The sequence below is a fragment of the Amycolatopsis sp. NPDC051106 genome, from assembly GCF_040682775.1.
GTDB lineage: Bacteria > Actinomycetota > Actinomycetes > Mycobacteriales > Pseudonocardiaceae > Amycolatopsis.
The window spans coordinates 16,721-68,519 of record NZ_JBFBBQ010000050.1 but is presented as its reverse complement, the minus strand read 5'-3'; the positions used below and the strand labels follow the sequence as shown (position 1 = coordinate 68,519).

The window sequence follows — 51,799 nt, the reverse complement described above, 5'->3', positions numbered from 1 at the left end:
TGGCGCTGCTGGCACGACCACCAGCCCTACAACCCCGACCTACACGGCCAGCTCAACACCCTCCGCCGACAGGCCGCTTGACATAGGGCTCTCAGGCGTCCCGGTTCACCACCCGCAGGATGAGCCACTGGTCGAACCACGCGCCGGCCGTGGTCACGACCAGCATGACGAGGCCGAGGATCAGGTGCGTGTAGCTGTGCAGCGGCGCCTCGCTGTCGACGAGCTTCGTCAGCCCGAGCTGCAACCCCAGCCGCAGCGCGAAGAGCACGACGACGAGCGCGAGCGCCTGCTTGCTGCGCCACACCGCGCGCAGGTACTTGCGGCGCCGGGACAGCAGCGTGAACCACAGCGTCAGGTGCACCGCCACGAGCGCGAGCGGCAGGTACACGACCCACGAGTACCGGTCGGCGAACTGCAGGCTGAAGTCGTTGCTCGCCACCAGGAGCCCGACGAGCACGAAGTACCAGCCCGGCAGGCCCTCGATCTTCCCTTGCCGGATTTCGGCCGCCACTTCCGTCTCCCGCGTCAGAAATCGGTTCATGCTCCGAGCCTGCCGAGATCCCCGGCGGGAGCGATCAACCGGCGGTACGAGATTCCGCCGCTGTCTCGTACCCAGGTACGAACTCTCGCCGCGAAGAGAGCGTGGGGACGCCCGGTGGGGCACGATCGGCAGATGACCTACGCCGGCCACCCCGGGATCCCGTGGACCGGCCGCCGCGGCCCGCTGGTGGCCGAGGCGGTCGTCCTCGGCGTGCTGGTGGTGCTCGACATGGTCTTCGCGGCCCGGGCCGTGCCGGGGCAGGGCCAGTTCGCCAGCATCGCCCTCGAGTTCGCGCCCGGCGTCGGCCCGGTCGTGGCGGTACTGGCCGTGCTGCGCCGCCGGTTCCCCGACCACATCGCCGGTCTGGCCACCGCCGTCTCCGGGCTTTCGCTGCTGGGTTCGACGATCGCGGCCCTCCTCGCGGCGGCCGGTTCCCGGCTCCCGGCGCAGCCCGGCGCGGCCGAGGCCCTCGCCCTCGCGCTGGTGGTCGGCGCCTGCTGCCACCGGCTCTCGCCGCGGGCGGCCACCGTCCAAGCCGTGCTCGGCGGTGCCGCCGCCACCCTCGCCCCGATCCTGCGCTACGGCACCGGCTCCCCCGCCGCGCTCTACGCCGCCGGGGCCGCGGTGGTCTGGGGCGGCGCGCTCGCCGGCGGGCTGGTCCTGCGCGACGCCGAGGTCCGCCACCGCGTGGACGTCCTCGAACTCCGGTCGGCGGAACGGCTCCGGCTGGCCCGCGAACTGCACGACCTCGTCGCCCACCAGATCACCGGCATCGTCGTGCGCGTGCAGGCCGCCCACCGCGTCGCCGAACGCACCGGCGGCGACACCGCGACCTTCGCCGAGCTCGAAACCGCGGGCGCGACCGCGCTTTCCGCGATGCGCCGGCTCGTCGGCGCGCTGCGCACCGGCGACGAAGACCTCTTCGTGCCGCCGGCCGACCTCGCCACCGCCGTGGACCGCGCGGTCCCCGACGACGACCGGATCCACCTCGACGTCAGCCCGGACCTCGCCACCCTCGCCGTCGCGCCGGAGGTCGTCACCACCACGCACCGGCTGCTCACCGAGTCCCTCACCAACGTCCGGCGGCACGCACCCGACGCCGCCGAAGTCCGGGTGTCCGTCCACCATGAACCCCCCGGCCGGCTGCGCGTCGAGGTGGTCAACGATGGTGCCGCGCGACCGGCCCGCCGCGGCGGCTACGGCCTGCTCGGGATGGTGGAACGGGTCGCGGCGGTGGGCGGTACGGTGCAGGCCGGACCGGCGGACGGCCGGCGCTGGCGCGTGCTCGCGCGGCTGCCGCTCGAACCCGGCTGAGGTGAGGGGAGACCGGGTGCCGACGCGAGTGCTGATCGCCGACGACCAGGCGATGGTCCGCGCGGGGTTCCGGTTGATCCTCGAAGGCGAGCCGGACATCGAGGTCGTCGGCGAGGCCGCCGACGGCGACCAGGCGGTGCGGCTGGCGCGGGAACTGCGCCCGGACGTCACGCTGATGGACATCCGGATGCCGGGCGTGGACGGGCTGCGCGCCACGGAACTGCTGGCCGGTTCCGGCGTCGCGGACCCGCTGCACGTCGTGATGGTCACGACGTTCGGGCTGGACGAGAACGTGCACGCGGCCCTGCGCGCCGGCGCCTGCGGGTTCCTGCTCAAGGACGCCGGGCCGAACCTGCTCATCGAAGCCGTGCACGCGGCCGCCCACGGCGAAGCGCTCGTCTCCCCGGCGATCACGACCCGGCTGCTGGCGCACTACGCGCGCCGCGATCCCCGGAACGTCCCGCAGCCCGCGACGCCGCTCACCCCGCGTGAGCTCGACGTCGTGAAAGCCGTGGCCCGCGGCGAAACGAACGACGAGATCTGCCGCTCGCTGGTGGTTTCACTGCCGACGGTCAAGACCCACATCGGCGCGGTCAAGCGCAAGCTCGGGGCCCGCAACCGCACCGAAATCGCGATCTGGGCCTGGGAAAGCGGCCTGGCCCGCTGACTCTTCGCTCGAACCCCGCGGTACGCGGACGACGACCGTGCGCGCCACGACGTCGCCGAACCGCTGGCGGCGGCGCGTCACCAGCATCACCACGATCCCCGCGAGTCCCCACGCGAACCCGTCGACGACCATCAGCAGGTCGCGGACGAAGAATGCGCCCAGTGAGGGGTGCCCGCCCTCGAGGGTCTGGATCCGCAGGCGCAGCCAGCGCATCGCCGGCGTCTGGCCGCGGTGGCGGTACGGCCACCACACGTTGACGAACACGAGGCCGAGGAAGTCCAGCGCCAGCATCGTGTAGAGGACGACTTTGAGGAACGTCAGCAGCGCCAGGCCGTGCGGGTGGAACAGCCAGACCACCGCGATCGCGAGCAGCAGCATGGGCACGAAGACGAGCAGTTCGTCCAGCAGGAACTGCACCAGGCGGCGCCCGACGATGCCGAGTCCCGGACGGGTCATGTGCCCATGATCTCGGTCCCGGCCCCCGGGCGCGCGCTGAGCCGTCTCATACCCGGGGCCGAGCCGCGCGCGCCGACTTCGTCCTCCGGGCTGATCTCCGCCCCGCACGGCCGGGCCAGGCTCGGGCGCACCCCCACCCGGCGACGGAAGGACTCCCCCGGTGCGCATCTCCCGGACAGGACTGGCGGCCGCGACAGCCGCCCTCTTCGCGGCTTCGGTGCCGGCCGCGGCCGCGGACCCGCTCACGCCCTACACGACCCAGCAGCTCCAGTGGGGCGACTGCCCCTTCAAGCCGGCCGCCGGCGACGCACCCGCGCAGTGTGCGCTCGTCACCGTGCCGCGGGACTGGGCCGATCCGGCCTCGGGCACGGACCTGCGGGTGTCGATCAGCCGCGCCGCCGCGACCGGCGAGCGGCGCGGCGCGATCCTGCTCAACCCGGGCGGGCCGGGCGGCCAGGGCACGCCGCTGGCCGGGTCGCTCGCCGCGCTCGAACCGACGGTGCACGAGCTCTACGACTTCGTGGGCATGGACCCGCGCGGCACCGGCCACGCGGGCACCGACGACAAGGGCTTCCAGTGCCAGGTCCCGGTCGGCCGCCTTCCCCAGGGGCTCCTCGACGCGCGCGATCGTTCGGCGGCGAGCATCGCGTCGCACCAGCAGGTACCCCGGGCCACCGCCGAGGCGTGCCAGAGCGACGCGATCGCGCCGTACGTCACGACGTGGCAGACCGCGCACGACATGGACCTGATCCGCGCCCTGCTCGGCGACGAAAAGCTGAACTACCTCGGCTACTCCTACGGCACCTGGCTCGGCGCCAAGTACGCGTCGCTGTTCCCGGAGCACACCGGCAAGACCGTGCTGGACTCCAGCGTGAACTTCCAAGGCCGGCTGCAGGCCGACTTCGAGGCGTTCCCGGTGATCGACCAGCGGCAGTTCGACGATGTCTACCTGCCGTGGCTGGCCCGCAACTTCGCCACGCAGCTGGGCGGTACGGCGGCGGAGGTCAAGGCGAAGTGGGAGCGCGTCCGCGCCTACTACGGCAGCCACGACGTCTCCCCCGACACGTTCGACAGCATCTTCGTCGGCAACGGCAGCGAAATCCAGTGGCTGCTCGGCGCGCTGGTCTTCCTCCAGGGCGCGGCCGCGCTCGACGGGACGTCCGCCGCTCCCCCGGCCGCGCTGGCGGATTCGATGGATGCCGTGTCGCGCAAGGCGTTCGGTGTGCCGGCCGCGGCGCTGACCCCGGCGCGGGTGGCCGCCGCGGCGCCGGACTACACCCAGCGTCCCGGCACGCGGTTCGCCGTCGCGTGCGGTGACCAGCCCACCCGCTCGGCGTCGTGGTACGAGCGGCTCAGCGACCGGCAGGGTCCGCGGTACCCGCTGTTCGGCTGGGCGTACGGCCTCGGCGAAACCTGCGGCTTCTGGTCGGACGCGCCGCGCCACGAGCTGCCGGACGTGCCCGCGTCGGCGGCGGAGAACATCCTGGTGGTGCAAGGAGAATTCGATCCGCAGACGGGCTACGAGCAGGCGTCGGCGGCGGCGCGGTCGGCCGGTGTCCCGCTGGTCTCGGTGGACGATTCGCCGTTCCACGGCCAGTACGCGCTGGCCGGCAACCCGTGCGTCGACGGGCTCGTGAACGTGTTCCTCACCAAGAACTCCCGGCCGCGCAGCACGACGTGCCCGGGTGTCCCGCTGATCGGCGAGGACCAGGTGTACCCGGTCGCCGGGCCGGTGCGCAGCGCTTCGGCGGCCGTCCCGACGCACCTCGCTTCGGACAGTGCTTTGCGGACGAAGGTCCGGGACGAGGTCAGCGCGGTGAACCGCGACCACTGACGTCGGGCCGGTGGCGGTACGGAGAGCGGAGGGAAATCTCCGTACCGCGTCTCCGTACTCGCCCCGACGTGGCCGCCCCGGACACGGGTCATCGTGGGCCGCATGACGAAACAGCTTGTGGTGACCGAGCGGCGCAGGCTCACCGCCGTCCGCGCGGCTCGGTTGTTCGATGGTGCGGGCTCGGCGTTCGTCGCCGACCCGCTGGTGGTGCTCGACGGCGCCACGATCCTGGGCGTCGAGTCCGGGGGCACCGCGCCGGAGGGGGCCGACGTCGTGGACCTCGGCGGGACGACCTTGCTGCCCGGGTTGATCGACACCCACGTCCACCTCGCGTTCGACGCCAGTGCCGAGCCCGTCGCCCGGCTGGCCGCGCGGACCGGCGAACAGGCCTTGGCCGCGATGGCCGAAGCCGGGCGGGCGTCGCTGCGGGCCGGGGTCACCACCGTGCGGGACCTCGGCGACCGCGATTACCTCTCGCTGTCCCTCAAGGACCGCGCCGACCAGCCGACGCTCGTCGCCGCCGGGCCGCCGATCACCAGTCCCGGCGGGCACTGCCACTTCCTCGGCGGGGTCGCGGACGCGAGCGAGGCCGGCGTGCGGGCGGCGGTGCGCGAGCACGTCGAGCGCGGGGCCGACGTCGTCAAGATCATGGCCAGCGGCGGGACGATGACCCCGGGCACGCGCCAGGAATGTGCGCAGTTCGACCGGGACGTCCTGCGGGCCGCCGTCGACGAGGCGCACCGGCACGGCCTGCCGGTGACCGCGCACGCGCACGGCACCTCGGCCATCGCCGACGCCCTCGCCGCCGGGGTGGACGGCATGGAGCACGTCAGCTTCTGGTCCGCCACCGGCGTCGACCACCCCGAGGAACTCCTGCGTGCCGTCGTGGACCAGGGCGTGGCCGTCGGGGCGACGGTCGGCATGGTGCCGGTCGAAGGCCTCGCTCCCCCCGAAGAGCTCGCCCGGCGCATGCCCGGGGTCATCGCGAACTACCGGCGGCTCGTCGAGCTCGGCGCGCGGGTCGTCGCCGGCACCGACGCCGGGATCGCCCCGGTGAAGCCGCACGGCGTGCTGCCGTGGGCGCCGCTGATGCTGCGCCAGGTCGGGCTGTCGCCGGCCGACACGCTGCGGGCGATCACGTCCGTCGCGGCGGGCGTGTGCGGGCTCGCGCACCGCAAGGGCCGCGTCGCGCCGGGGTTCGACGCCGACCTGCTGGCCGTCGACGGCGATCCGCTGGCCGACCCGCGGGCGCTGCTGCGGGTGCGCGCGGTGTGCGCGCGAGGGCGGTGGATCGCGTGAAGAAGTTCCTGAAAGCACTGGTCGCGGGCCTGGCGCGGGCCACGTGGTTCCCGGCGCCGATCTGGCCGGCGGGGCCGAAGTCCCGGTGGCCCGGCGAACCCCGCTGAACCGCGCTCGACGCGGGCGGGCGCCGTATCGTTGCTGCGCATGGAGCAGGGCTTCGTCGGCCGGACCGGCGAACTGGACCGGCTGCGCGCCCGCCTCGAGGAGGCGCGGGGCGGGCGCGGCGGGCTCGTGCTCGTCGTCGGCGAACCGGGCATCGGCAAGACCAGGCTCGCTCGCGAGCTGGCCCGGCGCGCCGGGGAGGCGGGCGTGCCGGTCGGCTGGGGACGCGCGAGCGACGCCGAGGGCAGCCCGCCCTACTGGGTCTTCCGGCAGCTGGCCCGCTCGCTGGACCGGCCGTTCCCGACCGGCGACACCGGCGGCTCGGCGGAGGCGCGGTTCGCCGCGTTCGAAGCCTTCGCCGACAGCCTTCGCGAAGCGGCCGCGCCGCACGGGCTGCTCGCGGTGCTCGACGACGTGCAGTGGGCCGACGCGGCGTCGCTCGCCCTGCTCGTCCACCTGGCCCGTGACCTCGACCGGGCGCCGGTGCTGCTCGTGGTGACTTACCGCGACACCGAGACGACCGGCCGGGAGGCCCTCACCGCGGCGCTGGCGGCCCTCGCCCGCGAACCGGTCCTGACCCGGATCCGGCTGGCCGGGCTGAGCGAGGCCGAGGTCGTCGAGCAGCTCGGCCGCGGCGGTGTCTCCGCCGACCTCGCGACGCTGGTCAGCCGCCGGTCGGGCGGCAACCCGTTCTTCGTCACCGAGCTGGCCCGGCTGGCCGGCACCGCGGGGGACGCGCTGCCGGACGGCGTCGTGGACACCGTCCGGGCACGGCTGGCCCGGCTGAGCGAGCCGTGCCGCGCGCTCGTCGCGACCGCCGCCGTGCTCGGCCGCGACGTCGACCCGGCCGCGCTCGCCGACGTCACCGGCCGGCCGGCGGCCGACGTCCTGACCGACCTCGACGAGGCCACCGGCGCCGGCATCGTCACCGCGGGGAGCTTCAAGCACGACCTGATCCGGGAGTCCGCGGCGGCCGGGCTGCCGACGGCGGCGCGGCTGACCGCGCACGCCCGGCTGGCGGGGTGGCTCGAACGGCGCGACCCGTCCCGGACCTCGGAAATCGCCCACCACTGGCTGGAGTCGCTGCCCGTCGGCGACGCGGCGCGCGCCGCGTCGTGGGCCGAGCGGGCCGGCGACCAGGCGCTGGCCGAGCTCGCCTGGGAACGGGCGGCCGAGCTCTACCGGCGCGCCCTCGAAGCGGCGCCCGTCCCCGCCGCCGGCCGAGCGCGGCTGCGCCTGCGGGAAGGGATCGCCCACCTGCGCGGCGGCGATATCGAGCGGGGCTCCTGGCTGCTGGAGGCCGCCGCCGACGCGGCCCGGGAAGCCGGCGACCCGGCGGTGCTGGGCGAGACGGCGCTGGCCATGGAAGGCCTGTCGGACCCGTGGGGCAGCTTCAACGGCGGGAAGATCGCGCGGGAGGCGCTCGCGGGGCTGCCGCCCGGCGACGATCCGCTGCGGGCCCGGCTGCTCGCTTTGCAAGCGGGCGAAGCCGGGTTCTTCGGGGGCGGCGAAGCCGAAACGGCGTCGGCGGAGGCGCTGGCGATCGCCGAGCGGCTCGGCGATCCCGACGTGCTCCGCTCGGCTTTGCGCGCCCGGCAGATGGTGCGTTCCGCGCCCGAAGGCGTGCACGAACGACTTTCCCTCGCCCACCGCATGATCGCCCTCGGCGAGGACTGCGACGACGCCGACACCGTGCTGTGGGGCCGGTTGTGGCGGTTCGACGCGCTGCTCATGCTGGGCCGGCTCGGAGAGGCCGAGCAGGAACTCGGGGCGCTGCGGCCGCTCGCCGACCGCCTCCGCCGTCCGCTCGCGCGGTGGCACCACCTGCGCAGTTTCGCCACGCTCGCCGTCGCGCGCGGACAGTTCGACGACGCCGTCGAAGCGCTCCAGCAGAGCTTCGCGCTCGTCGCCGACCGGACGCACCTGTCCCTGCAGGGCGTGCCGATCTCCGTGCTGGCCGCCATCGCGGGGCTGACCGGCCGGACCAGCCTGGTGACGCCCGCGATGGAGCGCATCTTCGCCGAGCACGCCCCGCCGTTCGTCAGCCTGCTGCACGCCGCGTGGCTGTTGTACGTCGGCGACCGGGACCGGGCGGGCGAGTTCTACCGCCGGGCTTCCGTGCCGGAATCGGCGCCGGTGCCCGCGACGCTGCCCGTGGCCGCGGCCGCCGTCGAGCTGGGCGCGGAGTTCGGGCCGCCGGAGGTCGTCGAGCGGGCGGCGGCGCTCCTCCGTCCACACGCCGGGCTGTTCGTCACCGGCGGCGCGGGCTCGATCCTCGTCACCGGCTCGGTCCGCCGGTACCTCGGGCTCGCGGCCGCGTCCGCCGGCCGGCTCGACGAAGCGGTCCGGGAGTTCAAGCTCGCGATCGCGGCCGACGACGAGGCCGGCACGCCGCCCTACGCCGCGCTGGCCCGCTTCGGGCTGGCCAAGGTGCTCGCGCGGCGTGCTCGCCCGAGCGACGTCGACGAAGCCCTCGGGCTCGCCGCGTCCGTTGCGGCCGCGGCCGAGCGGCTCGGGATGGCCCCGCTGCGGGAGGAGGCCGACGCGCTGGCGGCCGCGCTGCGCGGGGACACGCCGGGCCCGCTGACCCGGCGCGAACGGGAAGTCGCCGCGCACGTCGCCGACGGCCTGACGAACAAGCAGATCGCCGCCCTGCTGCACATTTCCGAACGGACGGCGGAAAGCCACGTGCAGCACATCCTCACCAAGCTCGGCTTCACGAGCCGCGCCCGGATCGCGACCTGGGTGACGGCCAACGGGTCAGCGCGGGACCAGCGACCGCACCGCGTCGAGTAGTCCGGGTCCTTCGAGCAGCACGGGATCGTTGTGGTCGGCGTCCGGGACCTCCACCAGCCGCGCCGACGCCGCCGCGGCGACCTCCCGGCTCTGGGCCGGCGGGACGATCGAGTCCCGGCCGCCCAGCACCACCACCGTGGGGACGCGCAGCCGCGCGACCTCGTCCCGCACGGGGAACCGGTCGCGCAGCAGCAGCCGCACCGGCAGGTACGGGTAGATCTCGGCGCCCACGGCGGCGAGGTCCACGAACGGCGACCGCAGCAGCAGCCCGGCCGGCGGGTGTTCGAGGGCGAGCTCGGCGACCACGGCGCACCCGAGGCTTTCGCCGTAGAAGAGGATCCGCTCCGGCGGCACGCGCCGGTCTTCGACGAGGAAGCGGTAGGCAGCGCGGACGTCGAGCGCCAAGCCGGCCTCGCTGGGGTCGCCGGGATTGCCGCCGTAGCCCCGGTAGTCGAACGTCAGCACGGCCAGCCCGGCCCGCGCGAGCTTCGCGGCCAGCGGCGCCCGGCCGGCCCGGTTGCCGCCGTTGCCGCCGGCCACCAGGACGGTCGCCTCCGGTGCCCGGGCGGGCCGGACGAACCACGCGCCCAGCTCCAGGCCGTCGGCGGTGCGGAGCCGGACGTCCTCGGCTCCGGGCAGCACGGTGCCGGCGGCGGGCACCGGCGCGGTGTCCGGCTGGTAGATCAGGCGGCGCTGGAAGATCCACACGAGCGTCAGGACCAGGACGGCGACCAGCACCAGCCCGAGCAGCACCTGCACGGTCCTGGTCAAGCGCACCCACCCCGGGGAAACAACGACGCGGTCCGGACGTTGTAGGACTCGATGAGCATTCTCCGATTCTCCGTCCTCGGCGACTCGCTGGCCGCCGGTGTCGGCAGCACCCGCCCCGAAGACACGCTCGGGCAGCGGCTCGCCCGCCGCCTGCGCGCCGCGGGCCACACCGTGGACCTGCACGGCTTCGGCGTGCCCGGCGCCCAGTCCGCCGATCTCGAGCGCCAGACCGGAGCCGCGCTCCGCACGGGCGTGGACTTGGCGCTGATCGTGATCGGGACGAACGACCTGGCGAGGTTCGTCCCGCCGGCGGTCGCGGCCGGCCAGCTGCACGACGCGGTGGTCAGGCTGGTCCGCGCCGGCGGGCGGGTGATCGTGGTCCCGGCGCCCGACCTGGGGATCGTCTCCCGGGTGCCGGCGCAGTACCGGCGGCTGGTCTCGGCGGCGAGCGGTCAGTACGCGCAGGCCCAGGCCGACGCGGTCATCCGGGCGGGCGGCGCGGTGGCGGCTCCGGGCCCCGAACTCGGCGCCCGGTTCGCCGCGGAACCCGCGCTGTTCTCGGCGGACCGGTTCCACCCGTCGTCGGCCGGGTACGGGGTGATCGCGGACGCGTTGGCGCCCCACGTGCTGACCGTGGCGGCCGATCTCGCCGCGTAGCGAATTCCGGTCCTCGTCCGCACCTCGTCAGGCGACGACGGCGCCTGGGCCGCCTTAGCGGAGGAGATCCGGATGCCCACCGAAGACGGTGTCCTGGCCAACGTCACTCCGGTCGACGCTCAGGTGTTCGAAGGCCTGAGCGCGGAAGCGTTGCCGGCGTTGCAAACAACCAGACCGAGGGTCTCCTTCCTCGCCGCCGGTCTTCGGCCGTGCGGGGGTGGTGCCCGCCGAGCTGTGGAGCGTGGAGAACAACATCAACCTGGCCAACCTGGACTGGGCGGACTTCACCCGCTCGGCCGGCCCGGACGGCGTCTTCCGCGGCTTCTGACGCGTCAGTAGACCGCCTCCAGCAGTTCGGTCACCTCCGCCTCCGACGGCAACCGCGGCGCGTTCTTCGTGACGGCGTCGGCGACCGCGTCCGCCGCGATCGCCGGGAGGTCGTCCCGGGTCACGCCGAGTTCGCGCAGCGGGCGCTTGATCTCGATGGCCCCCGAAATCTCGCGGACCGCTTCGATCGCCGCACCCGCCCAGTCCGGTACCGGGGGCAGGTGCAGCGCGCGGGCCGTCGCTTCGTACGCCGTCGCCGCGGCCGGGGCGCTGAACGCCATCACCTCCTCCAGCACGGCCGCCAGCGCGACGCCGTGCGGGGTTCCCGTGTGCGCGGTCAGCGCGTGGCCGATCCCGTGAACCAGCCCGAGCCCGGACAACGTCAGCGCGTGCCCGGCCAGGTGCGCGCCGAGCATCAGCCCGGCACGCGCCTCCAGGTCGCCGCCGTCGCGGTAGGCCGCCGGGAGCCAGCGCCCGACCAGGGTCACCGCCTGCGTCGCGTAGGCCGTGGAGAACGGCGTCGACCCGCGCGAGGCCAGGGATTCGATGCCGTGGACCAAGGCGTCCAGGCCGGTGGCGGCCGTGACGCGGGCGGGCAGGCCGAGCGTCAGTTCCGGGTCCAGGACGGCGATCCGCGGCTTCACCGACGAGTGTCCGATGTAGACCTTCCGGCGGGCGCACCGGTCCTCGGTGACGCCGAACCCGTTGGTCTCGGCGCCGGTGCCGGCCGTGGTGGGCACCGCGATCAGGGGCAGGCCGTCGCCCGCGTCCCACAGGCGGTCCGCGTCCGCGGCGGCCGCGTCCGGGTTGCCGGCGAGCAGGGAGATGCCCTTCGCCGCGTCCAGGGCCGATCCGCCGCCGAGCGCGAGCACGGCCGCGACGCCGAACGCGCGCAGGCGGGCGGCCCCGCGGTCGAGCTCCGCCGTCGATGGATTCGGGCCGACGTCCTCGTGGACGGCGTGCTCGATCCCGGCCGAGGCCAGGATCTGCTCCACGCGGCCGACGATCCCGGTCCCCCGCAGGCCGCGGTCGGTGACCACGAAAACCCTGGTGTGGCCGAGGGATCCGACGAAACCGGGCAGCTCGGCCAGCACGCCGGGGCCGTATTCGGTGCGGCCGGCCGGTTCCACGGACAGGCGCACGCGGCGTCCTTCGGAAGGCCGGGCCGGCCGGTCCTGATGGGTCAGATCCGCCACCGCGCCACCGCCTCCTCGTCCAGTTCGATGCCCAGACCGGGCCGGGCCGGGACCGCCAGCTCGCCCGCCGGGGTGATCATCACGGGTTCGGCGAGCATGAAGTCACGGCGTTCGGGCGTCCAGCCGGGCGGGTCCCACGGGAACTCGAAGTACGGGCCGCCGCCGACGCCGGCCGAGACGTGCAGGTTGGCCAGCACGCCGATGCCGTTGGTCCAGCTGTGCGGGGTGAACGCGCGGTGCTTGAGCTGCGCGAGCTCGGCCAGCGTCCGGGCGCGGTGCATGCCGACCGCGAGCACCACGTCCATCTGGTAGACGTCGAGGACGTCTTCTTCCAGGTAGCGCAGCAGCTCCGGCACCGAGTGGTGCATCTCCCCCGCCGCGATCCGCACGCCCGGGTTCTCCGCCCGGAGCGTCCGGAAGCCGTCGAGATCGTGGTAGGGCAAGGGTTCCTCGACCCAGAAGACGTCCAGCTCGGCCAGCCGGCGCACCAGCCTCCGGGTCTTGGCCAGATCGGACGCGGGGCTCGTGTCGCCCGCCATCCGCCAGGACTGGTTGAGGTCCACCATGATCCCGAAGTCGGGGCCGAGCGCGTCGCGGACGGCGGCCACGACGGCCACGCCCTCGTCCACGTGGTCGCGGTCGATGCGGATCTTCAGGGCGCGGAACCCGGCTTCGCGGGCGCGCTGCGCCGTTTCGACGCGCTCCTCGGGCGGCTTCAGCTCGGCCGAAGAGGCGTAGGCGGGCAGCGCGCGTGCGGAGTTGCCGAACAGCGTCGCCACCGGCAGGCCCGCCACCTGGCCGACGATGTCCCAGAGCGCGGCTTCGAGGGGCCAGAAGCGGCCGCCGTGGAAGTTGGCCGTCTCGATGGCCTTGACGTGCCGGACGATGTCGAGCGGGTCCCGGCCGAGGAACAGGTGCTCGACGGCTTCGAAGCCGGCCATGGTGTCGCCGGAGCCGATGCCGGTGACGCCGTCGTCGGTGTGGACGCGCACGATCGTGGCGTCGAAGTGCCGCCGCGGGTCCGGGTCCCAGGCCGCGCGCAGCGGCGGGTCCAGGTCCAGCCGCAGCCGGTCGAGGGTGATGGCGGTGATCTTCATCGAGCCACCACGGTAGGAGGGCCCGCGAACGCGGGCAAGGGCCCGCCGGACATCCCACCACGGAGTTCTCCACAGTGGATGGTGGACGGCTCCCTCTCGGGAGGGGGCGGCTGCTACCTCGGCGGGAGGTCCCGGCGTCCCTGCGCGGCGAGACTCGGCCCATGACCGCACCGCTCACCGGTTCCCCCGCCGTCCGCGACGGCCGCCGCCCGCCGCGGTGGGCCGTCGTCGCCGCCCACGCCGTTCCGCTGGTCACCCTGCCGTCCGGGATCTGGCGGCTCTTCCTCGCCGCCGGTGCCGACCTCGGACTGCGGCCGTACCACGCGATCGGGCCCGGCGAAGCCGGTTACATCGTCGGGCTGAGCGTCGTGTCGGAAGCACTGGCCCTGCTCACGCTCGGCCTCGTCCGGCCGTGGGGCGAGCGCGTCCCCCGGTGGATCCCCGTGCTCGGCGGCCGCCGGGTCGCGCCGTACGCGGCGATCGTCCCGGCGGCTGCCGGTGCGGTGGCGCTGGCCGTGATCTGGGCGTACGCCTTCCGCGACTTCCCCGCTCTGGGAGCGGTGACGTTCGCGGGTCCGGGCTGGCACGTCCTGCTCGTCGCCTGCTACCTGCCGCTGCTGCTCTGGGCGCCGCTGCTGGCCGTCGTCACGGGGGCGTACTGGCACCGGCGGTGCTGCGACGCGCGGAGGTAGCGGCCGGCCATCGGAAAACCGGCCTTTCCCGGAAGAGCCCGCCGAAACCCGGCCGACATCACGTTTGAACGCAAGGATCGGCCGTTCATTCAGCAGCTCACCCGAAAGCGTGCTATTCGATCTCTATGACCGAATCACCGAACTACCCGAACTATCCCGAGTCCGCCGCCACCGGCCAGCCGCCGGCCGCAGCCGCCCGGCCCAGCACGGTCGAATACGCTTTCTGGGCGTTCATCGCTTCGACCGTCATCGGGCTCATCGGCGGATTGGTCGTCTTCGGAAATCGTGACGCGATCGCCGATGCGCTGCGCAATTCGAACAGACAGAACAGCGGCGGCCTGACCGAGGCGCAGATCGACCAGGCGGTGAACGTCACGCTGATCATCGCCGTCGTGATCGCCGTGGTCATCGCCGCGTTGTACCTCCTGTTCGCGTTCAAGCTGCGCGCCGGCCGGAACTGGGCGCGCATCGTGCTCACGGTGCTCACCGCCCTGAAGTTGATCTCACTGCTGGTCGGGCAGAGCACGATCGTCGACTACGTCGGCGTGCTCGCCGCGGTCGCCGGTGTGGTGCTTTCGTTCATGACGCCGTCGAACGCCTACTTCGCGGCGACCAAGACGATCCGCTAGGACGGGACCCGGGCCCGCCCAGCACCGGCGGGCCCGGCCCGGTCAGCCGCCGAGGTGCTCGACCACGAACGCCGTCAGGAAGCCGAGCGTGGCGAGCAGGCCCGTGTACAGCTCGGTGCGTTCGAAGGCCTCCGGGATCATCGTGTCGGCGATCATGGCCAGGATCGCCCCCGCGGCCACCGCCGTGATCGCCGCGATCGTGGCGGGCGAAGCCATCCGCAGCAGGACGTTGCCCAGCAACGCAGCGGCGCCGCTGGCAAGCGCGATGCCGCTCCACACCCCGAAGACGTAACCGGCGCCGCGCCCGGCGTTCTTCATGCCGGCCGCGCTGGACAAACCCTCCGGGACGTTCGAGATGAACACCGCCGCCAGCACGGTGAGCCCGACTCCCCCGCCGCCGAGCAGGGACACACCGAGCACGACCGACTCCGGCACGCCGTCGAGCAGCGCGCCGACTGCGATCGCCGCGCCGCTGCCCGCACTGTCCTGCTCGGACGGTTGCTGGCCACCGGAACGCTTGCGGTGCCGGGCTCCTCGCCGCGCGAGGACGACGTTGATCGCCACATACACGACCGCGCCGGCCAGGAAGCCGCCCGCGGTCGGCCAGAGCCCACCGGAGCGCTGAGCCTCGTCGACCAGGTCGAAGGCGAGCGCGGAGATGAGCACCCCGGCCCCGAACGCCATGATCCCGGCGACGACGCGCCGCGGCACCCGGGCCCACCACGCCACCGCGGCTCCCAGGACCAGCGCGATGCCGCCGAGGAGACCCCACAACCCCGCTTCCACCCACTCGGGCACGAAAACCACCCTTCGCCGACGTGATGATCCCCCGTGGGCTACCCACGGCGGGACCGGTTCAGTCCGTGCGAGAGCGAACCGATCGCGCGGACAGGCCGCCGCCCCGGGTCAACGGACGTTCCCGCGACCGCCGAAAGGTCAGAACTCGACGCCGGGGTCCTCGGCCACCGACCGCAGCGCCGTCACCGTCGGGTGCCCTTCGGCGAGCAGGCGCGCGTCGCTGCCCGGGGGAAGCTCCCCTTCCACGACCACCGCGGCGAGGCTGATCCCGCCGTCGTCGTCGCCGGAGATGCGGCTGCGCACCGATCCGAACTCGGCGAGCCCGGCCCGCCGCGGCGCGCCCACCTCGGGCCGGTCGGGGACGTTGAGGTTGAGCACCGCCGCGCCCGGCAGCGCGGCGAGCCGGTCGAACAACGCCGCCGCGACCGTGACCGCGGTGTCCCAGTGCGGCTCCGGTGGCGGCTCCAGCCCGACGTCCAGGGACACGGCGAGCGCGCGGGCCCCGTTCAGCGACGCGGTCAACGCCGCTCCGACGGTGCCCGAGTGCAGCACCGCGCGCCCGATGTTCGCCCCGCGGTTCACCCCGGACAGCACCACTTCCGGCGGCTCGCCGAACGCCCCCTGCGCGGCCGCCAGCGCGATGAACGCCGGATGCGCCGCGACGGCGTGCGCGGGCACCCCGGGCAGGTCCGGCAGCTCGCGCCGCTCGACCGCCACGCGGCCGTCGCCGCCGGCGGTCCCCGCGGCCCACAGGCCCGCGCTCGTCCCGCTGGCCTCCTCGGCCGGCGCGGCCACGACGACCGTCCAGCCGTGCGCCACCGCGCCGCGGGCCAGCGCCGCCAGTCCCGGCGATCCGATGCCGTCGTCGTTCGTGACCAGTGCCCGCATCAGCGGCGCCCGCGCGAAGTCGTCATACCGGCAGGCATACCCCGCGCCCGGCGGTTCCTACCGGCCCGTGCTGCCGTCGATCAGCTCGCGCAGGATGTCGGCGTGGCCGGCGTGCCGGCCGGTCTCCTCGATCATGTGGACCAGGGCCCAGCGCATCGACGGCGGCGTGCCGGTGGGGCGGGCGACCGGCTCGGTCAGGTCGGTGCACGCGTCGATGACCGCGTTGGCCTCTTCGACGGCGGCGCGGTAGCCGGCCAAGATCGCGGCGGCCGACTCCTGCGGACGCGGCCGGAACGTGCCGGGCCAGTCGGCCGTGCGCTCGCCGAGGAACGTGAAGCGCTCGACGTGGGTCAGGTGCCGCACCAGGCCCAGCAGCGACGTGCCCGACGGCACGCCGGGCGTCCGGACCTGCGGCTCCGGCACGCCCTCGGCCTTGGCGGCCACCGCGGCGCGCAGCTGGTCGAGGAACCCGCGCAGCACGTCCTTTTCGCCGGGGCCGGTCCGCGGGGGTGGGGTGTCGCGTCGGCGGGGCATGGTCTCCTCCTCCTCGGGAGTTCAGCGGTCGCGGCGGATCAGCAGCAGGTGGTCGACGACGTCGGCGACCTGCCCGCCCGGTCCGGTGGCGCGGCGGGAAAGGGCGTCGGCGCGCTCGACGGTCCATTCGTCGTCGAGCTCCAGCGAGCGAGCCACCTCGCCCGCGGAGGTGAACCGCTCGTCCTGGTTCCACGACCACGGCGCGACCGACCCGTGGTCGACGACCAGCAGCCGGCCGCCCGGGGACAGCGCGTGCGCGGCCCGTCGCAGCACTGGGGCGCGAGGCAGGGCGAAGGGCGTGTGCAGGTAGTGCGCCGATACGAGGTCGAAGCGGCCCTCGGGGAAGGTCTCGGCCAGGTCGTGCCGCTCCGCGGTGACCCGGTCGCCGAGCCCCAGTTCGCGCGCCCGCGCGGCCAGGCGGGCGATCGCGACGCCGGAGATGTCAGCCGCGGTCACGCGCCAGCCGCGGCGGGCGAGCCACAGCGTGTCGCCGCCGGCCCCGCTTCCCAGGTCGAGCGCCGTGCCGGGGCCGAGATCGGCCACGACCTCCGTGAGCCGGACGTTCGCGCGGGGATCGGCTTGCGGCGTCGCGTAGTGGCCGTCCCAGAACTCGGTGGTGGTCATGGGCTCCACCGTGCCCGGGACGTGCCGAGGTGGCACGGTTTCTTGCGGTTTCGGCAAGATGGCCGGCGTGACCGACGACTTCGAGGACGTCCTGCACGCCGTCGGCCCCCGGCTGCGGGCGCTGCGCCGCCACCGGGGGCTGACGCTGGCCGAGCTCGCCGTCACCACCGGGGTGTCCGAGAGCACGCTGTCCCGGCTCGAGAGCGGGCAGCGCCGGGCCAGCCTGGAGCTGCTGCTGCCGCTGGCCCGCGCGTACCGCGTCCCGCTCGACGACCTCGTCGGCGCGCCCCCGACCGGTGACCCGCGCGTCCACCTCACCCCGATCCACCGCCACGGCATGACGTTCGTGCCCCTGTCGCGGCGGCCGGGCGGCATGCAGGCGTACAAGATGCTCATCCCGAGCAGCGACCGCCCGCCCGAGCCGGAGCACCAGACCCACGACGGCCACGAGTGGCTCTACGTGCTCCACGGACGCCTGCGGCTGGTCCTCGGCGAGCACGACCTGGTGCTGCCCGCGGGCGAGGCCGCGGAGTTCGACACGACGCTGCCCCACTGGCTCGGCAGCGCCGACGGGAAGGCCGTCGAGCTGCTCATCCTCTTCGGGCAGCACGGCGAAAAGGCCCACCTGCGCGCCCGCGCCGCTCGTGGCTGAGCGGGTGTCCGGGCCGTGTCAGGCCGGTGTCAGGCATCCCCGCGAAGGTGGTCCCACCACACCAGGGATCACCACCACAAGGGGAACGCCATGACCGTCTTCACCACGCCGGAACCGATCACCGCCACGCTGACCACCGCCGGCGCCCACGTGCGGATCGCCGCGAGCGAGCGGCCGGACACCGTCGTGCGGGTCGAGCCCGTGAACAGCGCGAGCAAGTCGGACGTCAAGGTGGCCGAGCAGACCGAAGTCGCCTTCGCCGAGGGCCGGCTCACGATCAAGACGAACAAGCCCGGCGCCAAGAACGGGTCGGTCGCCATCACGGTCGAGCTGCCGGCCGGGTCGGCGCTGGTCCTGGAGACAGCCTGGACGGACGTGCACGCCGACGGCCGGCTCGGCGCCTGCGAGCTGGACCTGGCGTCGGGCCGGGTGCGGCTCGGCCACGCCGACGCCCTGCGAGGCCGTCTGTCGTCCGGCGAGGTCGAGGTCGGCCACGTCGCCGCGACCGCCGAACTCGACGGCGGCACGGCCGGCGTCCGGATCGGCGAGATCGGGGGCGCGCTCCGGTACACGGGCGCGGCCGGGGACGTGTGGCTCGGCCACGCCCGCTCCGACGTCGGCTTCACCGGTTCCGGCGGCAGCTTCACCGTCGACCGCGCCGACGGCGGGGTCGTCGCCGAGGCAGCGCACTGCCCGATCCGGATCGGGCGCATGACGAGCGGCCGGGCGGACCTGACCAACGCCGCCGGCGGCATCGAGATCGGCATCGCCGAGGGCAGCACCGCGTCGGTGGACGCGGACAGCACGAAGGGAGCGGTGCGCAACTCGGTGCCGGAGCACGCGGGCGAGGCCACGGATCAGGTCAAGGTCCGGGCCCGCACGCGCCTCGGCGACATCGTGATCCACCGCGCGGACGCCTGAGCCGATCCCGCGGCGGCACCGCGGTTTTCGATTTCCGGAGAACAACCCGGCCGCGGCGGCTTCCGGGCGCCGAACTCCCAGGGTTCTCCCAGAACCTCCCAGGAACCGGCCAGGCGGGCGGGCCAGGCTCGCCGCCATGACCACCATCGAAGTACGCGGCCTGACCAAGCGGTACGGCCCCGACACCGTCGTGGACGACCTGTCGTTCACCGTGACACCCGGGCAGGTCACCGGGTTCCTCGGGCCCAACGGGGCCGGCAAGTCCACGACCATGAAGATGATCCTGGGGCTCGCCGCGCCCACCCGGGGGACCGTCACCGTCGGCGGGCGCCGCTACCGCGACCTTCCCGTCCCCCTGACCGAGGTCGGCGCGTTGCTCGACGCCGGCGCCGTCCACGGTGGCCGGAAAGCGGGCGACCACCTGCTCGCGCTCGCGGTGAGCAACGGGCTCCCCCGCCGCCGGGTCGGCGAGGTGCTCGCCCGGACCGGCCTGGAAGGGGTGGCCGGGAAGCGGGCCGGCGGGTTCTCCCTCGGCATGCGGCAGCGCCTCGGCATCGCGGCGGCGCTGCTGGGCGACCCGCGCGTGCTGATCTTCGACGAGCCGGTGAACGGGCTCGACCCCGAGGGGATCCGCTGGATCCGCGACTTCATGCGCTCCCTCGCCCGCGAAGGCCGCGCGGTGCTGGTGTCCAGCCACCTCATGAGCGAGATGGCGCAGACCGCCGACCACCTCGTCGTCATCGGCCGGGGCCGGCTCGTCGCCGACACCGCGGTCAGCGAGCTCGTGCGCGGCGAAGGCACCGTGCTCGTCCGCACACCCGATCCGGGTTTCGCGCGCCTGCTCACCACCGCCGGGGCCGCCGTGCGCGAAGGCGTCGAGGCTTCGCTCGTCGTCTCCGGCATGACGAGCGGGGAGATCGGCAAGCTCGCCGCCTACCACGGTGTCGCGCTCGCCGAGCTCACCCCGCAGCGCGTCTCGCTCGAAGACGCCTTCATGGAGCTCACCAAGGACAGCGTCGAGTACGAAGGAGCCACCGCGTGAACGTCACCTTCGCCCGGTCCGTCCACGCGGAGTGGATCAAGCTCCGCAGCCTGCGCTCGACCTGGTACACCGTGGGGTGCCTCTTCGCGGTGGGGCTCGGCATCACGGCGCTGGCCATGAACGCCGCCGGGCAGACCTACGCCGAAGACCCGCAGGCCTGGGATCCGACCAACCGCAGCCTGACGTCCTACATCGTCGCGCAGCTGATCATCGGGGTGCTGGGCATCCTCGTCGTCACCGCCGAGCACGCCACCGGGCTGATGCAGACGTCCCTGATCGCGACACCCCGCCGGCACCGGCTGCTGGCGGCCAAGGTCGTCGTGGCCGTCGGCGTCGCCGTGGTGGCGGGCCAGGTGCTGATGGCCGGCGCCTTCTTCCTCGGCCAGGCCGTCCTGGCCGCCCAGGACCTGCCGCACGCCCGGTTCGGCGACCCCGGCGTGCTCTCGGCCGTGACGGGCGGCGGGCTCTACCTCGCGGCGATCGCACTGCTCGCAGTCGGGCTCGGCACGCTCATGCGCGCCACCGCGGGCGCGCTCGCCACCCTCGTCGGGATCGTCTTCCTGGTGCCCGCCCTCGCGGGGCTCTTCCCGGCGTGGCTGCGCGGGATGTTCTTCTACTGGCCCACCCTCGGCGCGTCGGCGATCTTCAAGACGGTCCCCGACCCGGACTTCCCGCACCCCTGGCTGAACCTGGCCGGGATGTGCGTGGGGGTCGCCGTCGTGCTGGCCGTCGCGTTCGCGGTGTTCCGGCGCCGGGACGTCTGATGCGGGAGGTGTCCCGTGGCCTGGCCGCGGCCGCCGCCGCGCTGCTCGCCATGGCGGGGGTCGCGGCGGCCGGCCTGGCGCTCCTCGGCGCCGGTGGTGCCGGGCTCACCGCGGCGGCCGTCGCGCTGGCCGTGGGCGCTCCGGCGGACGTCGAGGCGATGCCGGCGGGCGGGCTCCCGATCGCCCTGCACGGCGAGCTGCACGCGATTCCGCTGGGGGTTTCCCTTGCGGGCGCGGTGGTTCTGGGGTGGCTGCTGCTGCGTCGCGGCGAAGACGGGCTGCTCGTCCGCGGTGGCGTGGCCACCGTGGCGTTTTCGGTCGGGCTGACTGCGATCACGGTGCTCGCCAAGGGAAAGCTCGCGCTGCCGGAAGGCGCCAGTGGGGCGCAAGGGTGCGTGGCCACCGGGTCGCGCCTGCCGTTGCCCGGTCAGCTGGACGCCGGCTTCTCCGTGGCCGCCGGACCGGCGGTGGCGGGCTCGGTGATCTGGGCGCTGGTGGTCGTGGGTGTGTGCTGGCTCGGCACCCGGTTTCCCGCCGTGGCACGGGGTTTTCGCGCCGCGCGGTGGCCGGCGGCCGGGCTCGCCGTGGTGGGCCTGGCCGCCGCCTGGGCCTTCGGTGGCGCCGCGGCGGCCGGGGGTGTGCTGCTCGTCCTCCCCCAGCTCGTGACCGGCGCGGTGCTGCTGGGGCTCGGCGTGCCGTGGACGGTGGATCCCGCGCTCCCCTGCGTGCCGGATCTCGGGCACTTCACCCCGGGGCTCTGGGTGTCCGGGGCGCTCCTGCTGGTCTCCGCGATCGTCCTCGTCGTCCGCCGCGGCCGCCCGCTGCGCCGGGCGGCGGTCGTCGCCGCGGTGGCGGGTGGCGTGGCGGTCGTCCTGACGCTGCTCTCTCGCGTTTCTGCCGACGTCTCGGTGACGGCGTTCAGCTTCTCGGTGCCGGTCCTGGACGTGCGGCTCAGCGCGAACCCGCTGCTCGCGCTCGCGGCCGGCGCGCTCGTCGGATTCACGGGCAGCCTGCTCGCCGGCGCGGTCTCCGTATCCTCGCGGGCATGGAAGCGATGAGTGCCGAACGGCTGCTGGTGGTCGACGACGAGGCCACCGTCCGCGAGCTGCTGTCGGCCGCGCTCCGGTTCGCCGGCTTCCGGGTGACGTCCGCGGCGACGGCGGGGGAAGCCGTCGCCGCGGCCACCGCGGAACCACCGGACCTGGTGCTGCTGGACGTCATGCTGCCGGACCTGGACGGGTTCGAGGTGGTCCGGCGGCTGCGTGAGCGGCGCATGCCGGTCCCGGTCCTGTTCCTCACCGCGCGGGACGGGCAGGCCGACAAGGTCACCGGGCTGTCCCTCGGCGCCGACGACTACGTGACGAAGCCGTTCGACCTGGCGGAGCTGATCGCGCGGATCCGCGCGATCCTCCGCCGGACCGCGGGGCACCCGGCCGGCGTGCTGGCGGTGGGCACGCTCACCCTCGACGCCGAGGGGCACCAGGTCACGCGCGCGGGGCGGCCGGTGCGCGTGTCCGCCACCGAGTTCCGGCTGCTGCGCTACCTGATGGAGAACGCCGGGCGCGTGGTGTCGAAGGCCCAGATCCTCGACCGCGTGTGGCGCGACGACTTCGGCGGCGACGCCAGCATCGTCGACACCTACATCTCTTACCTGCGCCGGAAAGTGGACACCGAGGAGCCCAAGCTGATCCACACCGTGCACGGCGTCGGCTACGTGCTGCGGGAGCCCCGGCGGTGAAGCGGCTGTCGCTGCGGGCCCGGCTGCTCCTGCTCACCGCGGGCCTGCTGCTGGCCGGCCTGACCCTCGCCGGCGCGCTCGTCTCCGATCAGCTGGAGCGCTTCCAGCTCGACCGGCTCGACGGCCAGCTGCGGTCGATGACCGAGCTCATCTCCCTCGCGGCGGGTCCGCCGCCGGCCGAGACCCCCGCCGTGCGACCGGACCTGATCGACCCCGCCCTCGACCTGTTCGGCACCCCGTACGTCGTCTACCTGGACGCCGCCGGCGCGGTCGCGGGCGGCCTGCACTCCTCGCGGGTGCCCGGCGCGACGCTGCCGCCGTTCGACGCGCTGCGCACGGTCCCCACCGACGGGACGGCCGTCGACCTGGACGCCGCCGACGGGTCGCAACGCTGGCGGGCCGTCGCGCGGCCGGCCCGGCGCTGGGGCGGGACGGTGGTTTCGGCCGCGCCGCTCGCCGCAACCGACGCCACGATCACCCAGCTGCGGGTGAGCAGCCTGCTCACCGGCGCCGCGCTGCTCGTGGTGCTGACGGCGGCCGGCTGGTTCGCCCTCGGCCGGGGCCTGCGGCCGCTGCGCCGGATCGAGCACACGGCGGCCGCGATCGCCGGTGGCGACCTCACCCGCCGCGTCCCCGTCCTGGCCGCGCCGGGCACGGAGATCGGGCACCTCGCGGCGTCGCTCAACACGATGCTCGGCCAGCTGGAAGGGGCGTTCGCCGACCGGGCGGCGTCCGAGGCGCGGATGCGGACCTTCGTCGCGGACGTCAGCCACGAGCTGCGCACGCCGCTGTTCGGCATCAAGGGGTCGGCGGAGCTCTACCGGATGGGCGCGCTGCCCGAGGCGTCCGATGTGGACGAGACGATGCGCCGCATCGACCGCGAAGCGACCCGGCTCACCGCGCTCACCCAGGACCTGCTGCTGCTCGCCCAGCTCGACGAGGCACCGGCGGAGCAGCTCGACCGCGCACCGATGGACCTGCGCACCCTCGCCGTCGACGCCCGGCACGACCTGCAGGCGCTCGACCCGTCCCGCCCGGTCTCGCTGACCGGACCGGGCGGAACCGGGACACCGGGCCCGGCTCCGGTCGACGGCGACGAAGCCCGGCTGCGGCAGGTGGTCACCAACCTGGTGGGCAACGCGGCCGCCCACACACCGCCGGGAACGCCGGTCCGCATCGGCGTCGGCACGGCGGACGGCCGCGCGGTGCTGGAGGTGACGGACGACGGTCCGGGGATGACGGCCGAGCAGGCGGAGCGGGCGTTCAACCGCTTCTACCGGGCCGACCGGTCGCGGACCCGCACGGCCGGCGCGGACGCGGGCCTGGGGCTGTCGATCGCGCGGTCGCTGGCCCGGGCGCACGGCGGCGACGTCGAGCTGGAGACGGTCCTCGGGGAAGGTGCCTGCTTCCGGCTCGCGTTGCCGGTACCCGACCAGGACTGAGGCCGGTTCGTGTCGGGCAGCGGATGACCGGTCTGCCTCAGCCGGACCGCCGGGCGCGCAGGTAGCGCAGCGGGTGGACGACCCAGTAGAAGTTCACGTCGTAGCCCCAGCCGAAGGTCTTCGGGGTCCAGAACCGCCGGTCGTCCGGGTTCCACGCGCGGGCCCGGATCCGCTCGGCGGTGGGGCGCCGCCAGTCGTACGGGACGCCGGCCGCGTGTCCCTGGGGTTCGATCGGCCGCTCTTCGCGTGGGGCCATCGTCATCACCTTCCCCGGCCAGGATGGACCCGCGGGTGATCAGTGGTCAAACCGGGGACGCCGTCGTACGGTGCGAAGATGAGCGGACTGAGCGGGCAGACCGTCGTGCTGGTCGGCGGCAGTGCGGGCATCGGCTTCGAGACGGCCCGGCTGGCCCGGGCCGAGGGCGCCGACGTCGTGCTCACCGGCCGCGATCCCGGGAAGCTCGCGCAGGCGGCGGAAGCCGTGGGCGCCCGCGGCACCGCCGCGTTCGACGCCACCGACCCGGCCGCGGTGGCGAGCTTCTTCGCCGACCTGCCGGGCACCGTCGACCACGTCCTGATCACCGCCGGCGGCCCGCACTACGGGCCGCTGCTGGAGATGACCGCCGACGACGTGCGCTCGGCGCTCGGCGGCCACATCGCGGTCGCGCTCGAGGTCGCCCGCCACGCCGCGCCGAAGATGCGCCCGGGCGGTTCGCTGCTGCTGATGGGTGGCACCGGCGGCCGCCGCATCGGCCACGGGCTCGGCATCGTCTCGGCCGCGACGGCCGCGTTGCCGCCGTTCACCGCGGCCCTCGCGCTGGAGCTGGCGCCGGTGCGCGTCAACCTGATCGCCGCGGGGTTCGTCGACACGCCGTTGTCGGCGACGCTGCTCGGCGACCGGCTGGAGGAGCGCCGGGCCGAGTTGCGGGCGACGCTCCCGATCGGCCGCGTGGTGGGCCCGGCGGACGTCGCCGCGCTGGCGGTCCACCTCATGACGAACACGGCGCTCACAGGCGCGACCTACGACATCGACGGCGGTCAGCAGTTCGTCTGGTGACGCCGGACCGGGCCGAGGGCCTCGACCAGCTCCGCCACCCGGTGGTGCGCCTCGAGCGGGTGACGCAGCCGGCTTTCCGGGTGAATCGTGTAGTGGTTGCGGCGGCCGACGCGCTCGCGTTCGACGTAGCCGTCCGCGATCAGGTCGGCGAGGATGAGCTGCACGCCACGTTCGGTGATGCCGACGCGCTCGGCGATGTCGTGCAGCCGGTGGTCCGGATCCTCCGCCAGGCACAGCAGAACGTGCGCGTGGTTGCTCAGGAACGTCCACGTGGCCATGCCCGCAGCTTAGCCGTCCACACTTGACAGACGAAGCACAGTTCGTCATTCTGGAGGAGACGGAGGGGAGTACCCGCCCCGGTCCGGCATCGTCAATCCGGCTGCCCCTGCGCAGACCCGGTGCCGGCGCCACCTTTCGAGGTGGCCGGGAAGACCTCCGGTTCGCCACCGAACCGGAGGAGTGTGCCCGTGACCGTCCCCTTCTGGGCCTGGGCCGCCGTGCTGGGCGTCATCCTGCTCATGCTCGCGGTCGACCTGTTCGCCCACCGCAAGGCGCACGTCGTCGGCGTCCGCGAAGCGCTGACGTGGTCCGGCGTGTGGGTCGCGCTGGGCGTCGCGTTCGGTGCCGTCGTGTGGTGGGTCTGGGGCGCGGAGCTCGCGGGCCAGTACTTCGCCGGCTACGTGATCGAGAAGTCCCTGGCCGTCGACAACGTCTTCGTGTTCGCGATCATCTTCGGCTACTTCGCCGTTCCTCGGGAACATCAGCACCGCATCCTTTTCTACGGGGTCATCGGTGCGCTGGTCTTCCGGGCGGTGTTCATCGCCGCGGGGTCGGCGCTGCTCGCGAGTTTCGCCTGGATCCTTTACGTGTTCGGCGCTTTCCTCGTCCTGACGGGCATCCGGATGGCGCTGCACCGCTCGGGACCGGTGGACTACGAACAGAACGTCGTCCTGCGCGCGTTCCGCCGGGTGGTGCCGTCGACGGATGTCCACCACGGCAAGAAGTTCCTCGTCCGCGAGGCCGGCCGCTGGGTGGCGACGCCGCTGCTGGCGGTGCTGGTGCTGATCGAGGTGACCGACATCGTGTTCGCGGTCGACTCGATCCCGGCGATCTTCGCCGTGACGCAGGAACCGTTCCTGGTGTTCACGTCGAACGCGTTCGCCATCCTCGGCCTGCGCGCGCTGTACTTCCTGCTCGCCGACCTGATGCACCGGTTCGTCTACCTCAAGCTCGGCCTGGCGCTGGTCCTGGTCTGGGTCGGCGTGAAGATGCTGCTGCTGGAGATCTGGAAGATCCCGACGGGACTGTCGCTGGGCGTGGTCGGCCTGATCCTGGCGACGGCGGTCGTCGCCAGCTTGCTCAAGACACGATCTGCTTCACTGGAAGGGAAAATCCGATGAATCGACTCACGACCGCCGCGGTCGGCGGCGCGCTGGTGCTGGTGCTCACCGCTTGCGGCGCGGCCTCCGAAACCGCGGGCCGCGTCGGCGACGCCGCCACGACGGTCGGCGTCTGCACCGAAGCGGTGCGGATCGCCACCGCCACCCCGGACCTCGCCGACCCGCAGGCCGCGGCGGACCGCGCGCACGCGGCCGGCCAGGAGCTGACGGCCCTGGCGGAACGGGCCGGGAACACGACCGCCGGCGAGGCGATCGGCTCCCTGGCCACGACACTGCGGGAGACCACGGTCGACGACCTCGTCACCGGCCCGGCGAACTGGGTGCAGCACAAGGCCGAACAGGTCACCGCGCTGACGAAGGCGTGCGGCCTCTGAGCGATTCCCGTGTCCCGGACGGCAGCACGCGTGATCCGCCGGGCATCAGCCGTGACTGCCGGGGCATCACGCGTGTTCGCCGGGGCATCACCCGAGCGGTCAGAGCACCGCGAGCCGGTCCAGCAGCCGCTCGGCCTGCTTGATCTCCGCGCTGAGCGGGTGGTCCTCCGGGAGGTGCGGGAGGCCGCCGTCGGCGAGGCGGAACGCTTCCCGCAGCGGCGTGTCCGGCAGCGGCGCGCCGGCCAGCCGCAGCGCGCGCACCGCGCCGAGCAGCTCGCACGCCAGCACGGTCCGGTACGCGGCGGTGGCGGCGACCGTGCTGCGGACCGCGTGCGTGGAGAAGCTCGCGTGGTCCTCCAGCCCGCGGGAGATCACGGCCGTGCCGAGCGTGACCGGCGAGGCCGCGTGCCGCAGTGTGCCCAGCGCGTCGTGGGCGACGTACTCGAGGATCATGATCCCCGAACTGCCCGCCGGTCCCTCGGCGAGGAACGGCGGCAGCCCGCTCAGGTCCGGCTCCACGAGGTCGCCCAGCCGCGCGGTGGACAGCTCCGCGACGTGGTGCAGGGCCGCGCGCAGCTGGTCGAACGCCAACGCCACGTAGGCCGTCGAGAACTGGCCGTGGTGGTAGGCCTGCTCGGTCTCGACGTCGATCAGCGGGTTCTCCGCGGCGGCGTTGATGTCGATGGCCAGCACGCGTTCGACGGCGGCCGCGGCGTCCAGGGCCGGGCCCTGCACCTGCGGGAACGCGCGCAGCCCGAAGGGATCCTGCAGTCGCCGCCCCTCCGCGACGCCGGTGAGCAGCCGCCGCAGTTCCGCCGCGCACCGGACGGCACCCGGGTGCGGCCGCGCGGCGTGGACACGCTCCGAGAACGCCTCGGCCGAACCGCCGAGCGCGCAGAACGTCAGCGCCGTGACGACGTGGCTCGCGGCGAGCAGCCGGCTCAGGTCGTGCCAGGCGAGCACGGCCTCGCCGAGGGTGGCGGCGTTGCTGGAGATGAACGCGAGCGCGTCGCCCGGGCTGATCGCGACCGGGTCGAGGTCGCCCGCCGCCCACGGCAGCTCCCCCGCCAGGGTCAAGGCGATCTCCGCGAGCTGGGCGAGGTCGCCGGTGCCGATCGCGCCGCGCGAGTGGACGTGTGGGAGCGCGCCGACGCGCAACGCCGTCTGCAGCACCTCCAGCAACCGAGGGTGCACGCCGCTGCCGCCGGCGGCGAGCTGGTTGAGGCGGATGGCCATCACCGCGCGCACGGCGTCGTCGGGCAGCGGCTCGCCGGTCCCGCCCGCGTGGCTGCGCAGCAGGCGCAAGCCGTGGTGGTCGGCCGACTCCGGGTCGACGACGGTGTGCCGGTTGGCGCCGACGCCGGTGGTGCGGCCGTAGACGGCGCGCTTGGCGCCCAGCTCCACGGCCAGCTGGTAGCTCGACTCAGCCCTCTTCACCGCGTCGGCGCCAAGTTCCGTCGACGCGCTGCGCCGGGCCACGCGCACCACGTCGGCGCAGCGGAGCCCGGTCCCGCTGATCTCGATGCGGTTGGTGTGGGTCATCGCCACCTCGCTTGACATGTTTTCATTCATTTCTAAGGTGACATGAAACTACTCATTCACACAAGACGGAGGCCTGGTGTCCCGGTCGCTGCACGAGCTGCTCACCGCCCACCGGCTTACCCCGGCGCAGCGGCGCATCGCCGGTTACCTCGCCGACCACGCGGCCGAAGCCGTGGCGCTCACCAGCGCCGAGCTCGCCGACTGCGCACAGGTCAGCCAGCCTTCGGTCACCCGGTTCGTCGCCCTGCTCGGGTTCGACGGCTACGCCGGGTTCCGCCGCTACCTGCGGGACGCCGCGGCCGAGCCCGAGCCGGCGGGCGGCGGCAACAAGTTCCAGCACGCCATCGACGCGGACCTGCGCAACCTCGGCGCACTGCGGGCCCAGCTGGCCGACGACACCCGGCTGCGGACGATCGCGGCGAGGCTCATGGACTCCGTCCCGCTCGTCGTCGCGGGCTACCGCGTCTCGGCGGCCCAGGCCGCCTCTTTCGCTTACCTGGCCGCGAAGATCCATCCGGACGTCCGGCTGTTGACCGACTCCGGCAGCGTCTTCGGCGACTCTTTGCGCCACGCCCACCGGTGCGGCGCGCGGACACTGGTCCTGGTCGCACTCCCCCGCTACCCGCGGGAAAGCGCCGCCGCCCTGGACCAGGCCCGCGCCCTGGGCCTGCGCACGCTGCTGATCACGGACCGGCCCGTCACGGCGCTCACGCCGCTCGCCGGCGACGTGCTGAGCGCGGGTGTGGCGTCGGAGTTCGTGTTCGACTCCCACGCGGCGGTCGCCTCGCTGACCGTGGCGCTGGTCGAGGCGATGGCGGACGTGGCCGGCGCCACGGCCCGGCAACGCTTGGAAGGCTTCGAAGACTACGCCGCCGAGCACGACCTCTTCCTCCCCGAGTGAGCGGGTCGGGACTCAGCCGAGCTTGGCCCGCAGCGCCGCCGCGATCTCCCCCGCCGCGGCGACCTGCTCCGGGGTCAGCGCGTCCACGAACAGCTCGCGGACCGCCGTCAGATGGGGAACCGTTGCCCCCCGGAAGGCCGCGGCGCCCTCCGTCGTCAGCACCACCTCGGCTCCCCGGTTGTCCGTCCGGCACTCCTCGCGCCGGATCAGGCCGCGCTTCTCCATCCGGCCGAGGTGGTGCGAGAGGCGACTGCGCTCCCAGCCGATGTCGTCGGCCAGCTGCGACGACCGCAGCCGCTGCCCCTCGGCCTCGCTGAGCGCGAGCAGCACCGCGTAGTCCCCCGGCGAGAGCCCGCACTCCGCCTGCAGCCGCGCGCCAAGCTCGGCGCGCACGGCTTCGGTAGTCTCGATGAAGCCGCGCCAGATGCGCAGCTCCTCCGCGGTCGGCAGCACGCGCCGCCGTGTCGTCCGGGTCACCCTGCCTCCTAGTTGACACGTCAATCATATCGGCGGATGATTGACGTGTCAATCAAAGGAGCCACCATGATCGAGCTGGGCCTGAACTCGTTCGGCGAAGTCGCCACGGACGACGGCCACGCGATGGGCGACGCGGAGACCGTCCGGCTGCTCGTCGAGGAAGCGCGGCTGGCCGAGTCGGCGGGGCTCGACGTCTTCAGCGTCGGCGAGCACTACCGCGAGGGGCACACCGACAGCGCGACGCCCGTGCTGCTGGCGGCGATCGCCACGGCGACCGAGCGCATCAAGCTCGGCACGTCCGTCACCGTGCTGAGCACGAACGACCCGGTGCGGCTCTACCAGGAGTTCTCCACGCTGGACGCCGTCTCGAACGGACGCGCCCAGCTGGTCCTGGGCCGGGCTTCGGCAACGGAGTCGTTCCCCCTGTTCGGCTACGACCTCGCCGACTACGAGCACCTCTTCGAGGAGAAGCTCGACCTCTTCGTGCGCCTGCAACGCGAGGAGAGCGTCACCTGGTCCGGAACGGTGCGAGCGCCGTTGACCGAGGAGACGCTGCACCCGCGGATGCGCCCGGGCGGGATCCCCACCTGGATCGGGGTCGGCGGCAGCCCGGACTCCGTCGTGCGGGCCGCTCGCTACGGCCTGCCGCTCATGCTGGCCATCATCGGCGGGCGCCCGCAGCGCTTCGCCGGCCACGTGGAGCTCTACCACCGTGCGCTCGCCCAATTCGGGCAGCCGGTGCGGCCGGTCGGCCAGCACTCCCTCGGCCTGATCGCCGACACCGACGAAGAAGCCGTCGAAACGTGGTGGCGGTACTGGCAGCCGGTCGTGACGCGGATGGCCGCCGAGCGCGGCTTCTACGAACCGGACCGGCGGCGTTATCTGTCCGAAGTGGACACCGGAGCCCTGTTCGTGGGTTCTCCGGAGACCGTCGCCCGCAAGATCGCGACCGTGGCGCGGGACCTGCGCCTGAGCCGCTTCGACCTCAAATACGACATCATGCACCTGCCGCGCGCCGCGCGCGCCCGGACGATCGAGCTGCTCGGCCGCGAGGTCGCGCCGCGGGTGCGCGAGCTGCTCGCGAAGGAGCCGTCCCATGTCTGACCTGCAGTTCGGCCTCGACACGTTCGGCGACGTCCCGGAGGACGACGCCGGCCGGCCGCTGTCGCACGCCGCCGCCATCCGGCAGGTGGTCGACGAAGCCGTCCTCGCCGACGAAACCGGCGTCGACGTGATCGCCCTCGGCGAGCACCACCGTCCCGAGTACTCGATCTCCACGCCCGAGACCGTGCTGGCCGGCATCGCCACCCGCACGTCCCGCATCCGGCTGTCCTCCGGCGTCACGGTGCTGAGCTCGGACGACCCGGTCCGCGTGTTCCAGCGCTTCGCGACGGTCGACGCCCTCTCGGACGGGCGCGCCGAGGTGATCCTCGGCCGGGGCTCGTTCACCGAGTCGTTCCCGCTGTTCGGCTACGACCTGAGCGACTACGACGCGCTGTTCGAGGAGAAGCTCGACCTGTTCGTGCGGCTGCTCGACGAGAAACCGGTGACCTGGCGGGGAAAGCTCCGGCCGCCGCTGGAGGACGCCGACGTCTACCCCAAGACCGACTCCGGCCGGCTGACGACGTGGGTCGGCGTCGGCGGCTCGCCCCAGTCGGTGATCCGGACCGCCCACCACGGGCTGCCGCTCATGCTGGCGATCATCGGCGGGCACCCGGGCCGGTTCGCGCCCTACGTCGACCTGTACCGCAAGGCCGCCGCGCAGTTCGGCACCACCGCCCACCCGGTCGGCATGCACTCCCCCGGGTTCGTCGCCGACACCGACGAGCAGGCGCGTGAGGTGTTCTGGCCGCGCTACCGCGTGATCCGCGACCGGATCGGGGCACTGCGGGGCTGGGCGCCGATCCGGCGCGAGGAGTACGACCACGAGATCGAGCACGGTTCGCTGTACATCGGCTCGCCCGAGACCGTCGCCCGCAAGATCGCCGGCGCGGTCACGGAGCTGGGCGTCGGCCGCTTCGACCTGATCTACAGCTCCGGATCGCAACCGGCGAGCGCCCGCCTGCGCGCCGTCGAACTCTACGGCACCAAGGTGATCCCGATGGTGCGTGACATCCTCTCGGAAGCGAAATGATCATCGGCATCCTCGGCGCGGGCAAAGTGGGCACCGTCCTGGCCCGGCTCGCCCTCGCCGCCGGGCACGACGTGCTCGTCGCCGGCTCGGGCGCGCCGGAGAAGATCGCGCTCACCGTCGACGTCCTCACGCCCGGCGCGGTCGCGACGACCGCGGAAGAGGCGGCGGCCAAGGCCGACATCGTGATTCTCGCGCTGCCCCTGGGCAAGTACCGCACCGTTCCGGCGGCGGCCCTGGCCGGCAAGCTCGTCATCGACGCGATGAACTACTGGTGGGAGGTCGACGGTATCCGCGACGACCTGCGCGCGGCGACCAGCGAGACCGTCCAGTCCTATTTGGACGGCTCCCGCGTCGTGAAGGCGTTCAACCACATGGGCTACCACGACCTGGAAGAGGAAGCCCGGCCCGCGGGAACCCTGGGCCGCAAGGCCATCGCGATCGCCGGCGACGACCCGGCCGACGTGACACGCGTGGCGGAGCTGGTCGACGCGTTCGGCTTCGACCCGCTGCGCGCCGGTCCGCTGGCCGAGGGCGTCCGCCTGGAACCGGGCGCCGAAGCCTTCGGCGCGAACGTCAGCGCCGGCGAACTGCGCGCGATGCTCGATCGGTTCGTCGTCCAGGCGGGTTAGGCGGCCGCCGCCGCAGTGGCGCGGTGCGCCCGGACGGTCAGGGCCGCGATCGCGGCGGCACCGGCCAGGGAAACGGCGATGCCCACGAGGACCGCCGTGTTCCAGCCCGCGGTCAGGGTCACCGGCGTCGGCGTTCCGCGGACCGCCAGCACGCTCACCACCGTGACGCCCAGCGCCGCGCCGACGTACCGGCTCGTGTTGTTGATGCCACTGCCCATGCCGGCCCGCTGCGGCGGCACGCTCGCCACCGCCTCGCGCCCCAGGGACGCGTTCACCACACCCGTACCGAGGCCCGCCACCAGCAGGCCGGGCAGCAAGGACGCCGGGCTGGAGCCCGGGGTGACGAATGTGAGCGGGAGCAGACCGGCGGCCACCACGACCAGGCCGGCACTCATCCGCGCACCGCCGGAAAGACCGGCCGGGAGCCGGCGCGTCAGCAGGGCCGAAACCACGCTCGTCGCCGACCAGGCCAGTACCACCAGCGCCGCCGTCAGGGGGCCGAGCGCGAGGCCGTTCTCGAGCATCGTGCAGAGGAACGCCATCAAGGCGGTGACCCCGGCGCCCGCCACGAACGCGCCCGCTGTGGCCGAGACGAGGGCGGGGCGGCGAAAGAGGGTCAGGTCGAGCATGCCGCCGCCGGAGCGGTTCTGGTGGGCGAAAAACGCCGTGAGCAGTACGACCGCCGCGGCGATCAGCGCCAGCTCCAGCGGGTTCGTCCAGCCCTGCCGACCTTCGGTGAGCGCGGCCAGCAGTGCCGCGAGCCCGCCGCCCAGCAACAGCGCGCCGGGCACGTCGACCGTCCGCACCCGTGCCGAGACGGACTCCTCCAGCAGCATCCGGCCGAGCACGGCGACGCCGAGCGACAGCGCCGTGATCACGACGTAGAGCACGCGCCAGTCGTCGTCGAGGGCCGCGCCGGCCAAGGGGCCGATCGCGATGCCCGCCCCGAGGCAAGCGCCCCACAGGCCGGTCGCGCGGGCGCGGCCGGCGGCGTCCGGGAACGCGGGCCCGAGCACCGCGAGCCCGCACGCGATCAACGCGGCGGCGCCGAGGCCTTCGACGACCCGGCCGCCGATGAAAGTCAGCGGCCCGGGCGCGACTGCACACAGCACGGAACCCACCGCCGTCACGACGGCGCCGGCGACGAAGACGCGCCGCCGGCCGAAGTCGTCGCCGACCGCGCCGGCCGGCAGCAGCGCGACGGCCAGGCCCAGGCTCATCGAGCTGAGGATCCACGACGTCGCGACCGCGCCCGCCCCGAGACCGCCGGCCACGGCCGGGACGATCGAGAGCGGCGCGGTGAAGACGAACAGAGCGAGCAAGGTCGCGCCGCTGGAGGCGACGAGGACGGCGCCGGGGCGGCTGGCCATGCGAACTCCTGTTTTGTTCGGTCACTGAACTCTTTCGCCGGAGGCTAGCACGGTTGGTTCGATGAACGAACTCTTTGCGGTAGCCTGGGATGCATGGGACTCCCCCGCGAATACACGAACCAGGCCTGCTCGATGGTCCGCGCCCTGGAGATCGTCGGGGAGCGCTGGACGCTGCTGATCGTCCGCGACGCCGTCTTCGGCGTCCGCCGCTTCAGCGACTTCGTCGAGCACCTGGGCATCCCACGCGCGGTCCTGACCGAACGCCTGGAGTTCCTGATCGGCGAAGGCGTGCTGGAGCGCGTGCCGGGACCCGGCAAGCGCAGCGAATACGAACTGACGGCCAAGGGCCGCGGGCTCTGGCCGGTCGTCCGCGCCCTGTCGGCCTGGGGCGACGAGCACTACGCGCCGGGCGGCCGGCGGCGGGTGTTCGTCCACGCGGGCTGCGAGGGCGAAGTGGCGCAGCCGGGCACCTGCCTGCGCTGCGGCGCCGAGGTGCCGCTCGCCGAGACGGTGATGACGCCGGGCCCCGGGCTGGCTCCGCCGTCCCCGGAAGACGGCCAGGTCAGCGCGCTCCTCGCGCGGCCGCGGCACCTTCTCCAGCCCGTGCACTGAACCCTTGAGTACCCGCCTCCGGCCGCGGGGCCTGGTCTCTGTACCTACTAGTATGTACAGTGCTCGGCGTGGACACCAGGAACCAGCTGATCGACAGCACCCGCGAGCTGTTGTGGGAACGCGGCTACGTGGGCACCAGCCCCAAGGCCATCCAGCAGCACGCCGGCGCCGGGCAAGGCAGCATGTACCACCACTTCTCCGGCAAGCGGGAGCTGGCGCTGGAAGCCGTGCGGCGCAGCGCGGACGAGCTGCTGGCGGCCGCCGAGGCGCAGCTGCGCACGCCCGGGACCGCCGTCGAGCGGATCACCGCATACCTGCGTCGTGAGCGCGAAGTGCTCAAGGGCTGTCCGATCGGACGGCTCACGCAGGACCCCGAGATCGTCGCGGACCCGGAGCTGCGCGCGCCGGTCGACGAGACGCTGACGCGGCTGCGGGCCCGGCTGGCCGAAGTCCTCGACGAGGGCCGGGCCGCGGGCGAGCTGCCGGCCGGCCTGGACAGCGCCGCGCTGGCCGCCACCGTCGTCGCCGTCCTGCAGGGCGGTTACGTGCTGGCTCGCGCCGCCGACTCGCCCGAACCGTTCGACCAGGCCGTTTCCGGCGTCCTGGCCCTGCTCGCCACCCACGCTCGCTGAGGAGCCCGCCGTGCACGTCCGTCCCGTTCCGCCTTCCACCGCCGCGCCCGCCGACGTGATCTCGGGCAGTGCGTGGATCACGTCGCTCGCCGTTCCCGAGGGCCCGTCCCGCACCCGCGTCGACCGTGTGCAGTTCGCACCGGGCGCCCGCACGCGCTGGCACCGGCACCCGCTCGGCCAGGTCCTCGTCGTCACCGAAGGCACCGGGTACGTGCAGCGGCGCGGCGGCCCGGCCCAGCTGGTCCGGCCCGGCGACACGGTCCGCGTCGCCGCCGGCGAGTGGCACTGGCACGGCGCCACCGACACCAGCGCGATGACCCACCTCGCGATCGAGGAGATCCCCGCCGACGGCTCCGGGACGGAGATCGGCGAGCCGGTCGCCGGTGCCGAGCCCGCGCCCGTCCCCGCCGAGCCCGTCACCCGGACCCTGGTGCTGGAGCAACAGCTCCCGGCACCGCGCGTGGTCGACCACGTCGAGATCCGCCGCATCACCATCGCCCCCGGCCACGGCACCGGCCTGCACGTCCACAACGGACCGGTGTTCGGCAGCATCGAGGCCGGTTCGGCGATCTACCAGATCGAGGGCGAACCCGAGACGCTGCTCCGGCCCGGCGATGTGTTCTACGAGCCCGAAGCGGCGCGGATCGCCCGCTTCGACGCCCAGGAGGACGGCGTCACGTTCATCGCCCACTTCCCCGCCGGACCGGGCGAAACCCCGCGCCTCGACCCGCTCGACAGCTAGGCCGGCGCGGCGAAGTAGTCGCCGTTCTCCAGGTCTTCCAGCAGACCCGGGTGCGTCGGCTCCCAGCCGAGCAGCCGCCGGGTACCCGCGCTGGAAACCGGCCCGTCGAAGCCGAACACCCGGGCCATGAACGGGCTCGGGAAGTGCGCAGCCGCCTCCTCCGGCGCCAGGGAAACCGTGGGCACGCCGAGCTTGCGGCCGATCGTCTCCGCGATGCTCTTGAACGGCACGTTCTCCGCCACCCCGTGCAGCACGCTCCCGGCGGGAGCCTCTTCCAGCGCCAGCCGGAACAGGACAGCCGCGTCGCGACGGTGCACCGCGGGCCACCGGTTGGCGCCGTCGGCGACGCAGGCCGAGACCCCGGTCCGGCGAGCCGTGGTGATGAGCATCGGGACGAACCCGTGGTCGCGCGGGCCGTGGACCGTCGGCGCGAGCCGGACCACGGTGCCGCCGAAGTCCAGGCACGCCCGTTCACCCGGGATGCGGAAGCCGGCGATGCCGTGGGCGTCGGGCTCGTCCCGCTCGATGCTTTCCCGGCCGCCGGGCAGGACCAGCGTGCCCGAGGTGCTGACGAATCGCTTGCCCGCCGCCGCCCGGCCGAGCGCCTCGATCGCGGCCGTGTCGCGCCGGGTCAGGTCGTCCGGGTCGGCGAAGTCGCCGCCGAACGCCATGTGCAGGACGCCGTCGGCCGCCTCGGCGCCGCCGCGCAAGCTGCCGGGATCTTCCAGAGAGCCGCGCAGCGCACTGGCACCCGACGACTCCAGCCGAGCGGCGGCAGCATCCGACCGTGCGAGGCCGGTGACGGTGTGGCCGGCCGCGAGGAGCTCGGCGACGACGGTGGGACCGGTCTGGCCGGAACCGCCGGTGACGAAGACATGCATGCGAACACTCCCCTTAACGCCAGTGACTGGCACTACTTAGCGCCAGTCACTGACTCTACGCGTAGCGCCAGCGACTGACGCAACGTGACGCCAGTCACTGGCGGAATGCGGTAGCCTCGGCTCGTGCCACGAAGCGGAGCGGAAGCGCGCCGCCGCCTTCAGCAGGCGGCTCTCGACCTGTACGGGGAACACGGGTTCGACCGGACCACCACGGCGGAGATCGCCGCGCGGGCGGGCCTCAACGAGCGCACGTACTTCCGGCACTTCCCGGACAAGCGCGAAGTGCTCTTCGACGGCGAAGCCGAACTGCGCGACACGATGACCCAGGTAGTGGCCGAAGCGCCCGGCGACCTGACGCCGTTCGAGATCCTGTTGCGCGCGTTCCGGAAAGCCGCGGGAATCCTCGAAGCCAACCGCCCGTTCTCAGAGCCCCGGCTGGCGATCATCGCCGCGACTCCGGCGCTGCGCGAACGCGAACTGGCCAAGCACGCGTCCCTCACCGACGCCTTGGCGGAGGCGTTGCGCCGGCGTGGCGTCCCCGCCGGGCCGGCGAGCCTGGCCGCGCAGACCGGCTGGGCGACCTTCCACCACGCGGCCCAGGCCTGGATCGACGACCCGTCGCAGAGCCTGGACTTCCATCTGTCGCAGGCTTTCGACAACCTGCGAGCCCTGTCCGCCACCCCGGGAGCCGAACGATGACCGAGCGGAAGGGCGTGCTGATCACCGGCGGCTCGCGCGGCATCGGCCGGGCCACCGCCGTGGCCTTCGCGGCGCGCGGCTACCGCGTGGCGGTCCACTACGCCACCCGGCGCGACGACGCGGAGACGACGCTGCGCGAACTGACGGGCTCCGGGCACACGGCCATCGCCGGCGACCTGGGCGATCCGGCCGCGGCACGCCGGGTCGCCGACGAGGCGGTCGCGGCGCTCGGCCGCGTCGACGTCCTGGTCAACAACGCCGCCCAGGCCCCGACGGAACAGACCCGGCACGCCGTCGCCGAGGTCGGTTACGACCAGTGGGTGGCGGCGTGGCGGCGCACGGTCGACGTCAACCTCCTCGGCGCCGCGAACGTCACCTGGGCCGTCGCCCGGCACCTGATCGAGCAGGGCCGGCCGGGCAGCGTCGTCAACGTTGGCTCACGCGGCGCGTTCCGCGGCGAGCCCGAGCACCCGGCGTACGGCGCGAGCAAGGCGGCCCTGCACGCGTTCGGCCAGTCGATGGCGATCGCCTTGGCACCCCACGGGATTTCGGTGACGTCGGTGGCGCCGGGGTTCGTCGCGACCGAGCGCCAGGAGTCCAAGCTCGCCGGCCCGGGCGGCGAGGCGCTGCGGGACCAGAGCCCGTTCGGGCGGGTGGGCACGGCCGAGGACGTCGCCGCGGCGATCGTCCACCTCGCCTCCCCGGAAGCGACGTGGAGTTCCGGCGCGATCCTCGACGTCAACGGGGCCTCGTACCTGCGCTGACCGGACGGTGCCGCGCTACCGGCGGGCGCCGGTCAGCGGCGGCGGGTCGAACCGCACGTAGCGGCCGGTGCCGCCGGCGGCTTCGTTGAGGCGCCACGGCTGCGCGACGTCACCCCACCGCCCGGTCTCGATCCGGGACTCCAGCGCGTGCAGCGCCGCGATCGTCTCGGACGGCCGGAAGGCACAGTGCCCGGTCGCGCCGACGTAAGCCTGGCGCAGCAGCGCGCCGCCGCCCGCCCGGTGCACTTCCTTGCCGTACCAGTCTTCCTGCTCCACCGGGACGAGCTGGTCGGCCGTGGTGTGGATGTCGAGCGTCGGCACGCGCAGCCGCCCGGTCACCGTCGACGTCCGCGCGAGGGTGCGCACGGCCTGCGGGTCCGGCCGGATGTCGGCGTCGCGGGACAGCGTCGCGAGGTCGGCGTCCAGGTCGAGCCCGGCCGTCCGGTACAGCGACCGGACCTGGCGGAAGTGGCTGCTGCCGGCCAGCAGCGCGCGGTAGTCGACGCCCGCGGTGAACGCGCTGTTGCCGCCCGCCGCCAGCTCGATCTGGTACCGGCCGGTGACGACGAACCCGAGCACGAACTGCGCGAGTTCTTGCTGCTGCTGGACTTCCTGGTCCGCGTAGTCGCTCGGCGGCGTCGGGCCGGTGAACCAGCCGGGCTCGTTCATCAGCGCCGCGGCGAGCGCGATGCGCGCCCGTCCTTCGGGCGTGCTCTGCGCGTCGGTGGCGATCTTCGTCAACGCGGCGGCCGACGCGCTCGCTTCGTCCGGGCTCGCGAACCGGACGAGCTTGATCTCCTGCGTGGGCGCGAGGAGGTGGGCGAGCGCGTATTCGCCGTCCAGCTGGTAGTTGTTCAGGTTCAGGCCGCCGGCGACGAGTCCGCAGGTGCTCAGCACGCCGTCGAGCCGGTGGCCGCCGGCTTCGGCTTCGCGGGCGCTGACCAGCCCGCCCATCGACGTGCCCCACGCGATGGTGCGGCGCGGGGGCCCGGTCAGCCGGCCGGCTGCCGCCAGCGCGCCGAACTGGTCGTCGACGGCGGAGGCGAGCGCCCACCACGACGGGCCGCTGTAGGACGAGCCGACCAGCGCGTACCCGCCGGCCAGCAACGCCTGGCGCGTCTCGTCGTCCGGCGCGTTCTGCGCGGCGAGCGGCCCGAAACCGTGGCTGTACAGGATGGTCGTGCCGTTCCAGGCGGCCGGGACGTCCGCCACCCAGGTGGCGCCGTCGGGCAGCTGACCGGTGTGGTGCCCGCTCGTCGCTCCGGCCGCGACTCCCGAAGAGAGGCCGCCGGTCACGAGAACGGTGCCGATGAGGGCCAGGACGCGGCGGTACCACCTGCGCGTGCTCATGCGAGCAGGGTGGCACGCCGGCGTGACGATGTACAGGTTTCCTGCCTTTACTAATCCGGGCAAAAGTAGGCCGGCCCCCCGAGTGGCAGGTAACCGTAGCTACGAAAGTCATTCGGCCGTAACTGTGGTCGGATTAGTAAACGATCGGCACTGTTTCGCCGGGACGTCAGTGCGACGGACGATCCGAAAGCGCCGCGTGGCAAGCGACGACGTATGCGCGGAACCTGGCCGCGTCCCGCGGGTTCAGCGCGGCGACCATCCGCTGTTCGAGCGCGACGACGTCGTCGCGGACGCGGTCGAGGATCTCCGCGCCGGCTTCGGTCAGGCTGATCACGCGCCGCCGCCGGTCCCGGGGATCGCCGTCCCGCGCGATGCAGCCCCGCCGTTCGAGCGCGACCACCATGTCGGCCATGGCCTGGTCGGTGACGAACGAGTTGCGCGCGAGCTCGGCGGTGGTGAGCCCGGACCGCCGCTCCAGCACGGTGAGCGCGGTGTACTGCAACGGCGTGAGCGCAACCGGGCGCAGCACGTCGTCCAGCCGCGCCCGCACGGCGAGCTCCAGCTGCTTCACGAGGTACAGCAGGCCGGGCCCGGCGGCGCCGGCGGCGGGAACAGGCTGGGACACGGGGTCCATGGTGACCGACGCCCGGACGGGCCGCCGGTCAGGGTTCCGGCTCCTTGAGGACCTCGGTGGGCAGCCCGAGGTTCTCGACGATCCGGTCCACAGCACTCCCCAGTCCCACGAAGTCCTCGCCCAGCGGATCGATCACCAGGCGCCGCACGTTCGCGACGTGTGCGGGCGCCGCCGCGGCCAGGTGCGCGCGGCCGGCGTCGGTGAGGGTCGCGGTCGTGAAGCGGCGCCCCTGGCCGGTACAGACCTTCCGGGTCACCCAGCCGCGATCCTCGAGCCGGGCCACCGCGTGCGAGATCCGCGGCAGCGATCCGTTGGCCATCTCCGCGATCTCGCTCATCCGCAGGCTTTCCCCCGGCACCACGGACAACCGGGCCAGGATCATGTATCCCAGCAAGGTCAGGTCGGCGTCCCGCAGCAGCTGGCTTTCCAGCGTTCCCGGCAGCGTGAGCAGGATCTTCGCCAGGTTGATCCACACGCGCCGCTCGTCTTCGCCGAGCCAGCGGACCGGCTCCTCTTCCCGTTCGCCCACGCTTGACTTTAACACGCAACCCAATCTACGTTGGGTTTAACACGCAACCCAAGGAGCAGCGATGACCACCACCGCCACCCGGACGTCCGCCACGGCCCTTCGCCTGGGGGTCGCCGTCGTGGCGGCCGCCGCCGTGAACGCCGTCATCGCGCTCACGGCGTCCTCGCTCGACGACGGCGGGATCGGCATGGGCCTCAACGCCGCCTCCTACCTGCCGGCGACCGTGCTCGGGTTCCTCCTCGGCACCGCGGGCTGGCTCCTGATCGCCCGCCGGGCCCCGAAGGCGCTGCGCGTGGTCGTGCCCGCGGTCCTCGTCCTGACCTGGGTCCCGGACCTGCTGCTGCTGAACGCGGGCGCGACCGCCGCCAACGTCGCCGGGCTGATGCTGATGCACCTAGTGGTCACGACGGCGGTGGTCCTCGCGCTGCGCCCGACCCTGCGCGACCCGGCCGTGGTGACCGCGGCTGCGGGGCCCGTCGCCCGGTAGCGTCTCGGGAATGGACTGGGAACCGACGAGACGGTCACTGCACGGCGTCGCGGAGCTGCTGCTGGCGGGCCCGCAGCACCGCGCGACCGGGCGTATCGAGCTCGAGGTGGTGGCGGGCGGGTTCGCGACCGTCGCCAGTCCCGCGTTGCGCGTCGAAGGGGACGCGCTCCGGACGGACTCCGCCCGGCTGCCGCTGGCCGGGCGCACCTACGCCGAAGTGGCGGCGGAGCCGGAGTCGAGGCGGGCGAGCCCGCCGGCGTCTACTCCGGCGGTCCCGGTGTCCGGCCCGAGGAGACGATCACGTTCGCCGCGGACGCGCTGAACGGCCTGCTCGCGGCCTTCGCCGACGGAGACCGGGCGCTGCGCGAGTTCGCCCCCGACGTCACGCCGGTGCTGTGGCCCGAGCACTTCGACGTCGCGATCACCCTCGACGAGGTCAACTACGGCGTCTCCCCCGGCGACGGCTACCTGGGCGAGCCCTACGCCTACGTCGGCCCGTTCGAGCCGCGGGAGGGCGAGTTCTGGAACGCACCGTTCGGGGCCGCCCGCCCCTTGCGCGATCTCGACGGAGAAATCACGGCGTTCTTCCACGCCGGCCGCGAACGGCTGTGAACCGATCGGGCCAGGGCCGCGCGGGTCACTGCTCCTGGAACATCGCGAGCAGGCCGTGCGGTGCGTCGTCGCCGAAGAGCAGCTCGTGGAGCTCGTTTCCGTCGGCGGCCGCCTCGGCGCCCCGGGCGAACATCGCCCGCTCGAACCCGGCCAAGGCGGCCTCGACGTCGTCGTGCGCGGCGGAGGCGAGTGCCCGGCCGAGTTCGGCGCCGTCGAGCATGGCCAGGTTCGCGCCTTCACCGTTCGGGGCCGCCAGGTGGGCGGCGTCGCCGACGAGCGTCACGCCCGGGACCCGGTCCCACCGGTGGCCGACCGGCAGGGTGTGGAGCGGGCGGAGCACCGGTGGGGTGTCGCCGTCGGTGATCAGCGCCGTGAGTTCCGGGGCCCAGCCCTCGAACTCCCGCGCGGTCCGCTCGATCGCGGCGGCCGCGTCGGTGAAGTCGCCGAACCACTCCACCGGCTCGGTCAGCGCGACGTAGGTGTGCAGGGTGCCGCCCTTTTCGCGGTGGGCCTGGATCCCCTTGCCCGGGGCGAGCGCCAGCAGGGCGCCGCCGCCGACCGCCTTCGCGGCGGCCGGGTGCCGGGTGTCGCCGTCGTACAGGAACGTCTCGACGTACGAGCGGCCGATGTACTCGGGGACGGCCTCGGAGAGCAGCGGCCGGACCTTCGACCAGGCGCCGTCCGCCCCGACCAGCAGGCTGGTGGTGGCGGTGGCGCCGCCGGCGAAGGTCACCTCGTGGCGGCCGGCGCCCAGCGCGCGGACCGCGGTGACCTTGTGTCCCCAGTGGACGGTGCCCTCCGGGAGCGAGTCGAGCAGCAGCTGCCGCAGCTCGCCACGGGGCACTTCGGGCCGCCCTCCGGTGCCGTCGTCGGGCTCGTCGTACAGGACCGAGCCGTCGCGGTCGAGGATCCGGGTGGCCTGGTGCCCCTCCAGGACGAGCGCCCGGAACCCGTCCGTCAGGCCGGCCGCCTCGAGGGCGGCCTGGCCGGTGCGGGTGTGGATGTCGAGCAGGCCGCCCTGCGTGCGGGCGGCCGGGGACGCTTCGGCCTCGTACACCGTGACCGGGACGCCGTGGACGTGCAGGACGCGAGCGAGGACGAGGCCACCGAGGCCGGCGCCGATGATCGTGACGTTCATGATGACTCCTTCGGGTTCTGGAACGTCATTCCATAGTGGAACAGCGTTCCAGACATGTCAAGATGGGGCATGCCACCCCGCACCCACCGCCGCACCGAAGCCCTCAGCCGCGAACGCATCGTCGAGGCGGCGGTCGAACTGCTGGACGCGAACGGCGAGAACGGGCTGACGTTCCGGACGCTGACCGAACGCCTCGCCACGGGCGCGGGGGCGATCTACTGGCACGTCGCGAACAAGGGCGAGCTCCTCGACGCCGCCACCGACGGCGTCCTGGCCACCGCGCTGAAGGCCGGCTCCCCCGGTTCCCCGCGCGACGAGGTCCGCGCGGTCGCGCTCGGGCTGTTCGACGCGATCGACCGGCACCCCTGGCTCGCCACGCAACTGGCGCTGCAGCTTTCGCGCGGGTCGGTGACCCCGCGGATCTTCGAAGCCGTCGGCCGACCGGTCCACGCACTGGGCGTACCGGAGGGCCACCGCTTCACGACGACGTCGGCCCTCGTCAGCTACATCCTCGGCGCGGCCGGGCAGAACGCGGCGAACGCCCGGCTCCCGGTGGTCCCCGCGAACCGCACCGAGTTCCTCGACACGGTCGCGAGCGCCTGGGAGGAACTGGACCCCGAGGAGTACCCGTTCACCCGCTCGGTGGCGGCCGAGCTGCGCGGGCACGACGACCGCGAGCAGTTCCTCGCCGGGGTCGACCTCATCCTCGCCGGCATCACGGCCGTCCACCGGCCCGGCGAAGCGGACTGAAACTCGGGTGGCACTCAGTGCCAACGGCGGTCAGCCGCGCAGGACTTCGCCGACCCGGGCGACGACCTCGTGCAGCGGTGTCGCCGTGGTCAGCACCGCCACTACCGTGGCCTCATCGCCGGCCGGAGTCCGGAACGCGTCGATGACCAGCGCGAACGCCTCGGCCGCGGTGGCCTTGATGTCCCCGGTGCCGCCGGCGCGCAGCCAGCGCCGGAGGACGTGGTTGTTGGCCGCCGCGATCGCCGCGGCGGCGACGGCCGCGCGCAGGCTCGCGGTCTCGTCGCCCTGCTCCTCGTAGCGCGCCTGCAGGTAGCGCGCGAGCACCCGCTGGTAGCGGTCGACAGTCGCGACCTCCTTGTCCCGCAACGAAGGGACCGTGCGGGTGAGGGCGAAGCGCTTGAGCGACACGTCCAGGTCGGCGGCGTAGGAGTCGAGCACCAGGCCGACCGCGGCGCACGCCACTTCGACCGGGTCGCGGCCCGGGCCGGCGGCGGCGAACTCCTCCTCCATCTCCGCCACGATCTCGTCGTGGTTGGCGAAGAGCACGTCGTCCTTGGCGTCGAAGTACCGGAAGAACGTGCGGCGCCCGACGCCGGCGGCGGCCGCGATGTCGTCCACCGTGGTGGCCTCGTAGCCGTTGGCCGCGAACAGGTCCACGGCCGCCGAAGCGAGCGCGCGGCGCAGCTGCCGGCGGCCCGCGGGGGTCGCCCCGACCCGGGTGGCCGGCGCGCGGCGCGGCGATTCCGTCATGGCCGGACGGTAGCAGCCGCACTTGCTAGCGGCACTGAGTGCCGTTAGGCTGGCGGTCGCTGTCCCACCCACCTCGTGGAAAGGCGTCGACGATGTCGCTCGACCAGCAGGTGCCGACGAGCACCGCCGCGCCCCGCGACCCGGCGGGCGACCGGGTCGACGCCTACTACGGCCGCCTGTTCGGCTGGCCGGTGCGGTGGCGTGGCGTCCACCCGTTCCTGGCGCTGGAGAACGGGATCTGCGCGGTGACGCTGCCCAAGCTCAGCGCCGGCCCGGTCCTGGCCCGCCTGGCGGCGACCGGCTGCCAGGGCCCGGCCATGCACCTCCCCACCCAGCAGGGCCCCCGGGTGGCCCTCCTCGCGGAGACCGACGGCCTGATCCCACCGCGCTCGGCGCTGCCCCCCACCGTGGAGGTCCTCGCGTGGGGAACGCTGCTGCCCCTGCCGGTCGGCGCGCACCGGGTGGACGTGGCGACGGAGTGGCTCTCGGCTCCCGATCCCCACCAGCGGTGGCTGCCCAGCCTGGGCGCGGTCCTCGCGGGCATCCCCGAACGCCGGTAGCCGGGCCGCCGAAAACGGTTCGACGGCTTCGCGGGGTCCTGCCACAGTGGCGGACCATGGGGAACGTCGAGCTGCTGACCGCCGAGGACGTCGGGCTCATGCAGGGCCTGGCGCAGCGCATCACCGCCACCCGGCTCGACCTGGTGAACGGCGACGCGTCGTACGGCGAGCTGGCCTGGAACTGGGGCCGCGGGCACGCCGAGCACAACGCGAGCTGGCCGCGGCGACTGTGGTTTTCCGGCGGCGAACTGGTGGCGTGGGGCTGGGCCCAGCTCCCGCGCCGGGTGCGGCGCACCGACGGGTCGGTGAAGGACGTCACCGGCGCGTCCCTGGTGCACCAGGTCCACCCGGAGCACGCGGACCTGATCGACGACGTGATCACCTGGTTCGACGCGACGGCGGGGGACGTCGAGCGCTCGGTGCTGCCGGGCGCGGCCGACGAGTTCGCGCTCGATCGCTGGGCGGCGCACGGCTACGAGACCGACCCGGGCGCCCTCGGCGACCAGGGGTCGTGGACCCAGCTCAACGAACGCGACCTCGACGAGATCGAAGAACCGGTGCTGCCGAAGGGATTCCGCTTCCGCACCGCCGACGAAGCCGGGCCCGAGGCCGCGGTCCAGGCGCACGTGGCCGCGTGGGCTCCCACGGCGTACACGGTCGCCGGCTACGAGGGAGTCCGGCGGACCCCGGCCTATCGCGGCGACCTGCACGTGCTGGTGGAGGCACCGGACGGGACGATGGCAGCCTCGGCGATCCTGTGGCTCGACGAAGTGAACAAGACCGTCGAGTTCGAGCCCGTCGGGACGCACCCGGAGCACCGGCGCCGCGGGCTGGGCCGGGCGCTGATGCTGCACGGGATGCACCGGGCCCGCGCGGCGGGTGCACGGCACGCGACGGTCGCCTGCCTCGGCGCGCCGGGCCACCCCCGCGCCCGCGGGCTGTACTTCGGCGTCGGCTTCCGGGAGCTTTCCCGGGACACGCCGTTGATCAAGACCGCCGACCGCTGAGTCCACAGTGGACATAAGCGCTTCCGCGGGCGGCGTTTGACGGCTTCGCCGGTGGGGTATTCCCCAACCCCGCGATTCCACGCAGCCCCCGCCGCCCGGTCGAGCCATGGGCCGTGGTCGCCCGGCCTGGGCTGTGAGGAAGCGATGACTCGTGAAGGCACCGCCGGGACGACCCGGCTCGAAGCGACGAACATCGGGGCGACGGTCTCCCGGCCACCGTGGACGGCGTTCGCCATGGTCCTGGTCATCGTCGCGGACCAGGTGACCAAAGCGTGGGCCTGGCGCGAAGTGCCCCGAGCGCACATCAACTTCGGCGGAAACCCGCTGGTCGGGCCGGTCGTCGGCGCCTGGTACGCCGGTCCGGTGACGGGGGCGGTGCTCGACCTCGCCGGGAGCGCGACGCTGACGGCCGCCGTGCTGCTCCTCCTGCGCCGTGGGCATCCGGTGCTCCTGCGGGCTCCGGCCGCGCTCGCGATCGGCGGCTGGACCAGCAACCTCCTCGACCGCCTCGGGCTGCACCACCTCACCGCGCCGGGCAGCGTCCGCGGCGCCATCGACTTCGTCCCGGTCGGCCGGTACACCTTCAACGTCGCGGACTTCTTCATCATCGGGGCGACCTTGGTGTTCGCCCTCGCCCAGGGCCACCGGTGGGCCACGGCGAAGCTGTCCCACACCGGCGCCGACATCCCCCGTACCCCGCTGCGGCTCCGGACCCCGGCGCGCATCCTGACCGCCACCGGAGCCGTCGCGCTCGTCGCCGCCGTGACGCTCGGGGCCACCCACTACGGCGGGGCGACGCATCCCCCGCGCGCCCACCGGACCTCCGCGACCCGGTGAGACCCGGGTTCAGTCCGTCGCGCGGCGGCGCCAGGCGTTTCCCGCGGTGAGCCGGGCGGTGAAGCCCGTCTCGTCGCGGTGGAGGGTGACCTCGCTGCAGATCTGGTGCGCGATCCACAGCCCGCGGCCGCCGATCCGGCGGGTGGCGGGGAGCAGGCCGGCGTACGGGTCGCCGGGTCCTTCGCCGGTGTCGTGCACGGTCACGACCACGTGGTCGGCGTCCGCCCAGACCTTCAGCTCGACCGGTGGCCGGCCGTGGCGCAACGCGTTGTCGACGAGCTCGCTGACCGCCAGCACGAGGTCGTCGATCTCGGCGGCGGGCAGGTCGGTCTTGATGACGTCGAGCACCGCCCGCCGCGCCGCCGACGGCTGCGGGTCGGTGAGTTCGGCGAGCGGCGCGGTGTGCTGGATCGGGTGCGGCGTCATCGGCCGCGAACCGGCCAGGAAGGCCGTCGGCTCGACGAAGGCGGTGTTGCCGCGGCGCCCGCCGCCGGGCGTGGCGACGAAGCGGTGCGTGCGGGCGACGTCGTCGAGCACGTGCCGCGGGGTGGTCCGCGTGTCGTACGCGCAGATGGTGCGCAGCGGGAACTCGTCGTAGGCGTGGTCGACCGCGGCCTCGTACCGGGCCCACCAGTCCCACGACGTGTCGATCGCGAAGCGCGGGAGCTCGCCGACGATGCGGATGCCGGCGGCCCCGTCCGCGACGAACCCGGCCATCAGCTCGCGGTAAGACCTGATGGCGGCGGCGGGCCGGGCGTAGACATCGCCGAACGGCAGGTACTGCACCTTCGCCGACGGGGAAAGGTTCCGGCGCACCAGTTCGGCCCGATCGGGCCCCAGGGACACGACGGTCGGCTCGCCCGCGGCCAGGCCGGCTTCGAGGAACGGGACGGTGACGGCGAGCAGTTCGGCGTCGGAGCCGTAGCTGACGGCGGCGTGGTCGTGGCCCCGGCGGGCGGTATCCGGCCCGGCGGTCACAACCCGCGCTCCCCGGCCGGCCGGTGGCCCCGGCACCCGTGACCACGAACCGGCGGAGGCTCGTTGTCGCGCTGTGTCGGCATCTGCACGGTCCGAGAATACGCCGCCGGCCGGCGGCCGCGTGGACCCCGACGAGACGGGGGTCACGGCGGGCCGGTCTACCGGCTCTCCTGCAGCAGGATGTCGCGAGTCAGTTCGAGGTGACCGTGGTGCTGCGCCAGCTCTTCGTACACGTGCTGCAGCGCGCCCCCTTGCGAGCGGCCCGCCGGGGTGTCCGCGTAGCCGGCGGACGCCGGCGCGCGCAGCGGTGCGGCGGACTCGGCCGCCGCCAGGTCGGCACGCAGCTGTTCCTTGGCGGCGGCGACCCGCTCGATCAACGGATGCACCGGGCCCGACGCGGTGAACTCCGCGTCCCGGTCCCGCTCCACCGCGCGGCCGGCGACCAGCGACCCGGCCCAGAACTCGAGGACGCCGAGGCAGTGCGTGACGATCGCGAAGGGCGTGTTCGCCCCGGGCAGCGGCGGCCGCCGGTTGGCCCGCTCGTCGCCCAGCTCCGCGAGGATCGCCGCCATCCCGTCCAGCGCCCGGCCGGCGAACCACAGGTAGTCGTCGTCACTGATCTTCATCCGCACTCCCCCTGGTCACCCGTCGAAGCCGGTGGCGCCGTCGAGCTGCTCGCGGAGGATATCCGCGTGCCCGGCGTGCCGCGCGGTCTCCTCGATCAGGTGCACGTAGATCCACCGCAGCGAAACCCGGCCGAGCCGGGGCATCGGCACGGTGTCGTCGAGCGCGAACCGCGCGGCCACCCGCCGGGATTCCGCACAGGCGAGTTCGTAGTCCTGGACGAGGGTCTCGACGTCGGTCACGTCGTCGACGCTCCAGCCGTCGTCGGCCATGTCCGCCGGCCGCCCGTCCAGGACGCCGGCGAACCACTCCCGCTCGACCGACGCCAGGTGCCGCACGAGCCCGGCGAGCGTCGTGGCCGACGGCACCAGCCGGCGCCGCGCCGCTTCCGCCGACAGGCCCGACACCTTCCGGACGACGATGCCCCGGTACAGGTCCAGAAACGTCTCCAGCACCTCGCGTTCGCCGCCGGCGGCGACCTGCTCGTCCGGAGCGAGCGGTGGATCGGGAGGCGTCGTCACGACGAGCACCTTACGGCCTGGCTGTGGAGCGGCTTGAGAAGCGCCCACCGGGCTGGTCGCCGCCCCCGCACAACGGCCGCGCTCGCCGCTGGATCTCCGCGAACAGATCGCCGACGCGGGCGCGCATCTCCGGTCCGCCGTCGCACCCCGGCCAGAACGCGCCCGCGGCGGCGGACCGGCCGGTCAGGACGAGATTTCCATCTCCAGTCCCATGATCCGGACGGTGCGCCGGCGGCGGAGCCAGCCGCGGGCGGGCGCACCGTCCGGGAGCTCGTCGAGGATCGCCTTGCGCTGCGCCGACGTCGTCGACCGCCAGCGCATCGCGAGCACCGGGCGGACCGGTGCGATGAAGGGGCGCACCCGCTCGTGCGCCCCGGCCAGCCGGATCTCGTAGTCGGGGTCCGGCCGGTACGCGAGGTCCAGGTCGATCAGCGGCTCGGCGCCGCCCGCGCGGTGGTGGCAGCGCGACAGGACGCGGGCCAGCTCGTCCAGCGCGACCTGCAGGGTGCAGGGCATCTGGTCCTGCCAGCGGCCGAGGCGCGGGGCGTTCACCGCCGCCGCCGTGACGTCGGCCGCGAGCACGACGAGCGCCCGGACCGGCGTCCCGGCGAGCTCGACGCGGATCCGCCTGCCGTCCGCGTCGACGGAGAAGCGGAGCACCCGGTCGGCCACGACGGCACCCGACCGCAGCCGCACCCACTCCTCGACGGCGTCGGGCGAAGGGCAGGACGACACGAAGGTGAACGCCAGCTCGTCGCCGGCGAGGTTCATCGCGACCGGGAACAACGAACCGAGGTCGTGCATCAACGCCGTGCCGATGACGAGTGCGGCGCGGGAGCCGCCTCCGGTCATCCCCCTCTCCTCCCCCGAGCTACACCTGCAGGTCGGATTCGATGCGCTTGAGGTAGTGGCGGGCCAGCGCGAGGTTCGCCCGCTCCCGGTCCAGCACCAGGTACAGGAACAGCGAGTTCCGCGAGGTGTTGATCAAGCGGATCAGGTGGTACTGGCGGTGCAACGTGATCAGGATGTCCTCGATGGTGTCGTTGAGCGCGAGCGAGGACATCACCCGCAGCTTCGCCCGCACGACCTCGGTATTGCCGGCGGCGGCGACCTCCAGATCGAGCCACTCGCCACCACCGCTGGTGCCGAGCGACATCCCGCTTTCGTAGTCGACCAGCGCGACCCCGACGGCGCCGGCGATGGACATGGCTTCCTTGAGTGCGGTGTCGATGTTCATCATCATCCTGCAACCTTTCCGTTGAACTGCCTTGCTACGCGGCCAGAATCGTGCCGATCCGCTCGATGACGGGCCGGGACTCGAAGAGGAGGCGCCCGACGTTCAGGCCCTTGTCCCCCAGGACGACCATCAACGCCAGTCGGCCCACGGCGTAGACGGCCATGTAGCCATCGCTCCCGAAGACGACGGTCTGGCTGAGCGTGCCTTTGCCGGTCATTTCCGCGGCCTGGCGAGCGATCCCGAGATCAGCCGCGGCGAGCGCGGAGATCTTCGCCGGATCGATGTAGTCGTCCGCGTCGGCGATGATCGGTATCCCATCGACCGCGGCGAGCACGGTCCCGGTCACCCCCGCCACGCTGTCCCGCAGATTTCGCAGCTCGGCGGCCAGTGCGTCGAAGTCCAATTCTCTCTTTCCTTCATAAACCGGCAGCCGAAGAGCTGATCATCCGTTCGGGTTGCCCTGCCGCGGGGACCCTACCGTCATCATCACTTCCCGCCTATCCGTGATGGTTACTCGCTTCGGGCCTTTACACGATCGGGTGAAGCGGGAGTGGTTGCTGTAACCGTAATTAATTCACCAGTGAGCCTTCTGTCCATTGATCACGTTACGGCCAGCGTTGTTGTTTCGAATTTTCGACGGGCGTTTGAAATGCGCTTATGCGATCGTGGTGGCCGATCACGGTTGCATCTCTGGGTAATCAGCAGTTCACTTTCGCCCGTTTGCCGATGCCGTCATGTCGCTTGGTGACCGGGGTCCAACTCCGCGTGCAGGCGGCCGCCTTTTGGAGCCGGTGGCGCCTAAAGAGGGGTCGGGGTCGGCGGGCCGGAGGCGGGCGAGCTGGCGCGGTTTGGTCGGAGTGCTCGCTGTCCGGCTTTGGCAACCTGTACGGCTTGGCCGGAGTTCCGGTCACTGGCTTTCCTGCTTCGGGCGTGGGTGTAGGCCCGTAGCCGGTTGGCTGCGGGCCTACCCCGTTTGCTTACGCCGCGAATGGCAGTGGTTGGTGGAGGTTGTTGCGCCGGGGTTTTCGGCGCTTGTCCAGGAACACCGGTGGCAGGAACTCCGGTAGACCGTCGGCGGCGATGCGGACTTGCCAACCCGAGCGGTGCAGCAACCGGTGGTGGTGAGCGCACAGCAGGACCAGGTTGCCCAGTTCGGTCGGCCCGCCATCAGCCCAGTGGCGGACGTGGTGACCTTGACAGTGACGGGGTGGGCGATGACAGCCCGGGAAGGCGCAGCCGCGGTCGCGCAGGTACAGCGCGCGGCGGAGCGAGGTAGAGACAAGGCGGTGGTGACGGCCAAGGTCGAGGGGTTCGCTCTCGGTGCCGAGGACTACGGGGATGAGCTTGCAGTCGCAGGCGTGGATGCGGGCTTCGGCGGCGGAAATGGTGCCAAGGTCGCCGAGGAGGGCCCGGCCGACGCCGGGCTCGGGCATGGTGCCGAGGGCGGCCAGACCGGTAGCGGGTGTGGGCGTGGCGCCGGTATCGCCGAAGATAGCTGGGCCGGTGGCGGTCTTGGGAATGGTGCTGGTATCGCTGGAAGTGGCCAGACCAGCATCGGCCTGTGCCGGGGTGTCGGTGTTGCCAAGAACGGCTCGACCGGCAGCGGCCTTGGAAGCGGTGCCGGTGTTGCCGAAGGCCGCCGGAGCGGCAGCGGAGGTGGTTGCGGTGTCGCCGAAGGCCACCGCACCGACAGCGGAGGTGGTTGCGGTGTCGCCGAAGGCCACCGCACCGACAGCGGAGGTGGTTGCGGTGTCGCCGAAGGCCACCGCACCGACAGCGGAGGTGGT

General features: G+C 73.5%; 61 protein-coding genes. 34 read left to right on the top strand and 27 right to left on the bottom strand.

What is annotated here, in order from left to right:
• Nucleotides 1-91 precede the first annotated feature (91 nt).
• On the bottom strand, nucleotides 92-541 hold the full coding sequence (locus AB0M83_RS31060; protein ID WP_364522213.1) for a hypothetical protein: 450 nt from the start codon (nucleotides 539-541) through the stop codon (nucleotides 92-94).
• Nucleotides 542-673: 132 nt separating this feature from the next.
• On the opposite strand from AB0M83_RS31060, the gene AB0M83_RS31055 reads away from it, so the two are divergent.
• Both AB0M83_RS31055 and AB0M83_RS31050 read left to right on the top strand, forming a co-directional pair.
• Complete coding sequence (locus AB0M83_RS31055) at nucleotides 674-1,855, top strand: histidine kinase (protein WP_364522211.1); 1,182 nt, start codon at nucleotides 674-676, stop codon at nucleotides 1,853-1,855.
• A 16-nt stretch (nucleotides 1,856-1,871) separates the two neighbouring features.
• Nucleotides 1,872-2,522, top strand: a complete 651-nt coding sequence (locus tag AB0M83_RS31050) for a response regulator transcription factor (RefSeq protein WP_364522209.1) — start codon at nucleotides 1,872-1,874, stop codon at nucleotides 2,520-2,522.
• Here the strand turns inward: AB0M83_RS31050 and AB0M83_RS31045 are convergent.
• The gene (locus AB0M83_RS31045; RefSeq protein WP_364522207.1) at nucleotides 2,415-2,978 is read right to left on the bottom strand and encodes an RDD family protein; all 564 of its coding nucleotides are present in this window, start codon (nucleotides 2,976-2,978) and stop codon (nucleotides 2,415-2,417) included. The genes AB0M83_RS31050 and AB0M83_RS31045 overlap by 108 nt on opposite strands.
• A gap of 160 nt (nucleotides 2,979-3,138) precedes the next feature.
• On the opposite strand from AB0M83_RS31045, the gene AB0M83_RS31040 reads away from it, so the two are divergent.
• From AB0M83_RS31040 to AB0M83_RS31030, 3 genes are all read left to right on the top strand, one after another.
• Entirely contained in the window at nucleotides 3,139-4,812 is a 1,674-nt protein-coding gene (locus tag AB0M83_RS31040) for an alpha/beta fold hydrolase (protein ID WP_364522205.1), read from the top strand.
• Nucleotides 4,813-4,914: 102 nt separating this feature from the next.
• A complete protein-coding gene (locus AB0M83_RS31035; RefSeq protein ID WP_364522203.1) occupies nucleotides 4,915-6,111 on the top strand; it encodes an amidohydrolase family protein in 1,197 nt (398 codons plus the stop codon).
• A 147-nt stretch (nucleotides 6,112-6,258) separates the two neighbouring features.
• A complete protein-coding gene (locus AB0M83_RS31030; protein WP_364522201.1) occupies nucleotides 6,259-9,012 on the top strand; it encodes an AAA family ATPase in 2,754 nt (917 codons plus the stop codon).
• Here AB0M83_RS31030 and AB0M83_RS31025 read toward each other — a convergent pair.
• Nucleotides 8,977-9,783, bottom strand: a complete 807-nt coding sequence (locus tag AB0M83_RS31025) for an alpha/beta fold hydrolase (protein ID WP_364522198.1) — start codon at nucleotides 9,781-9,783, stop codon at nucleotides 8,977-8,979. The genes AB0M83_RS31030 and AB0M83_RS31025 overlap by 36 nt on opposite strands.
• Before the next feature lie 51 nt (nucleotides 9,784-9,834).
• Between AB0M83_RS31025 and AB0M83_RS31020 the strand changes: the two genes are divergently transcribed.
• Nucleotides 9,835-10,440 carry an SGNH/GDSL hydrolase family protein gene (locus AB0M83_RS31020; protein ID WP_364522196.1) on the top strand — a complete coding sequence of 202 codons (606 nt, stop codon included), beginning with the start codon at nucleotides 9,835-9,837 and terminating at the stop codon, nucleotides 10,438-10,440.
• Nucleotides 10,441-10,772: 332 nt separating this feature from the next.
• Here AB0M83_RS31020 and AB0M83_RS31015 read toward each other — a convergent pair whose 3' ends face one another.
• Nucleotides 10,773-11,909 (bottom strand): iron-containing alcohol dehydrogenase, encoded by a 1,137-nt coding sequence (locus AB0M83_RS31015; protein ID WP_364522194.1) that lies wholly within the window; start codon nucleotides 11,907-11,909, stop codon nucleotides 10,773-10,775.
• 41 nt (nucleotides 11,910-11,950) lie between these two features.
• Entirely contained in the window at nucleotides 11,951-13,060 is a 1,110-nt protein-coding gene (locus AB0M83_RS31010) for a mandelate racemase/muconate lactonizing enzyme family protein (protein WP_364522192.1), read from the bottom strand.
• A 161-nt stretch (nucleotides 13,061-13,221) separates the two neighbouring features.
• Between AB0M83_RS31010 and AB0M83_RS31005 the strand changes: the two genes are divergently transcribed.
• Both AB0M83_RS31005 and AB0M83_RS31000 read left to right on the top strand, forming a co-directional pair.
• Complete coding sequence (locus AB0M83_RS31005; RefSeq protein ID WP_364522190.1) at nucleotides 13,222-13,752, top strand: hypothetical protein; 531 nt, start codon at nucleotides 13,222-13,224, stop codon at nucleotides 13,750-13,752.
• Nucleotides 13,753-13,877: 125 nt separating this feature from the next.
• Nucleotides 13,878-14,381 carry a hypothetical protein gene (locus AB0M83_RS31000; RefSeq protein ID WP_364522188.1) on the top strand — a complete coding sequence of 168 codons (504 nt, stop codon included), beginning with the start codon at nucleotides 13,878-13,880 and terminating at the stop codon, nucleotides 14,379-14,381.
• Nucleotides 14,382-14,423: 42 nt separating this feature from the next.
• On the opposite strand, the gene AB0M83_RS30995 is transcribed toward AB0M83_RS31000, so the two are convergent.
• The 4 genes from AB0M83_RS30995 to AB0M83_RS30980 form a co-directional block, all read right to left on the bottom strand.
• A complete protein-coding gene (locus AB0M83_RS30995) occupies nucleotides 14,424-15,179 on the bottom strand; it encodes a ZIP family zinc transporter (RefSeq protein ID WP_364522186.1) in 756 nt (251 codons plus the stop codon).
• 138 nt (nucleotides 15,180-15,317) lie between these two features.
• Complete coding sequence (locus AB0M83_RS30990) at nucleotides 15,318-16,067, bottom strand: 5'/3'-nucleotidase SurE (RefSeq protein ID WP_364522184.1); 750 nt, start codon at nucleotides 16,065-16,067, stop codon at nucleotides 15,318-15,320.
• A 57-nt stretch (nucleotides 16,068-16,124) separates the two neighbouring features.
• Nucleotides 16,125-16,601 (bottom strand): DinB family protein, encoded by a 477-nt coding sequence (locus AB0M83_RS30985; protein WP_364522182.1) that lies wholly within the window; start codon nucleotides 16,599-16,601, stop codon nucleotides 16,125-16,127.
• A 21-nt stretch (nucleotides 16,602-16,622) separates the two neighbouring features.
• The gene (locus AB0M83_RS30980; RefSeq protein ID WP_364522180.1) at nucleotides 16,623-17,225 is read right to left on the bottom strand and encodes a class I SAM-dependent methyltransferase; all 603 of its coding nucleotides are present in this window, start codon (nucleotides 17,223-17,225) and stop codon (nucleotides 16,623-16,625) included.
• Between the two features lie 67 nt (nucleotides 17,226-17,292).
• On the opposite strand from AB0M83_RS30980, the gene AB0M83_RS30975 reads away from it, so the two are divergent.
• The 7 genes from AB0M83_RS30975 (at nucleotide 17,293) to AB0M83_RS30945 (ending at nucleotide 23,784) form a co-directional block, all read left to right on the top strand.
• The gene (locus AB0M83_RS30975; protein ID WP_364522178.1) at nucleotides 17,293-17,877 is read left to right on the top strand and encodes an XRE family transcriptional regulator; all 585 of its coding nucleotides are present in this window, start codon (nucleotides 17,293-17,295) and stop codon (nucleotides 17,875-17,877) included.
• 90 nt (nucleotides 17,878-17,967) lie between these two features.
• Nucleotides 17,968-18,798, top strand: a complete 831-nt coding sequence (locus AB0M83_RS30970; RefSeq protein ID WP_364522176.1) for a hypothetical protein — start codon at nucleotides 17,968-17,970, stop codon at nucleotides 18,796-18,798.
• A 136-nt stretch (nucleotides 18,799-18,934) separates the two neighbouring features.
• Nucleotides 18,935-19,840: an ATP-binding cassette domain-containing protein gene (locus AB0M83_RS30965; RefSeq protein WP_364522174.1), complete on the top strand. Its 906-nt coding sequence runs from the start codon at nucleotides 18,935-18,937 to the stop codon at nucleotides 19,838-19,840.
• Nucleotides 19,837-20,604 (top strand): ABC transporter permease, encoded by a 768-nt coding sequence (locus AB0M83_RS30960; protein ID WP_364522172.1) that lies wholly within the window; start codon nucleotides 19,837-19,839, stop codon nucleotides 20,602-20,604. Before AB0M83_RS30965 ends, AB0M83_RS30960 begins: the two co-directional genes overlap by 4 nt.
• Nucleotides 20,604-21,662: a hypothetical protein gene (locus AB0M83_RS30955; RefSeq protein WP_364522170.1), complete on the top strand. Its 1,059-nt coding sequence runs from the start codon at nucleotides 20,604-20,606 to the stop codon at nucleotides 21,660-21,662. Before AB0M83_RS30960 ends, AB0M83_RS30955 begins: the two co-directional genes overlap by 1 nt.
• Nucleotides 21,650-22,342 carry a response regulator transcription factor gene (locus AB0M83_RS30950; protein ID WP_364522168.1) on the top strand — a complete coding sequence of 231 codons (693 nt, stop codon included), beginning with the start codon at nucleotides 21,650-21,652 and terminating at the stop codon, nucleotides 22,340-22,342. Before AB0M83_RS30955 ends, AB0M83_RS30950 begins: the two co-directional genes overlap by 13 nt.
• Complete coding sequence (locus AB0M83_RS30945; protein ID WP_364522166.1) at nucleotides 22,339-23,784, top strand: HAMP domain-containing sensor histidine kinase; 1,446 nt, start codon at nucleotides 22,339-22,341, stop codon at nucleotides 23,782-23,784. The genes AB0M83_RS30950 and AB0M83_RS30945 overlap by 4 nt, the downstream gene beginning before the upstream one ends.
• 37 nt (nucleotides 23,785-23,821) lie before the next feature.
• Here the strand turns inward: AB0M83_RS30945 and AB0M83_RS30940 are convergent, their stop codons facing one another.
• Complete coding sequence (locus AB0M83_RS30940; RefSeq protein WP_364522164.1) at nucleotides 23,822-24,040, bottom strand: DUF5808 domain-containing protein; 219 nt, start codon at nucleotides 24,038-24,040, stop codon at nucleotides 23,822-23,824.
• A gap of 78 nt (nucleotides 24,041-24,118) precedes the next feature.
• On the opposite strand from AB0M83_RS30940, the gene AB0M83_RS30935 reads away from it, so the two are divergent.
• Nucleotides 24,119-24,841, top strand: coding sequence for an SDR family oxidoreductase (locus AB0M83_RS30935; RefSeq protein WP_364522162.1), 723 nt, complete (start codon nucleotides 24,119-24,121; stop codon nucleotides 24,839-24,841).
• Here AB0M83_RS30935 and AB0M83_RS30930 read toward each other — a convergent pair.
• On the bottom strand, nucleotides 24,823-25,119 hold the full coding sequence (locus AB0M83_RS30930; protein WP_284748980.1) for a winged helix-turn-helix domain-containing protein: 297 nt from the start codon (nucleotides 25,117-25,119) through the stop codon (nucleotides 24,823-24,825). The genes AB0M83_RS30935 and AB0M83_RS30930 overlap by 19 nt on opposite strands.
• Before the next feature lie 189 nt (nucleotides 25,120-25,308).
• Between AB0M83_RS30930 and AB0M83_RS30925 the strand changes: the two genes are divergently transcribed.
• Together AB0M83_RS30925 and AB0M83_RS30920 are read left to right on the top strand one after the other, a co-directional pair.
• Nucleotides 25,309-26,241, top strand: coding sequence for a TerC family protein (locus AB0M83_RS30925; RefSeq protein WP_364522160.1), 933 nt, complete (start codon nucleotides 25,309-25,311; stop codon nucleotides 26,239-26,241).
• Nucleotides 26,238-26,615 carry a bacteriophage spanin2 family protein gene (locus AB0M83_RS30920; RefSeq protein ID WP_364522158.1) on the top strand — a complete coding sequence of 126 codons (378 nt, stop codon included), beginning with the start codon at nucleotides 26,238-26,240 and terminating at the stop codon, nucleotides 26,613-26,615. Before AB0M83_RS30925 ends, AB0M83_RS30920 begins: the two co-directional genes overlap by 4 nt.
• Before the next feature lie 99 nt (nucleotides 26,616-26,714).
• Here the strand turns inward: AB0M83_RS30920 and AB0M83_RS30915 are convergent, their stop codons facing one another.
• Nucleotides 26,715-28,157, bottom strand: coding sequence for an aromatic amino acid ammonia-lyase (locus AB0M83_RS30915; protein WP_364522156.1), 1,443 nt, complete (start codon nucleotides 28,155-28,157; stop codon nucleotides 26,715-26,717).
• A 76-nt stretch (nucleotides 28,158-28,233) separates the two neighbouring features.
• Here AB0M83_RS30915 and AB0M83_RS30910 point away from each other — a divergent pair, with 76 nt between their 5' ends.
• Nucleotides 28,234-29,058: a MurR/RpiR family transcriptional regulator gene (locus tag AB0M83_RS30910; RefSeq protein WP_364522154.1), complete on the top strand. Its 825-nt coding sequence runs from the start codon at nucleotides 28,234-28,236 to the stop codon at nucleotides 29,056-29,058.
• Nucleotides 29,059-29,070: 12 nt separating this feature from the next.
• Here AB0M83_RS30910 and AB0M83_RS30905 read toward each other — a convergent pair whose 3' ends face one another.
• On the bottom strand, nucleotides 29,071-29,535 hold the full coding sequence (locus AB0M83_RS30905; RefSeq protein WP_364522152.1) for a MarR family transcriptional regulator: 465 nt from the start codon (nucleotides 29,533-29,535) through the stop codon (nucleotides 29,071-29,073).
• 66 nt (nucleotides 29,536-29,601) lie between these two features.
• On the opposite strand from AB0M83_RS30905, the gene AB0M83_RS30900 reads away from it, so the two are divergent.
• From AB0M83_RS30900 to AB0M83_RS30890, 3 genes are read left to right on the top strand one after another with little or no spacing between them, the layout of a single operon-like run.
• Nucleotides 29,602-30,639: an LLM class flavin-dependent oxidoreductase gene (locus AB0M83_RS30900; RefSeq protein ID WP_364522150.1), complete on the top strand. Its 1,038-nt coding sequence runs from the start codon at nucleotides 29,602-29,604 to the stop codon at nucleotides 30,637-30,639.
• A complete protein-coding gene (locus AB0M83_RS30895) occupies nucleotides 30,632-31,669 on the top strand; it encodes an LLM class flavin-dependent oxidoreductase (RefSeq protein ID WP_364522148.1) in 1,038 nt (345 codons plus the stop codon). The genes AB0M83_RS30900 and AB0M83_RS30895 overlap by 8 nt, the downstream gene beginning before the upstream one ends.
• Nucleotides 31,666-32,298 carry an NAD(P)-binding domain-containing protein gene (locus AB0M83_RS30890; RefSeq protein ID WP_364522146.1) on the top strand — a complete coding sequence of 211 codons (633 nt, stop codon included), beginning with the start codon at nucleotides 31,666-31,668 and terminating at the stop codon, nucleotides 32,296-32,298. Before AB0M83_RS30895 ends, AB0M83_RS30890 begins: the two co-directional genes overlap by 4 nt.
• Here the strand turns inward: AB0M83_RS30890 and AB0M83_RS30885 are convergent.
• The gene (locus tag AB0M83_RS30885) at nucleotides 32,295-33,668 is read right to left on the bottom strand and encodes an MFS transporter (protein WP_364522144.1); all 1,374 of its coding nucleotides are present in this window, start codon (nucleotides 33,666-33,668) and stop codon (nucleotides 32,295-32,297) included. The two genes, AB0M83_RS30890 and AB0M83_RS30885, sit on opposite strands and share 4 nt — an antisense overlap.
• 93 nt (nucleotides 33,669-33,761) lie before the next feature.
• Between AB0M83_RS30885 and AB0M83_RS30880 the strand changes: the two genes are divergently transcribed.
• From AB0M83_RS30880 to AB0M83_RS30870, 3 genes are all read left to right on the top strand, one after another.
• Nucleotides 33,762-34,280, top strand: coding sequence for a helix-turn-helix domain-containing protein (locus tag AB0M83_RS30880; RefSeq protein ID WP_364522142.1), 519 nt, complete (start codon nucleotides 33,762-33,764; stop codon nucleotides 34,278-34,280).
• 68 nt (nucleotides 34,281-34,348) lie between these two features.
• Nucleotides 34,349-34,912, top strand: a complete 564-nt coding sequence (locus AB0M83_RS30875) for a TetR/AcrR family transcriptional regulator (RefSeq protein WP_364522140.1) — start codon at nucleotides 34,349-34,351, stop codon at nucleotides 34,910-34,912.
• A gap of 10 nt (nucleotides 34,913-34,922) precedes the next feature.
• Nucleotides 34,923-35,654 (top strand): cupin domain-containing protein, encoded by a 732-nt coding sequence (locus AB0M83_RS30870; protein WP_364522138.1) that lies wholly within the window; start codon nucleotides 34,923-34,925, stop codon nucleotides 35,652-35,654.
• Here the strand turns inward: AB0M83_RS30870 and AB0M83_RS30865 are convergent.
• Nucleotides 35,651-36,535, bottom strand: coding sequence for an SDR family oxidoreductase (locus AB0M83_RS30865; RefSeq protein WP_364522136.1), 885 nt, complete (start codon nucleotides 36,533-36,535; stop codon nucleotides 35,651-35,653). The genes AB0M83_RS30870 and AB0M83_RS30865 overlap by 4 nt on opposite strands.
• A 123-nt stretch (nucleotides 36,536-36,658) precedes the next feature.
• On the opposite strand from AB0M83_RS30865, the gene AB0M83_RS30860 reads away from it, so the two are divergent.
• Nucleotides 36,659-37,234, top strand: coding sequence for a helix-turn-helix domain-containing protein (locus tag AB0M83_RS30860; RefSeq protein WP_364522134.1), 576 nt, complete (start codon nucleotides 36,659-36,661; stop codon nucleotides 37,232-37,234).
• The gene (locus AB0M83_RS30855; protein ID WP_364522132.1) at nucleotides 37,231-37,998 is read left to right on the top strand and encodes an SDR family oxidoreductase; all 768 of its coding nucleotides are present in this window, start codon (nucleotides 37,231-37,233) and stop codon (nucleotides 37,996-37,998) included. The genes AB0M83_RS30860 and AB0M83_RS30855 overlap by 4 nt, the downstream gene beginning before the upstream one ends.
• Before the next feature lie 15 nt (nucleotides 37,999-38,013).
• Here the strand turns inward: AB0M83_RS30855 and AB0M83_RS30850 are convergent, their stop codons facing one another.
• From AB0M83_RS30850 to AB0M83_RS30840, 3 genes are all read right to left on the bottom strand, one after another.
• On the bottom strand, nucleotides 38,014-39,348 hold the full coding sequence (locus AB0M83_RS30850) for an alpha/beta hydrolase (RefSeq protein WP_364522130.1): 1,335 nt from the start codon (nucleotides 39,346-39,348) through the stop codon (nucleotides 38,014-38,016).
• 166 nt (nucleotides 39,349-39,514) lie between these two features.
• The gene (locus AB0M83_RS30845) at nucleotides 39,515-39,982 is read right to left on the bottom strand and encodes a MarR family winged helix-turn-helix transcriptional regulator (RefSeq protein ID WP_364522128.1); all 468 of its coding nucleotides are present in this window, start codon (nucleotides 39,980-39,982) and stop codon (nucleotides 39,515-39,517) included.
• Between the two features lie 28 nt (nucleotides 39,983-40,010).
• On the bottom strand, nucleotides 40,011-40,526 hold the full coding sequence (locus tag AB0M83_RS30840; RefSeq protein WP_364522126.1) for a MarR family transcriptional regulator: 516 nt from the start codon (nucleotides 40,524-40,526) through the stop codon (nucleotides 40,011-40,013).
• Nucleotides 40,527-40,572: 46 nt separating this feature from the next.
• On the opposite strand from AB0M83_RS30840, the gene AB0M83_RS30835 reads away from it, so the two are divergent.
• The 3 genes from AB0M83_RS30835 (at nucleotide 40,573) to AB0M83_RS30825 (ending at nucleotide 41,610) form a co-directional block, all read left to right on the top strand.
• Entirely contained in the window at nucleotides 40,573-40,998 is a 426-nt protein-coding gene (locus AB0M83_RS30835) for a DUF6069 family protein (protein ID WP_364522124.1), read from the top strand.
• A gap of 10 nt (nucleotides 40,999-41,008) precedes the next feature.
• Nucleotides 41,009-41,320, top strand: a complete 312-nt coding sequence (locus tag AB0M83_RS30830; RefSeq protein WP_364522122.1) for a hypothetical protein — start codon at nucleotides 41,009-41,011, stop codon at nucleotides 41,318-41,320.
• Between the two features lie 68 nt (nucleotides 41,321-41,388).
• On the top strand, nucleotides 41,389-41,610 hold the full coding sequence (locus AB0M83_RS30825) for a hypothetical protein (protein ID WP_364522120.1): 222 nt from the start codon (nucleotides 41,389-41,391) through the stop codon (nucleotides 41,608-41,610).
• A gap of 25 nt (nucleotides 41,611-41,635) precedes the next feature.
• Here AB0M83_RS30825 and AB0M83_RS30820 read toward each other — a convergent pair whose 3' ends face one another.
• Nucleotides 41,636-42,748: an NAD(P)/FAD-dependent oxidoreductase gene (locus AB0M83_RS30820; protein WP_364522118.1), complete on the bottom strand. Its 1,113-nt coding sequence runs from the start codon at nucleotides 42,746-42,748 to the stop codon at nucleotides 41,636-41,638.
• Nucleotides 42,749-42,817: 69 nt separating this feature from the next.
• Here AB0M83_RS30820 and AB0M83_RS30815 point away from each other — a divergent pair, with 69 nt between their 5' ends.
• A complete protein-coding gene (locus tag AB0M83_RS30815; RefSeq protein ID WP_364522116.1) occupies nucleotides 42,818-43,498 on the top strand; it encodes a TetR/AcrR family transcriptional regulator C-terminal domain-containing protein in 681 nt (226 codons plus the stop codon).
• A 30-nt stretch (nucleotides 43,499-43,528) separates the two neighbouring features.
• Here the strand turns inward: AB0M83_RS30815 and AB0M83_RS30810 are convergent, their stop codons facing one another.
• Nucleotides 43,529-44,248, bottom strand: coding sequence for a TetR family transcriptional regulator (locus AB0M83_RS30810; protein WP_364522114.1), 720 nt, complete (start codon nucleotides 44,246-44,248; stop codon nucleotides 43,529-43,531).
• A gap of 92 nt (nucleotides 44,249-44,340) precedes the next feature.
• Here AB0M83_RS30810 and AB0M83_RS30805 point away from each other — a divergent pair, with 92 nt between their 5' ends.
• From AB0M83_RS30805 to AB0M83_RS30795, 3 genes are all read left to right on the top strand, one after another.
• Nucleotides 44,341-44,808: a glycogen operon protein GlgX gene (locus tag AB0M83_RS30805; protein ID WP_364522112.1), complete on the top strand. Its 468-nt coding sequence runs from the start codon at nucleotides 44,341-44,343 to the stop codon at nucleotides 44,806-44,808.
• 56 nt (nucleotides 44,809-44,864) lie between these two features.
• Nucleotides 44,865-45,815 carry a GNAT family N-acetyltransferase gene (locus AB0M83_RS30800; protein WP_364522110.1) on the top strand — a complete coding sequence of 317 codons (951 nt, stop codon included), beginning with the start codon at nucleotides 44,865-44,867 and terminating at the stop codon, nucleotides 45,813-45,815.
• A gap of 144 nt (nucleotides 45,816-45,959) precedes the next feature.
• Nucleotides 45,960-46,652: a signal peptidase II gene (locus AB0M83_RS30795; RefSeq protein ID WP_364522108.1), complete on the top strand. Its 693-nt coding sequence runs from the start codon at nucleotides 45,960-45,962 to the stop codon at nucleotides 46,650-46,652.
• A 9-nt stretch (nucleotides 46,653-46,661) separates the two neighbouring features.
• Here AB0M83_RS30795 and AB0M83_RS30790 read toward each other — a convergent pair whose 3' ends face one another.
• The 7 genes from AB0M83_RS30790 to AB0M83_RS30760 form a co-directional block, all read right to left on the bottom strand.
• Nucleotides 46,662-47,630, bottom strand: a complete 969-nt coding sequence (locus AB0M83_RS30790; protein WP_364522106.1) for a sensor histidine kinase — start codon at nucleotides 47,628-47,630, stop codon at nucleotides 46,662-46,664.
• Between the two features lie 158 nt (nucleotides 47,631-47,788).
• Nucleotides 47,789-48,256 carry a DUF664 domain-containing protein gene (locus tag AB0M83_RS30785; RefSeq protein WP_364522104.1) on the bottom strand — a complete coding sequence of 156 codons (468 nt, stop codon included), beginning with the start codon at nucleotides 48,254-48,256 and terminating at the stop codon, nucleotides 47,789-47,791.
• 15 nt (nucleotides 48,257-48,271) lie between these two features.
• Nucleotides 48,272-48,775, bottom strand: a complete 504-nt coding sequence (locus tag AB0M83_RS30780; RefSeq protein WP_364522102.1) for a DinB family protein — start codon at nucleotides 48,773-48,775, stop codon at nucleotides 48,272-48,274.
• Nucleotides 48,776-48,958: 183 nt separating this feature from the next.
• Nucleotides 48,959-49,627, bottom strand: a complete 669-nt coding sequence (locus AB0M83_RS30775) for a hypothetical protein (protein ID WP_364522100.1) — start codon at nucleotides 49,625-49,627, stop codon at nucleotides 48,959-48,961.
• A 19-nt stretch (nucleotides 49,628-49,646) separates the two neighbouring features.
• The gene (locus AB0M83_RS30770) at nucleotides 49,647-50,012 is read right to left on the bottom strand and encodes a hypothetical protein (RefSeq protein ID WP_284741636.1); all 366 of its coding nucleotides are present in this window, start codon (nucleotides 50,010-50,012) and stop codon (nucleotides 49,647-49,649) included.
• A 34-nt stretch (nucleotides 50,013-50,046) separates the two neighbouring features.
• On the bottom strand, nucleotides 50,047-50,415 hold the full coding sequence (locus tag AB0M83_RS30765) for a roadblock/LC7 domain-containing protein (RefSeq protein WP_086674354.1): 369 nt from the start codon (nucleotides 50,413-50,415) through the stop codon (nucleotides 50,047-50,049).
• Between the two features lie 574 nt (nucleotides 50,416-50,989).
• Nucleotides 50,990-51,799, bottom strand: an 810-nt coding sequence (locus AB0M83_RS30760) for an HNH endonuclease (RefSeq protein ID WP_364522098.1), incomplete at its 5' end; no start/stop codon positions are given.

Bases quoted from the DNA above. Each gene is read 5' to 3' on its own strand.
- AB0M83_RS31060 (WP_364522213.1), bottom strand. From the start codon at position 541: ATGAACCGATTTCTGACGCGGGAGACGGAAGTGGCGGCCGAAATCCGG.
- AB0M83_RS31055 (WP_364522211.1), top strand. From the start codon at position 674: ATGACCTACGCCGGCCACCCCGGGATCCCGTGGACCGGCCGCCGCGGC.
- AB0M83_RS31045 (WP_364522207.1), bottom strand. From the start codon at position 2,978: ATGACCCGTCCGGGACTCGGCATCGTCGGGCGCCGCCTGGTGCAGTTC.
- AB0M83_RS31035 (WP_364522203.1), top strand. From the start codon at position 4,915: ATGACGAAACAGCTTGTGGTGACCGAGCGGCGCAGGCTCACCGCCGTC.
- AB0M83_RS31030 (WP_364522201.1), top strand. From the start codon at position 6,259: ATGGAGCAGGGCTTCGTCGGCCGGACCGGCGAACTGGACCGGCTGCGC.
- AB0M83_RS31020 (WP_364522196.1), top strand. From the start codon at position 9,835: ATGAGCATTCTCCGATTCTCCGTCCTCGGCGACTCGCTGGCCGCCGGT.
- AB0M83_RS31010 (WP_364522192.1), bottom strand. From the start codon at position 13,060: ATGAAGATCACCGCCATCACCCTCGACCGGCTGCGGCTGGACCTGGAC.
- AB0M83_RS31005 (WP_364522190.1), top strand. From the start codon at position 13,222: ATGACCGCACCGCTCACCGGTTCCCCCGCCGTCCGCGACGGCCGCCGC.
- AB0M83_RS31000 (WP_364522188.1), top strand. From the start codon at position 13,878: ATGACCGAATCACCGAACTACCCGAACTATCCCGAGTCCGCCGCCACC.
- AB0M83_RS30990 (WP_364522184.1), bottom strand. From the start codon at position 16,067: ATGCGGGCACTGGTCACGAACGACGACGGCATCGGATCGCCGGGACTG.
- AB0M83_RS30985 (WP_364522182.1), bottom strand. From the start codon at position 16,601: ATGCCCCGCCGACGCGACACCCCACCCCCGCGGACCGGCCCCGGCGAA.
- AB0M83_RS30980 (WP_364522180.1), bottom strand. From the start codon at position 17,225: ATGACCACCACCGAGTTCTGGGACGGCCACTACGCGACGCCGCAAGCC.
- AB0M83_RS30970 (WP_364522176.1), top strand. From the start codon at position 17,968: ATGACCGTCTTCACCACGCCGGAACCGATCACCGCCACGCTGACCACC.
- AB0M83_RS30965 (WP_364522174.1), top strand. From the start codon at position 18,935: ATGACCACCATCGAAGTACGCGGCCTGACCAAGCGGTACGGCCCCGAC.
- AB0M83_RS30955 (WP_364522170.1), top strand. From the start codon at position 20,604: ATGCGGGAGGTGTCCCGTGGCCTGGCCGCGGCCGCCGCCGCGCTGCTC.
- AB0M83_RS30950 (WP_364522168.1), top strand. From the start codon at position 21,650: ATGGAAGCGATGAGTGCCGAACGGCTGCTGGTGGTCGACGACGAGGCC.
- AB0M83_RS30940 (WP_364522164.1), bottom strand. From the start codon at position 24,040: ATGGCCCCACGCGAAGAGCGGCCGATCGAACCCCAGGGACACGCGGCC.
- AB0M83_RS30935 (WP_364522162.1), top strand. From the start codon at position 24,119: ATGAGCGGACTGAGCGGGCAGACCGTCGTGCTGGTCGGCGGCAGTGCG.
- AB0M83_RS30930 (WP_284748980.1), bottom strand. From the start codon at position 25,119: ATGGCCACGTGGACGTTCCTGAGCAACCACGCGCACGTTCTGCTGTGC.
- AB0M83_RS30920 (WP_364522158.1), top strand. From the start codon at position 26,238: ATGAATCGACTCACGACCGCCGCGGTCGGCGGCGCGCTGGTGCTGGTG.
- AB0M83_RS30915 (WP_364522156.1), bottom strand. From the start codon at position 28,157: ATGACCCACACCAACCGCATCGAGATCAGCGGGACCGGGCTCCGCTGC.
- AB0M83_RS30900 (WP_364522150.1), top strand. From the start codon at position 29,602: ATGATCGAGCTGGGCCTGAACTCGTTCGGCGAAGTCGCCACGGACGAC.
- AB0M83_RS30895 (WP_364522148.1), top strand. From the start codon at position 30,632: ATGTCTGACCTGCAGTTCGGCCTCGACACGTTCGGCGACGTCCCGGAG.
- AB0M83_RS30890 (WP_364522146.1), top strand. From the start codon at position 31,666: ATGATCATCGGCATCCTCGGCGCGGGCAAAGTGGGCACCGTCCTGGCC.
- AB0M83_RS30885 (WP_364522144.1), bottom strand. From the start codon at position 33,668: ATGGCCAGCCGCCCCGGCGCCGTCCTCGTCGCCTCCAGCGGCGCGACC.
- AB0M83_RS30880 (WP_364522142.1), top strand. From the start codon at position 33,762: ATGGGACTCCCCCGCGAATACACGAACCAGGCCTGCTCGATGGTCCGC.
- AB0M83_RS30865 (WP_364522136.1), bottom strand. From the start codon at position 36,535: ATGCATGTCTTCGTCACCGGCGGTTCCGGCCAGACCGGTCCCACCGTC.
- AB0M83_RS30855 (WP_364522132.1), top strand. From the start codon at position 37,231: ATGACCGAGCGGAAGGGCGTGCTGATCACCGGCGGCTCGCGCGGCATC.
- AB0M83_RS30850 (WP_364522130.1), bottom strand. From the start codon at position 39,348: ATGAGCACGCGCAGGTGGTACCGCCGCGTCCTGGCCCTCATCGGCACC.
- AB0M83_RS30845 (WP_364522128.1), bottom strand. From the start codon at position 39,982: ATGGACCCCGTGTCCCAGCCTGTTCCCGCCGCCGGCGCCGCCGGGCCC.
- AB0M83_RS30835 (WP_364522124.1), top strand. From the start codon at position 40,573: ATGACCACCACCGCCACCCGGACGTCCGCCACGGCCCTTCGCCTGGGG.
- AB0M83_RS30830 (WP_364522122.1), top strand. From the start codon at position 41,009: ATGGACTGGGAACCGACGAGACGGTCACTGCACGGCGTCGCGGAGCTG.
- AB0M83_RS30820 (WP_364522118.1), bottom strand. From the start codon at position 42,748: ATGAACGTCACGATCATCGGCGCCGGCCTCGGTGGCCTCGTCCTCGCT.
- AB0M83_RS30815 (WP_364522116.1), top strand. From the start codon at position 42,818: ATGCCACCCCGCACCCACCGCCGCACCGAAGCCCTCAGCCGCGAACGC.
- AB0M83_RS30810 (WP_364522114.1), bottom strand. From the start codon at position 44,248: ATGACGGAATCGCCGCGCCGCGCGCCGGCCACCCGGGTCGGGGCGACC.
- AB0M83_RS30805 (WP_364522112.1), top strand. From the start codon at position 44,341: ATGTCGCTCGACCAGCAGGTGCCGACGAGCACCGCCGCGCCCCGCGAC.
- AB0M83_RS30800 (WP_364522110.1), top strand. From the start codon at position 44,865: ATGGGGAACGTCGAGCTGCTGACCGCCGAGGACGTCGGGCTCATGCAG.
- AB0M83_RS30795 (WP_364522108.1), top strand. From the start codon at position 45,960: ATGACTCGTGAAGGCACCGCCGGGACGACCCGGCTCGAAGCGACGAAC.
- AB0M83_RS30785 (WP_364522104.1), bottom strand. From the start codon at position 48,256: ATGAAGATCAGTGACGACGACTACCTGTGGTTCGCCGGCCGGGCGCTG.
- AB0M83_RS30775 (WP_364522100.1), bottom strand. From the start codon at position 49,627: ATGACCGGAGGCGGCTCCCGCGCCGCACTCGTCATCGGCACGGCGTTG.
- AB0M83_RS30770 (WP_284741636.1), bottom strand. From the start codon at position 50,012: ATGAACATCGACACCGCACTCAAGGAAGCCATGTCCATCGCCGGCGCC.